General features: G+C 67.9%; 59 protein-coding genes and 2 pseudogenes (1 of these 61 running past the window's edge). 32 read left to right on the forward strand and 29 right to left on the reverse strand.

Features of this window, described 5'->3' with window-relative positions:
* Positions 1-335, reverse strand: a 335-nt coding sequence (locus tag SALMUC_RS30895) for a zinc-ribbon domain-containing protein (protein WP_245584652.1), incomplete at its 3' end; no start/stop codon positions are given.
* Positions 336-491: 156 nt separating this feature from the next.
* Between SALMUC_RS30895 and SALMUC_RS02460 the strand changes: the two genes are divergently transcribed.
* From SALMUC_RS02460 to SALMUC_RS02470, 3 genes and pseudogenes are all read left to right on the forward strand, one after another.
* Entirely contained in the window at positions 492-1,166 is a 675-nt protein-coding gene (locus SALMUC_RS02460; protein ID WP_021119737.1) for a cell division ATP-binding protein FtsE, read from the forward strand.
* Positions 1,167-1,177: 11 nt separating this feature from the next.
* Positions 1,178-2,070: pseudogene (locus SALMUC_RS02465) on the forward strand (cell division protein FtsX).
* Entirely contained in the window at positions 2,070-2,810 is a 741-nt protein-coding gene (locus SALMUC_RS02470) for a lysophospholipid acyltransferase family protein (RefSeq protein ID WP_020038860.1), read from the forward strand. The pseudogene SALMUC_RS02465 and the gene SALMUC_RS02470 overlap by 1 nt, the downstream one beginning before the upstream one ends.
* Before the next feature lie 97 nt (positions 2,811-2,907).
* Here the strand turns inward: SALMUC_RS02470 and lpdA are convergent, their stop codons facing one another.
* The 9 genes from lpdA to mdh all read right to left on the reverse strand — a co-directional run bounded on the left by lpdA (position 2,908) and on the right by mdh (position 13,870).
* Positions 2,908-4,335 (reverse strand): dihydrolipoyl dehydrogenase, encoded by a 1,428-nt coding sequence (gene lpdA / locus SALMUC_RS02475; RefSeq protein WP_342663013.1) that lies wholly within the window; start codon positions 4,333-4,335, stop codon positions 2,908-2,910.
* 63 nt (positions 4,336-4,398) lie between these two features.
* Positions 4,399-4,788, reverse strand: coding sequence for an MAPEG family protein (locus SALMUC_RS02480; RefSeq protein WP_021119739.1), 390 nt, complete (start codon positions 4,786-4,788; stop codon positions 4,399-4,401).
* Positions 4,785-5,018 carry a hypothetical protein gene (locus tag SALMUC_RS02485; RefSeq protein ID WP_020038863.1) on the reverse strand — a complete coding sequence of 78 codons (234 nt, stop codon included), beginning with the start codon at positions 5,016-5,018 and terminating at the stop codon, positions 4,785-4,787. The genes SALMUC_RS02480 and SALMUC_RS02485 overlap by 4 nt, the downstream gene beginning before the upstream one ends.
* A 15-nt stretch (positions 5,019-5,033) precedes the next feature.
* Positions 5,034-5,414, reverse strand: coding sequence for a cupin domain-containing protein (locus SALMUC_RS02490; RefSeq protein ID WP_020038864.1), 381 nt, complete (start codon positions 5,412-5,414; stop codon positions 5,034-5,036).
* A 103-nt stretch (positions 5,415-5,517) separates the two neighbouring features.
* Positions 5,518-7,098 (reverse strand): 2-oxoglutarate dehydrogenase complex dihydrolipoyllysine-residue succinyltransferase, encoded by a 1,581-nt coding sequence (gene odhB / locus SALMUC_RS02495; RefSeq protein ID WP_020038865.1) that lies wholly within the window; start codon positions 7,096-7,098, stop codon positions 5,518-5,520.
* A 4-nt stretch (positions 7,099-7,102) separates the two neighbouring features.
* Positions 7,103-10,075: a 2-oxoglutarate dehydrogenase E1 component gene (locus tag SALMUC_RS02500; protein WP_020038866.1), complete on the reverse strand. Its 2,973-nt coding sequence runs from the start codon at positions 10,073-10,075 to the stop codon at positions 7,103-7,105.
* Positions 10,076-10,263: 188 nt separating this feature from the next.
* Positions 10,264-11,151 (reverse strand): succinate--CoA ligase subunit alpha, encoded by an 888-nt coding sequence (gene sucD / locus SALMUC_RS02505; protein WP_020038867.1) that lies wholly within the window; start codon positions 11,149-11,151, stop codon positions 10,264-10,266.
* A gap of 147 nt (positions 11,152-11,298) precedes the next feature.
* On the reverse strand, positions 11,299-12,492 hold the full coding sequence (gene sucC, locus SALMUC_RS02510; RefSeq protein ID WP_020038868.1) for an ADP-forming succinate--CoA ligase subunit beta: 1,194 nt from the start codon (positions 12,490-12,492) through the stop codon (positions 11,299-11,301).
* Between the two features lie 415 nt (positions 12,493-12,907).
* Entirely contained in the window at positions 12,908-13,870 is a 963-nt protein-coding gene (gene mdh / locus SALMUC_RS02515) for a malate dehydrogenase (RefSeq protein WP_020038869.1), read from the reverse strand.
* Between the two features lie 155 nt (positions 13,871-14,025).
* Between mdh and SALMUC_RS02520 the strand changes: the two genes are divergently transcribed.
* Positions 14,026-14,781, forward strand: coding sequence for a sulfite exporter TauE/SafE family protein (locus SALMUC_RS02520; protein WP_020038870.1), 756 nt, complete (start codon positions 14,026-14,028; stop codon positions 14,779-14,781).
* Positions 14,782-14,790: 9 nt separating this feature from the next.
* Here SALMUC_RS02520 and SALMUC_RS02525 read toward each other — a convergent pair whose 3' ends face one another.
* Entirely contained in the window at positions 14,791-15,066 is a 276-nt protein-coding gene (locus SALMUC_RS02525) for a hypothetical protein (protein ID WP_245584667.1), read from the reverse strand.
* Positions 15,067-15,378: 312 nt separating this feature from the next.
* Between SALMUC_RS02525 and SALMUC_RS02530 the strand changes: the two genes are divergently transcribed.
* The 17 genes from SALMUC_RS02530 (at position 15,379) to SALMUC_RS02605 (ending at position 26,879) form a co-directional block, all read left to right on the forward strand.
* Positions 15,379-16,230, forward strand: coding sequence for an HpcH/HpaI aldolase/citrate lyase family protein (locus tag SALMUC_RS02530; RefSeq protein WP_020038872.1), 852 nt, complete (start codon positions 15,379-15,381; stop codon positions 16,228-16,230).
* 42 nt (positions 16,231-16,272) lie between these two features.
* Positions 16,273-16,818, forward strand: a complete 546-nt coding sequence (locus SALMUC_RS02535) for an NnrU family protein (RefSeq protein WP_020038873.1) — start codon at positions 16,273-16,275, stop codon at positions 16,816-16,818.
* A gap of 4 nt (positions 16,819-16,822) precedes the next feature.
* A complete protein-coding gene (locus tag SALMUC_RS02540) occupies positions 16,823-17,026 on the forward strand; it encodes a DUF1737 domain-containing protein (RefSeq protein WP_020038874.1) in 204 nt (67 codons plus the stop codon).
* A gap of 1 nt (position 17,027) precedes the next feature.
* A complete protein-coding gene (locus SALMUC_RS02545; RefSeq protein WP_020038875.1) occupies positions 17,028-18,062 on the forward strand; it encodes a MaoC family dehydratase in 1,035 nt (344 codons plus the stop codon).
* Positions 18,063-18,170: 108 nt separating this feature from the next.
* Positions 18,171-18,365 carry a hypothetical protein gene (locus SALMUC_RS02550; RefSeq protein WP_020038876.1) on the forward strand — a complete coding sequence of 65 codons (195 nt, stop codon included), beginning with the start codon at positions 18,171-18,173 and terminating at the stop codon, positions 18,363-18,365.
* Between the two features lie 224 nt (positions 18,366-18,589).
* Positions 18,590-18,985, forward strand: coding sequence for a succinate dehydrogenase, cytochrome b556 subunit (gene sdhC / locus SALMUC_RS02555; protein WP_020038877.1), 396 nt, complete (start codon positions 18,590-18,592; stop codon positions 18,983-18,985).
* A gap of 13 nt (positions 18,986-18,998) precedes the next feature.
* Positions 18,999-19,370 (forward strand): succinate dehydrogenase, hydrophobic membrane anchor protein, encoded by a 372-nt coding sequence (gene sdhD / locus SALMUC_RS02560; RefSeq protein ID WP_020038878.1) that lies wholly within the window; start codon positions 18,999-19,001, stop codon positions 19,368-19,370.
* A gap of 21 nt (positions 19,371-19,391) precedes the next feature.
* Entirely contained in the window at positions 19,392-21,197 is a 1,806-nt protein-coding gene (sdhA, locus tag SALMUC_RS02565) for a succinate dehydrogenase flavoprotein subunit (protein WP_020038879.1), read from the forward strand.
* On the forward strand, positions 21,197-21,628 hold the full coding sequence (locus tag SALMUC_RS02570; RefSeq protein WP_020038880.1) for a hypothetical protein: 432 nt from the start codon (positions 21,197-21,199) through the stop codon (positions 21,626-21,628). The genes sdhA and SALMUC_RS02570 overlap by 1 nt, the downstream gene beginning before the upstream one ends.
* Positions 21,629-21,681: 53 nt before the next feature.
* Positions 21,682-21,975, forward strand: a complete 294-nt coding sequence (locus tag SALMUC_RS02575) for a hypothetical protein (protein ID WP_156883351.1) — start codon at positions 21,682-21,684, stop codon at positions 21,973-21,975.
* Complete coding sequence (locus tag SALMUC_RS02580; RefSeq protein WP_020038882.1) at positions 21,972-22,307, forward strand: hypothetical protein; 336 nt, start codon at positions 21,972-21,974, stop codon at positions 22,305-22,307. The genes SALMUC_RS02575 and SALMUC_RS02580 overlap by 4 nt, the downstream gene beginning before the upstream one ends.
* Before the next feature lie 9 nt (positions 22,308-22,316).
* Positions 22,317-23,096 carry a succinate dehydrogenase iron-sulfur subunit gene (locus SALMUC_RS02585; protein ID WP_020038883.1) on the forward strand — a complete coding sequence of 260 codons (780 nt, stop codon included), beginning with the start codon at positions 22,317-22,319 and terminating at the stop codon, positions 23,094-23,096.
* A gap of 178 nt (positions 23,097-23,274) precedes the next feature.
* Positions 23,275-23,817 (forward strand): ZIP family metal transporter, encoded by a 543-nt coding sequence (locus tag SALMUC_RS02590; protein WP_021119743.1) that lies wholly within the window; start codon positions 23,275-23,277, stop codon positions 23,815-23,817.
* 120 nt (positions 23,818-23,937) lie between these two features.
* Positions 23,938-24,099 carry a hypothetical protein gene (locus tag SALMUC_RS29440; RefSeq protein WP_020038885.1) on the forward strand — a complete coding sequence of 54 codons (162 nt, stop codon included), beginning with the start codon at positions 23,938-23,940 and terminating at the stop codon, positions 24,097-24,099.
* Between the two features lie 71 nt (positions 24,100-24,170).
* On the forward strand, positions 24,171-24,362 hold the full coding sequence (locus SALMUC_RS02595) for a hypothetical protein (protein ID WP_020038886.1): 192 nt from the start codon (positions 24,171-24,173) through the stop codon (positions 24,360-24,362).
* Between the two features lie 204 nt (positions 24,363-24,566).
* Positions 24,567-25,763, forward strand: a complete 1,197-nt coding sequence (locus SALMUC_RS02600) for a type III PLP-dependent enzyme (protein ID WP_020038887.1) — start codon at positions 24,567-24,569, stop codon at positions 25,761-25,763.
* Between the two features lie 270 nt (positions 25,764-26,033).
* Positions 26,034-26,879, forward strand: a complete 846-nt coding sequence (locus SALMUC_RS02605) for an urea carboxylase-associated family protein (RefSeq protein WP_020038888.1) — start codon at positions 26,034-26,036, stop codon at positions 26,877-26,879.
* A gap of 13 nt (positions 26,880-26,892) precedes the next feature.
* Here the strand turns inward: SALMUC_RS02605 and deoD are convergent, their stop codons facing one another.
* The 3 genes from deoD to SALMUC_RS02620 form a co-directional block, all read right to left on the reverse strand.
* Positions 26,893-27,597, reverse strand: a complete 705-nt coding sequence (deoD, locus tag SALMUC_RS02610) for a purine-nucleoside phosphorylase (RefSeq protein ID WP_020038889.1) — start codon at positions 27,595-27,597, stop codon at positions 26,893-26,895.
* On the reverse strand, positions 27,597-27,908 hold the full coding sequence (locus tag SALMUC_RS02615) for an H-NS histone family protein (RefSeq protein ID WP_020038890.1): 312 nt from the start codon (positions 27,906-27,908) through the stop codon (positions 27,597-27,599). Before SALMUC_RS02615 ends, deoD begins: the two co-directional genes overlap by 1 nt.
* A 157-nt stretch (positions 27,909-28,065) precedes the next feature.
* Positions 28,066-30,030 (reverse strand): protein meaA, encoded by a 1,965-nt coding sequence (locus SALMUC_RS02620; RefSeq protein WP_020038891.1) that lies wholly within the window; start codon positions 30,028-30,030, stop codon positions 28,066-28,068.
* A gap of 316 nt (positions 30,031-30,346) precedes the next feature.
* Between SALMUC_RS02620 and ccrA the strand changes: the two genes are divergently transcribed.
* From ccrA to SALMUC_RS02645, 5 genes are all read left to right on the forward strand, one after another.
* Positions 30,347-31,633: a crotonyl-CoA carboxylase/reductase gene (gene ccrA, locus SALMUC_RS02625; protein WP_037371082.1), complete on the forward strand. Its 1,287-nt coding sequence runs from the start codon at positions 30,347-30,349 to the stop codon at positions 31,631-31,633.
* A 217-nt stretch (positions 31,634-31,850) separates the two neighbouring features.
* The gene (locus tag SALMUC_RS02630) at positions 31,851-32,048 is read left to right on the forward strand and encodes a hypothetical protein (protein WP_020038893.1); all 198 of its coding nucleotides are present in this window, start codon (positions 31,851-31,853) and stop codon (positions 32,046-32,048) included.
* Positions 32,005-32,724 carry a helix-turn-helix transcriptional regulator gene (locus tag SALMUC_RS02635; protein ID WP_020038894.1) on the forward strand — a complete coding sequence of 240 codons (720 nt, stop codon included), beginning with the start codon at positions 32,005-32,007 and terminating at the stop codon, positions 32,722-32,724. Before SALMUC_RS02630 ends, SALMUC_RS02635 begins: the two co-directional genes overlap by 44 nt.
* 127 nt (positions 32,725-32,851) lie before the next feature.
* Positions 32,852-33,487 carry an acyl-homoserine-lactone synthase gene (locus SALMUC_RS02640; RefSeq protein ID WP_020038895.1) on the forward strand — a complete coding sequence of 212 codons (636 nt, stop codon included), beginning with the start codon at positions 32,852-32,854 and terminating at the stop codon, positions 33,485-33,487.
* A 66-nt stretch (positions 33,488-33,553) separates the two neighbouring features.
* Positions 33,554-34,441, forward strand: a complete 888-nt coding sequence (locus SALMUC_RS02645; protein WP_020038896.1) for a cation diffusion facilitator family transporter — start codon at positions 33,554-33,556, stop codon at positions 34,439-34,441.
* Between the two features lie 45 nt (positions 34,442-34,486).
* Here the strand turns inward: SALMUC_RS02645 and ald are convergent, their stop codons facing one another.
* On the reverse strand, positions 34,487-35,611 hold the full coding sequence (gene ald / locus SALMUC_RS02650; RefSeq protein WP_020038897.1) for an alanine dehydrogenase: 1,125 nt from the start codon (positions 35,609-35,611) through the stop codon (positions 34,487-34,489).
* Between the two features lie 137 nt (positions 35,612-35,748).
* Here ald and SALMUC_RS02655 point away from each other — a divergent pair, with 137 nt between their 5' ends.
* Positions 35,749-36,207 (forward strand): Lrp/AsnC family transcriptional regulator, encoded by a 459-nt coding sequence (locus SALMUC_RS02655; protein WP_020038898.1) that lies wholly within the window; start codon positions 35,749-35,751, stop codon positions 36,205-36,207.
* Between the two features lie 21 nt (positions 36,208-36,228).
* Here the strand turns inward: SALMUC_RS02655 and ccoS are convergent, their stop codons facing one another.
* The 5 genes from ccoS to SALMUC_RS02680 form a co-directional block, all read right to left on the reverse strand.
* On the reverse strand, positions 36,229-36,387 hold the full coding sequence (ccoS, locus tag SALMUC_RS02660) for a cbb3-type cytochrome oxidase assembly protein CcoS (protein ID WP_020038899.1): 159 nt from the start codon (positions 36,385-36,387) through the stop codon (positions 36,229-36,231).
* Positions 36,388-36,391: 4 nt separating this feature from the next.
* The gene (locus SALMUC_RS02665; RefSeq protein ID WP_020038900.1) at positions 36,392-38,581 is read right to left on the reverse strand and encodes a heavy metal translocating P-type ATPase; all 2,190 of its coding nucleotides are present in this window, start codon (positions 38,579-38,581) and stop codon (positions 36,392-36,394) included.
* 3 nt (positions 38,582-38,584) lie between these two features.
* Positions 38,585-39,046, reverse strand: a complete 462-nt coding sequence (locus SALMUC_RS02670; protein WP_020038901.1) for a FixH family protein — start codon at positions 39,044-39,046, stop codon at positions 38,585-38,587.
* Positions 39,046-40,479, reverse strand: coding sequence for a cytochrome c oxidase accessory protein CcoG (gene ccoG / locus SALMUC_RS02675; RefSeq protein WP_020038902.1), 1,434 nt, complete (start codon positions 40,477-40,479; stop codon positions 39,046-39,048). The genes SALMUC_RS02670 and ccoG overlap by 1 nt, the downstream gene beginning before the upstream one ends.
* 95 nt (positions 40,480-40,574) lie before the next feature.
* Positions 40,575-41,450, reverse strand: coding sequence for a LysR family transcriptional regulator (locus tag SALMUC_RS02680; RefSeq protein ID WP_037371083.1), 876 nt, complete (start codon positions 41,448-41,450; stop codon positions 40,575-40,577).
* Between the two features lie 103 nt (positions 41,451-41,553).
* On the opposite strand from SALMUC_RS02680, the gene SALMUC_RS29445 reads away from it, so the two are divergent.
* Together SALMUC_RS29445 and SALMUC_RS02685 are read left to right on the forward strand one after the other, a co-directional pair.
* Complete coding sequence (locus SALMUC_RS29445; protein WP_020038904.1) at positions 41,554-41,724, forward strand: hypothetical protein; 171 nt, start codon at positions 41,554-41,556, stop codon at positions 41,722-41,724.
* Between the two features lie 150 nt (positions 41,725-41,874).
* The gene (locus tag SALMUC_RS02685) at positions 41,875-42,849 is read left to right on the forward strand and encodes a cyclase family protein (protein WP_020038905.1); all 975 of its coding nucleotides are present in this window, start codon (positions 41,875-41,877) and stop codon (positions 42,847-42,849) included.
* Positions 42,850-43,155: 306 nt separating this feature from the next.
* Here SALMUC_RS02685 and ccoP read toward each other — a convergent pair whose 3' ends face one another.
* Genes ccoP through ccoN form a run of 4 tightly spaced genes read right to left on the reverse strand, consistent with a single transcriptional unit; the run spans position 43,156 to position 46,630 of the window.
* Positions 43,156-44,049, reverse strand: a complete 894-nt coding sequence (gene ccoP, locus SALMUC_RS02690; RefSeq protein ID WP_020038906.1) for a cytochrome-c oxidase, cbb3-type subunit III — start codon at positions 44,047-44,049, stop codon at positions 43,156-43,158.
* Positions 44,046-44,261, reverse strand: coding sequence for a CcoQ/FixQ family Cbb3-type cytochrome c oxidase assembly chaperone (locus SALMUC_RS02695; RefSeq protein ID WP_020038907.1), 216 nt, complete (start codon positions 44,259-44,261; stop codon positions 44,046-44,048). The genes ccoP and SALMUC_RS02695 overlap by 4 nt, the downstream gene beginning before the upstream one ends.
* Positions 44,262-44,270: 9 nt before the next feature.
* Entirely contained in the window at positions 44,271-45,002 is a 732-nt protein-coding gene (gene ccoO, locus SALMUC_RS02700) for a cytochrome-c oxidase, cbb3-type subunit II (protein ID WP_020038908.1), read from the reverse strand.
* 14 nt (positions 45,003-45,016) lie between these two features.
* The gene (ccoN, locus tag SALMUC_RS02705) at positions 45,017-46,630 is read right to left on the reverse strand and encodes a cytochrome-c oxidase, cbb3-type subunit I (protein WP_020038909.1); all 1,614 of its coding nucleotides are present in this window, start codon (positions 46,628-46,630) and stop codon (positions 45,017-45,019) included.
* A 205-nt stretch (positions 46,631-46,835) separates the two neighbouring features.
* Between ccoN and SALMUC_RS02710 the strand changes: the two genes are divergently transcribed.
* Positions 46,836-47,675 carry a universal stress protein gene (locus tag SALMUC_RS02710; protein WP_020038910.1) on the forward strand — a complete coding sequence of 280 codons (840 nt, stop codon included), beginning with the start codon at positions 46,836-46,838 and terminating at the stop codon, positions 47,673-47,675.
* A 133-nt stretch (positions 47,676-47,808) separates the two neighbouring features.
* Here the strand turns inward: SALMUC_RS02710 and SALMUC_RS02715 are convergent, their stop codons facing one another.
* Positions 47,809-48,177 carry a MarR family transcriptional regulator gene (locus SALMUC_RS02715; RefSeq protein ID WP_020038911.1) on the reverse strand — a complete coding sequence of 123 codons (369 nt, stop codon included), beginning with the start codon at positions 48,175-48,177 and terminating at the stop codon, positions 47,809-47,811.
* Positions 48,178-48,234: 57 nt separating this feature from the next.
* On the opposite strand from SALMUC_RS02715, the gene SALMUC_RS02720 reads away from it, so the two are divergent.
* Positions 48,235-48,582 (forward strand): DUF1428 domain-containing protein, encoded by a 348-nt coding sequence (locus SALMUC_RS02720; protein WP_020038912.1) that lies wholly within the window; start codon positions 48,235-48,237, stop codon positions 48,580-48,582.
* A 19-nt stretch (positions 48,583-48,601) separates the two neighbouring features.
* Here SALMUC_RS02720 and fnrL read toward each other — a convergent pair whose 3' ends face one another.
* Positions 48,602-49,348 carry a transcriptional regulator FnrL gene (fnrL, locus tag SALMUC_RS02725; protein WP_020038913.1) on the reverse strand — a complete coding sequence of 249 codons (747 nt, stop codon included), beginning with the start codon at positions 49,346-49,348 and terminating at the stop codon, positions 48,602-48,604.
* 65 nt (positions 49,349-49,413) lie between these two features.
* On the opposite strand from fnrL, the gene hemN reads away from it, so the two are divergent.
* Positions 49,414-50,769, forward strand: a complete 1,356-nt coding sequence (hemN, locus tag SALMUC_RS02730) for an oxygen-independent coproporphyrinogen III oxidase (RefSeq protein ID WP_037371085.1) — start codon at positions 49,414-49,416, stop codon at positions 50,767-50,769.
* Between the two features lie 64 nt (positions 50,770-50,833).
* On the opposite strand, the pseudogene SALMUC_RS02735 reads toward hemN, so the two are convergent.
* From SALMUC_RS02735 to SALMUC_RS02745, 3 genes and pseudogenes are all read right to left on the reverse strand, one after another.
* A pseudogene (locus SALMUC_RS02735) lies at positions 50,834-52,427 on the reverse strand (ABC transporter ATP-binding protein).
* Positions 52,424-53,644 carry an ABC transporter permease gene (locus SALMUC_RS02740; protein ID WP_020038916.1) on the reverse strand — a complete coding sequence of 407 codons (1,221 nt, stop codon included), beginning with the start codon at positions 53,642-53,644 and terminating at the stop codon, positions 52,424-52,426. The pseudogene SALMUC_RS02735 and the gene SALMUC_RS02740 overlap by 4 nt, the downstream one beginning before the upstream one ends.
* A 1-nt stretch (position 53,645) precedes the next feature.
* Positions 53,646-54,454: the 3' portion of a microcin C ABC transporter permease YejB gene (locus SALMUC_RS02745; protein WP_020038917.1), read on the reverse strand. The gene runs 280 nt beyond the window's last position; only the last 809 of its 1,089 coding nucleotides appear in the window; its start codon lies beyond the right edge, outside the window; the stop codon is at positions 53,646-53,648.

Genomic DNA, 54,454 nt, shown 5'->3' on the forward strand with positions numbered 1-54,454 from the left:
TGCGCCGGCGCAAGGTCGTCGACCATAGGCGGCCGGGGGGCCGCAGGCTCGGGCTCCGCCTCGTCCTCGGGCGCGTCTTCGTCCTCGGGCTCAGGCTCGGGTTCCGATGCGGCAACGGGGCGTGGGGCAGGCTCGGGCTCGACGGCGGGTGCTGGCTCGGGCGCCGCTTCCGGCTCCGGCTCGGGCGCCGGTGGCGGCGCCGCGGCCGCGTCCTCGGGGTGGGCCTGGAACCAGGTGTGTCCGCAGCTCGAGCACTGCACGTCGCGGCCGCCCTCCGGAATCACATCCGTCGGGACCTCGTATTGCGCGCCGCAGTTGGGGCAGATCAGCCTCATTCCGTCTCCTCGCGAACCGTCCCGGCGGTCCGGTTTCCGGCTGACCATAGGTGACCGGGATTGCGGCGAAAAGGCGAATTTGGAGCCGGTGCGCGGATTGCATGTGCGGCGCGGCTCGGGCACAACAGGCCGACCGAAGGACAGGAGCCATCAGGCGTGATCGAGCTGGACAGCGTGGCCTACAACTATGGCGGCGGCGAGCTTCTGACCGACATATCGCTCGACCTCGCGCCGGGCTCGTTCCACTTCCTGACGGGCCCCTCGGGCGCGGGCAAGACGACCTTCCTCAAGCTCTGCTACGGCGCGCTGGTGCCCACCGCGGGGCAGGTGCGTCTCTTCAAGCGCGACGTCCGGCAGATGACCCGCGACCAGGTCGCCATGAGCCGCCGCCGCATCGGTGTCGTGCACCAGGACTGCCGCTTCCTCGATCACCTGCCGCTGTCCGAGAACGTGGCCCTGCCGCTGGTGGTCTCCGGCGCCGAGGCCGGGCAGGAGGGCAACCTGCGCGAGCTCATGGCCTGGGTCGGCCTCTCGGGCCGGGCCGACGCGCTGCCGCCCGAACTGTCCGGCGGCGAGCGCCAGCGCGCGGCGCTGGCCCGCGCGGTCATCATGTCGCCCGAGGTGATCCTCGCCGACGAACCCACGGGCAACGTCGACTGGGACATGTCGCAGCGGCTGCTGCAGCTGCTGGTGGAGCTGAACCGCATGGGCAAGACCATCCTGATCGCCACCCACGACCTGCAGCTCATCCGCGCCGCCAAGGTGCAGGTGCAGGCGCGCGTGCTGCGGATCAAGGACCGGCGCCTGCAGACGGCGGGGGCGGACCTGTGAGCCTGGCACCCATCTCGCTGCGGGCGCTGGTGCGGGGCGACAGCCGCGCCGACCGGGTGGTCCCGCCCACCGGCTTCACCGCGCGGCTGACGGTCTTCACCGCCGCCGCCATGGCCTTTCTCGCGGTGCTCGCCCTGGCGCTCTCGCTGGCCGCCGGGCGGCTCGCGACGACCTGGGGCGACGAGCTGGCCCGCGCCTCGACGGTGCGGATCTCGGCGCCCGAAGGGCAGGGCGCGGCGCAGGTCGAGGCCGCGCTGCGGGTGCTCGAGCAGACGCCCGGCGTGGCCTCGGCAAGGGCGCTCACCAACGACGAGCAGCGCGCGCTGCTCGAGCCCTGGTTCGGCCCCGACCTGCCGCTCGAGGACCTGCCGGTGCCGCGGCTCATCGAGGTGATCGAAACCTCCGAGGGCTACGACGGCGCCGGCCTGCGGCTGCGCCTGCAGGCCGAGGTGCCCGGCGCGGTGCTCGACGATCACACGCGCTGGCGGCGGCCGCTGGTGACGGCGGCCACGCGGCTGCGGCTCTTCGGCTGGGTGTCGCTCGGGCTGATCGCGGCGGCGGTCGGCGCGATGGTGACGCTCGCGGCCAACGCGGCGCTCGCGGCCAACGCGCAGGTGATCGCGGTGCTGCGGCTGGTCGGGGCAACCGACACCTATATCGCCCGCGCCTTCGTGCGGCGCTTCACCCTGCGCGCGCTCGGCGGCGCGGCGGTGGGGACCGGGCCTCGGCATCGCCGCCGTCCTCGCACTGGCCGGGGGCGGGCGACACCGGTGGCTTCCTCACCGGCCTCGCCTTCCGGGGCTGGCACTGGATCGTGCCGCTGCTGGTGCCGCCGCTCGCGGGCGCTGTCGCCTTTCTTGCCACCGCCCGCGCCGCGCGGCGCGTTCTGGAGGATCTGACCTGATGGCCTATGCCGTTCAATGGCTGCGCTCGCTGGTGTTCGTGGGGCAGATGTATGCCGCCATGGGCGTCGTGGGGATCGTCTACTTTCCCTGGGCCATGGCCTCGCGCCGGGGCGCCCGGGCGGCCTGCGTCGCTTGGTGCCGCTGGGTGCGCTGGACGGCAGGCTGGATGGTGGGCCTGAAGACCGAGGTGCGGGGCGAGATCCCCTCCGGCGAGGTCGTGATCGCCGCCAAGCACCAGAGCTTCCTCGACATCATCATGATCTTCGGCGCGGTGCCCGCGGGAAAGTTCATCATGAAGCGCGAGCTGCTCTGGGCGCCGGTGCTGGGCCAGTATGCGCTGCGCATCGGCTGCGTGCCGGTCGACCGGGGCAAGCGCGGGGCCGCGATCAAGAAGATGGTGCAGGACGTCGCGCAGGGCGCGGCGATCCCCGGCCAACTCATCATCTACGCGCAGGGCACGCGCGTGGCACCGGGCGTCAAGGCACCCTACAAGATCGGTGCCTCGGTGCTCTACGAGCAGCTCGGTCAGCCCTGCGTGCCGGCGGCGACGAACTGCGGGATCTTCTGGCCGCGCAAGGGGATCTACCGCAAGCCGGGCGTCGCCGTGGTCGAATTCCTGCCCGCGCTGCCGCAGGGGCTGGATCGCGACGGGTTCCTGACGCGGCTGGAAAACGATGTCGAGACGGCCTCGGACCGGTTGATGCGCGAGGCGGGGCTCGAACTGCCTGACCGCGACTGACGGCGGCGGCAGGGCCCGAATTTCTTCGAAGAAATTTGCGAAAGCCTTTCCAAGGCTTCGGGGCGCGGCGCCGGGAGGACCGGCGCCGCGTTGCGTGTCAGGAGTGGATCGGGCCGTCGCCGCAGGCGAGTGCCGCCTCGCGAACCGCCTCGGAGTAGGTGGGGTGCGCGTGGCAGGTCAGCGCGATGTCCTCGGCCGCGGCGCCGAACTCCATGCCGACGCAGATCTCGTGGATCAGGTCGCCCGCCGCGGGGCCGATGATATGCGCGCCGAGGATCCGGTCGGTCTCCTTGTCGGCGAGGATCTTGACGAAGCCGTCGCCCGCGAAGTTGGCCTTGGCCCGGCCGTTGCCCATGAAGGAGAACTTTCCGACCTTGTAGGCCTTGCCCGCTTCCTTGAGCTCCTGCTCGGTGGCGCCCACGGCGGCCACCTCGGGGTGGGTGTAGATCACGCTCGGGATCACGTTGTAGTTCACGTGGCCCGCCTTGCCGGCGATCACCTCGGCGCAGGCCATGCCCTCGTCCTCGGCCTTGTGTGCCAGCATCGGGCCCTCGATGGCGTCGCCGATGGCGTAGATGCCCTTGACCGAGGTCGCCCAGTGGCCGTCGGTCTTGACCTGGCCGCCCTTGGTGGTCTCGATCCCCAGCGCCTCGAGGCCCAGCCCGTCGGTGAAGGGCTTGCGGCCGGTGGCGACCAGCACGACGTCCGCCTCGGTGGTGTGCTCGCTGTCGTCCTTGCGCAGCTTGTAGGTGATCTTGGCCTTGGTCTTGGTGGTCTCGACCTTGGAGACCGCCGCGCCCATGGTGAAGTTCAGCCCCTGCTTGCCCAGCAGGCGCTGGAAGTTGCGGCTCACTTCCTGGTCCATGGTCGGCGTGATCTTGTCGAGGAACTCGATCACCTCGACCTCGGTGCCGAGACGCGAGTAGACCGAGCCCATCTCGAGTCCGATGACGCCGGCGCCGATCACCACCATCTTCTTGGGGATCTTGCCCAGCTCGAGCGCGCCGGTCGAGGTCACGACAATCTTCTCGTCGATCTCGACCTCGGCGCCGGGCACGGAGGATGCCTCGGAGCCGGTGGCCACGATGATGTTCTTCGTCTCGTAGGTCTCGTCGCCGACCTTGACCTTGCCCGCCTCGGGGATCGAGCCCCAGCCCTTGAGCCAGTCGATCTTGTTCTTCTTGAACAGGAACTCGATGCCCTTGGTGTTCTGGCCGATGACGTCCTCCTTGTAGGAGAGCATCTGCTTCCAGTCGACGGTGGGCGCCTTGCCCTTGAGGCCCATCTTGGCGAAGTTCTCTTCCGCCTCGTGCAGCTGGTGGCTGGCGTGCAGCAGCGCCTTGGAGGGGATGCAGCCGACGTTGAGGCAGGTGCCGCCCAGCGTCTCGCGGCCCTCGACGCAGGCGGTCTTGACGACCCAGCTGCGCGCAGCGGATGGCGGCCACGTACGCCGGCCGGGGCCCGAACCGATGACGATGACGTCGTATTGTCGCCATGTGGTCTTTCCTTTCCTTGGAGGGGGCAGGGGCTCTGCCCCTCCGGGCCTGCGGCCCGTTCACCCCGGGATATTTGCGGCCAGAAGATGCCCCTAGAGGAAGGCCGCGAGCAGCATGAGAACGGTGGCGCCCCAGCCGGCGACCCAGATAAGCGAGCGCCAGGGCGTCCAGCCGAGGAGGTAGGCGGGCACGTAGAGGACGCGGGCCACGAGGTAGACGAGGGCCAGCAGCGCGGTGATCGCGCCGGTCTTGTCGGCCCAGGTCAGCACGAAGACCGCGATGGAGAAGAGGATCAGCCCCCTGAAGTGGTTGTTCATCGCCCGCTGTGCGCGGCCGGCGGTGCCGCTGAGTTCGCGGCCCTCGTCGCGCGGAGAGGCGGCGTATTTCGGTCCGACCTGCCGCTGCGCGGTGATCGAGAAGATCACCATCTGCACGGCCTGCAGCAGCGCCGCGAGGGTCAGGGCGGTGAGCTCGGGGGTCATGCCGTCTCCAGGAAATGCGCCTCCGCGGGACCGTGCCCCAGCGCCTTGGCCTGGTCCAGCCAGGCGCGGGCCTTCTCGCCGTCGTTGACCGAGAGCAGGGCCCAGCGGGTCGCACTGCCCTCGCGCCACATCTGCAGCAGCGTCAGCCCGGCGTGCGCGCGGTTCTCGGCATCGGAATCGAAGGCTTCCTGGTCGAAGCTGTCGAAGCGGAGGAGAAGCTGGGTGCTCATGGTGCGGGCTCCGGGTCAGGTGGCGTCGTGGTAGGCGACTTGGTCGAAGCGGTCGACGGGGAAGGTGAAATGCACCTCCATCTCCTCCTCGGCGTAGAAGCCGTGCGCGGTGCCGGGGGGAATGTAGACCATGTCGCCCGGCTCCAGCATCACCTTGTCGTCGTCGAGCCGCACGTAGCCGCGGCCCGAGAGCACGTAGATGGTCTCCGAGACGTCGTGGGTGTGCGCGGGCTCTTCGGCCTCGGGCTCCATGTAGAAGATGCCGTGGCAGAGGCTGGCGCTGGGCACCTTGGAGGCGTCGACCAGCAGCCGGTAGGTCATGCCCGGGGCGCCATCCATGTCGTGCAGGTCGGGCGTGCCGTCCTCGATGCGGGTGGGATAGGGGGTCTCGGTCATGTGGGCCCTTCGGGGATCGTGTCGCCTCCGCGGCTCCTGCCACGGCGATCCCCCGGCAGGGACTGCCGGGGGCGGGCGGCCCGTCGGGCGGGCCGCGGCCGGATCAGAGATCCATCAGCAGACGGCGCGGATCCTCGAGCGCCTCCTTGACGCGGACGAGGAAGGTCACCGCGCCCTTGCCGTCGACGATGCGGTGATCGTAGCTGAGGGCAAGGTACATCATCGGGCGGATCTTGATCTCGCCATCGACCACCATCGGCCGCTCCTGGATCTTGTGCATGCCGAGGATGCCCGACTGCGGGGGGTTCAGGATCGGCGAGGACATCAGCGAGCCGTAGACGCCGCCGTTCGAGATCGTGAAGGTGCCGCCCTGCATCTCGGCCATCGAGAGCTTGCCGTCACGGGCGCGCTTGCCCTTCTCGGCGATGGCGCCCTCGATCTCGGCGAAGGACTTGGAATCCACGTCGCGGATCACCGGCACCACGAGGCCCTGCGGCGTGCCCGCGGCGATGCCCATGTGCACGAAGTTCTTGTAGACCACCTCGTTGCCGTCGATCTCGGCGTTGACCTCGGGGACCTCCTTCAGGGCGTGCACGCAGGCCTTGGTGAAGAAGGACATGAAGCCCAGGCGCACGCCGTGCTTCTTCTCGAAGAGATCCTTGTACTGGCTGCGCAGCGCCATGGTCTCGGTCATGTCCACCTCGTTGTAGGTGGTCAGCATGGCCGCCGTGTTCTGCGCGTCCTTGAGGCGCTTGGCGATGGTCTGGCGCAGGCGGGTCATCTTGACCCGCTCCTCGCGGTCGGCGTCCTCGGCCGGCGAGGGGGCGCGCTGCGGCTGCGGCGCCGAGGCATCGGCGGCGGGCGCCGATTTCGCGGCGGCCACGGCGGCCGAGACGTCGGACTTCATGACGCGGCCGTCCTTGCCCGACCCCTGCACCTGGTCGCGCGAGAGGCCGGCCTCGGCCATGGCCTTCTTGGCCGAGGGCGCATCCTCGATGTCGCCCTTGGGACCGCCGTTGCCGGCGGGGGGCGTGTCGTACTGGGTGCCGCCCGCGCCCTCTTCCTTCTGCGCGGGGGGCGAGGCGCCGGCGCTGCCCGCCTCGCCCGACGAGATCACCGCCAGCTTGGCGTCGGCCTGCACGGTCTCGCCCTCGGGCGCGACGATCTCGGCCAAGGTGCCGGCCGCGGGGGCGGGAACCTCGACCGAGACCTTGTCGGTCTCGAGCTCGCAGAGCATCTCGTCCTGCGCGACGGCGTCGCCGACCTTCTTGAACCAGGTCGAGACGGTCGCCTCGGACACGGACTCGCCCAGCGAGGGCACCATCACGTCGACGGACTCGCCGCCGCCACCGCCGCCGGACGCGGCAGGCTTCTCCTCGCCGCCCGAGGATGTCTGCTCGGAGGAGGAGGACGACGCCTTGGACGAGCTGTCCGCCCCGGCTTCGTCCGAGGCCGAGATGTTGGCGAGCAGCGCATCGACGCCGACGGTGTCGCCCTCGTTCGCGACGATGTCGGCCAGCTTGCCCGCGGCCGGCGAGGGCACCTCGACGGTGACCTTGTCGGTTTCCAGCTCGCACAGCATCTCGTCCACGGCCACGCTGTCACCCGGCTTCTTGAACCAGGTCGCCACGGTGGCCTCGGTCACGGATTCCCCGAGCGTGGGGACGCGCACTTCGGTCGTCATCAGTTCAGTTCCCTTCGATGGTCAGCGCCTCGTCCACGAGCGCCGCTTGTTGTGCCTTGTGCTGGCTGGCCAGGCCCGTCGCGGGCGAGGCCGAGGTGGCGCGGCCCACGTAGCGCGGGCGCGGATGCTTGGCGTCGATGCGGCTCAGCACCCACTCGATGTTGGGCTCGATGAAGGTCCAGCCGCCCTGGTTCTTGGGCTCTTCCTGGCACCAGATCACCTCGGCCTGCTTGAAGCGCTCCATCTCCTTCACGAGGCTCATGGCCGGGAAGGGATAGAACTGCTCGATCCGCATCAGGTAGACGTCGTCGATGCCGCGGCTGTCACGCTCTTCGAGCAGGTCGTAGTAGACCTTGCCCGAGCACATGACGACGCGCTTGATCTTGTCGTCGGGTGCCAGCTTGGTGTCGCTCTCGCCGGATTCCGCGCTGTCCCACAGGATGCGGTGGAAGCTCGAGCCGCTGGTGAAGTCCGCCGCCTCGGAGACGCAGAGCTTGTGGCGCAGCAGCGACTTGGGCGTCATCAGGATCAGCGGCTTGCGGTAGCTCCGGTGCAGCTGCCGGCGCAGGATGTGGAAGTAGTTCGCCGGGGTCGAGCAGTTGGCGACGATCATGTTGTCCTGGCCGCACATCTGCAGGAAGCGCTCGAGGCGCGCCGAGCTGTGCTCGGGGCCCTGGCCCTCGTAGCCGTGCGGCAGCAGGCACACGAGGCCCGACATCCGCAGCCACTTGCTCTCGCCCGAGCTGATGAACTGGTCGAACATGATCTGCGCGCCGTTGGCGAAGTCGCCGAACTGCGCCTCCCAGAGCACCAGCGCGTTGGGCTCGGCCAGCGAGTAGCCGTACTCGAACCCGCAGACCGCGTATTCCGAGAGCGCCGAGTCGATGACCTCGTAGCGGGCCTGGCCCTCGCGGATGTGGTTGAGCGGGTAGTAACGGTCCTCGTCCTCCTGGTTGATGAGGCCCGAGTGCCGCTGCGAGAAGGTGCCGCGCGTGCTGTCCTGCCCGGCAAGGCGCACGGGATAACCCTCGGTCAGCAGGGCGCCGAAGGCAATGGACTCGGCGGTGGCCCAGTCGAAGCCCTGGCCGCTTTCGAACATCTTGCGACGCGCGTCGAGGAAGCGGCCCACCGTCCGGTGCAGCGGGAAGCCTTCGGGCACGGTGGTCAGACCCTTGCCGATCTGCTCGAGCGTCTCTTCCTTGATCGCGGTCTCGCCGCGCTGGTAGTTGCCCTTTTCCTGCTGGTCGAGGTGCGACCAGCGCCCGTCCAGCCAGTCGGCCTTGTTGGGCTTGTAGGTCTTGCCGGCCTCGAACTCCTCGTTGAGATGGGACTGGAAGGCGGCCTTCATGTCCTCGATCTCGCCCTCGGGGATGAGGCCGTCCTTGACCAGCCGCTCGGTGTAGAGCGTCAGCGTCGTCTTGTGGCCCTTGATCTGCTTGTACATCACCGGGTTGGTGAACATGGGCTCGTCGCCCTCGTTGTGACCGAACCGGCGGTAGCAGAACATGTCGATGACCACGTCCTTGCCGAACTTCTGGCGGAACTCGGTCGCGACCTTGGCGGCGTGCACCACGGCCTCCGGGTCGTCGCCGTTGACGTGGAAGATCGGCGCCTCGACCACCAGCGCGTTGTCGGTGGGGTAGGGCGAGGAGCGCGAGAAGTGCGGCGCGGTGGTAAAGCCGATCTGGTTGTTCACCACGACGTGGATCGTGCCGCCCGTGCGGTGGCCGCGCAGGCCCGAGAGCGCGAAGCATTCCGCCACGACGCCCTGGCCGGCAAAGGCCGCGTCACCGTGCAGCAGAACCGGCAGCACCTGCTTGCGCTCGGTGTCGTGCAGCTGGTCCTGCTTGGCGCGGACCTTGCCCAGCACCACCGGGTTCACCGCCTCGAGGTGCGAGGGGTTCGCGGTCAGCGACAGGTGCACCTCGTTGTCGTCGAAGGTGCGGTCCGAAGAGGCGCCGAGGTGGTATTTCACGTCGCCCGAGCCGTCCACGTCCTCGGGCTTGAAGCTGCCGCCCTGGAACTCGTTGAAGATCGCGCGGTAGGGCTTGTTCATCACGTTGGCCAGCACCGAGAGGCGGCCGCGGTGGGGCATGCCGAAGACGACTTCCTTGACCCCCAGGGCGCCGCCGCGCTTGATGATCTGCTCCAGCGCCGGAATCGCGCTTTCGCCGCCGTCGAGGCCGAAACGCTTGGTGCCCATGTACTTGACGTGCAGGAACTTCTCGAAGCCCTCGGCCTCGACCATCTTGTTGAGGATCGCGCGCCGGCCCTCGCGGGTGAACTTCACCTCCTTGCCGTAGCCCTCAATCCGCTCCTTGAGCCAGGCCGACTGCTCGGGGTCCGAAATGTGCATGTACTGCAGCGCGAAGGTGCCGCAGTAGGTGCGTTTGAGCACTGCCATGATCTCGCGCAGCGATGCGATCTGAAGACCCAGCACGTTGTCGATGAAGATCGGCCGGTCCATGTCGGCCTCGGTGAAGCCGTAGGCCTTGGGATCGAGCTCGGGGTGGGGCGAGCGGCCGTGCAAGCCCAGCGGGTCGAGATCCGCCGCGAGGTGCCCGCGGATGCGGTGCGCGCGGATGATCATCAGCGCGCGGATGCTGTCCAGCACCGCCCGCTTGATCTGGTCGTCGGTCAGCTTGACGCCGCTGGCCTCGGCCTTGTCGGCGATCTTCTGCTTGGCACCCTTGGCCTCGGCCGGAACGGCGGGCATCGGCCATTCGCCGGTCAGGGCGGCGGTCAGGTCGTCCTCGGGCTGGGGCGGCCAGTCGCGGCGCTCCCACGAGGGGCCGGCGGCCTCCTTGCTGACATTGGCACCCTCGTCGCCGAGCGCCTCGAAGAACTCGGCCCAGGCTTCATCGACCGCGTTCGGGTCGTTGGCGTAGCGCGCATACATCTGTTCGAGGTATTCCGCGTTGGCGCCCTGCATGAAGCTCGAGGCGTGAAAGACATCGTTGGGGCTTTGATCCGTCATCGCGCGCGTCCTTTTCTGACCGATCGCTGAAGCAGCAGGAGAGGAACCCGGGTGGCCAGGTGCCTGTCATGATGCTCGTCGGTTTCCTCTTCGTTTTCAATGGCAGGCCCCGGGTCCGGCCCGGGACATGCCTGTCATGCTGGCAATTGCGGCCGTCGGCCCCGGGGTCAAGCCCGGGGCCGGGCGCATCAGCCTTTCTTGATCGCTTCCATCACGGCCTCGCCCAGCTTGGCGGGGCTGTCCGCGACCACGATCCCGGCCGACTTCATGGCCTCGATCTTGTCGTCGGCGCCGCCCTTGCCGCCGGCGACGATGGCGCCCGCGTGGCCCATGCGGCGGCCCGGAGGCGCCGTGCGGCCGGCGATGAAGCCCGCGGTCGGCTTCCAGCGGCCCTTCTTCTTCTGTTCCTTGAGGAACTCGGCCGCGTCTTCCTCGGCCGAACCGCCGATCTCGCCGATCATGATGATCGACTCGGTCTCGGGATCGTCCAGGAACATGTCCAGCACGTCGATGTGCTCGGTGCCCTTGATCGGATCGCCGCCGATGCCCACGGCCGAGGACTGGCCCAGGCCCATGTCGGTGGTCTGCTTGACCGCCTCGTAGGTCAGCGTGCCCGAGCGCGAGACCACGCCCACCGAGCCGCGCTTGTGGATGTGGCCCGGCATGATGCCGATCTTGCAGGCGTCGGGGGTGATGACGCCCGGGCAGTTGGGCCCGATCAGGCGCGACTTGCTGTCGACCAGCGCGCGCTTGACCTTCATCATGTCCAGCACCGGGATGCCCTCGGTGATGCAGACGATGAGCTCGATCTCGGCGTCGATCGCCTCGAGGATCGAATCCGCGGCGAAGGGCGGCGGGACGTAGATCACCGATGCGTTCGCCTCGGTCTTCTGCACGGCCTCGTGGACCGAGTTGAAGACCGGCAGGCCGAGGTGCTCGGCGCCGCCTTTTCCGGGGGTGACGCCGCCGACCATCTTGGTGCCGTAGGCGATGGCCTGTTCGGAGTGGAAGGTGCCCTGCGAGCCGGTGAAGCCCTGACAGATGACCTTGGTGTTTTCGTCGACGAGGACTGCCATCTTGGCGTTCTCCTGATTTCTTGCGGACGTGCCGCGTCAAATTCCAGTGGTGCGGGCGAGCGGGCCGCTAGGGCCCCGGGCTCCGCCCGGTCGCGCCTCGACCGCTCCGGAGGAGCGATCGCCGGGGCCGGGGCCCCGGAGCGGCGCTCACCCCTTGACCGCCTTCACGATCTTCTCGGCACCGTCGCTCAGGTCGTCGGCGGCGATCACGTTCAGACCGGAGTCCGCGATGATCTGCTTGCCCTGCTCGACGTTGGTGCCTTCCAGGCGCACGACCAGCGGAACCTGCAGGCCCACTTCCTTGACCGCGGCGATCACGCCCTCGGCGATCACGTCGCAGCGCATGATGCCGCCGAAGATGTTGACCAGGATGCCCTTCACGTTCTTGTCGGACGTGATGATCTTGAAGGCCTCGGTCACCTTCTCCTTGGTCGCGCCGCCGCCCACGTCGAGGAAGTTGGCCGGCTCGCCGCCGTAGAGCTTGATGATGTCCATGGTCGCCATGGCCAGGCCCGCGCCGTTCACCATGCAGCCGATCTCGCCGTCCAGCGCGATGTAGTTCAGGTCATGCTGCGAGGCCGCGAGTTCCTTGGGGTCTTCCTCGGTCTCGTCGCGCAGGCCGACGATGTCAGGGTGGCGGTACAGCGCGTTGGCATCGAAGCCCGCCTTGCAGTCGAGGCACTTGAGGTTGCCGTCGGTGGTCACGATCAGCGGGTTGATCTCCAGCATCTCCATGTCCTTCTCGACGAACATCTTGTAGAGATTGCCGACGAGCGTGGCGCACTGGCGGATCTGCTTGCCCTCGAGACCCAGCGCAAAGGCGATGCGGCGGCCGTGGAAGCCCTGGTAGCCGGTGGCCGGGTCGATCGAGAACGACAGGATCTTGTCGGGCGTGTTGGCCGCGACTTCCTCGATGTCCATGCCGCCCTCGGTCGAGCAGACAAAGGAGATGCGGCTGCTGACGCGATCCACGAGCAGCGCGAGGTAGAGTTCGCGCTCGATGTCCGAGCCGTCCTCGATGTAGATGCGGTTGACCTGCTTGCCGGCCTCTCCGGTCTGGTGCGTCACCAGCGTGTGGCCCAGCATGCGGTTGGTCTCTTCAGCCGCTTCCTCCACCGACTTGGCAAGGCGAACGCCGCCCTTCTCGCCGGCGTCGTGCTCCTTGAAGTGGCCCTTGCCGCGACCGCCCGCGTGGATCTGCGCCTTCACGACCCAGAGAGGTCCGTCCAGTTCGCCCGCCGCCGTCTTGGCATCGTTCGCCGTCAGCACGACGCGGCCGTCCGAGACCGGGCAGCCGTAGTCGCGCAGAAGCGCTTTTGCCTGATATTCGTGGATGTTCATGGAAGACTCGTCCCATCTTGCTGCGATTTCTCCGCCGGTATAAGCCCGTGCGACCGCCGAGGTTAAACGAAATATCGCGCAGATTGACGATTTGAGCGGATTTTCCGACATACGTGATCACACGCCGGAAGCGTGTGATCACAAACTTCGGCGCTGCCCGAAAACCGGGCGCGCTAACATGGAATCCGTGCGATTCGTGTGTCGGCGTCGCTGTGCGGCGGGGGGTGTGCCGGTGCGGGACGGGCGCGGCGGCCCTTGCCGGGGGCGGGGACGAGGCGGCCGATGCAGCCCGTTCCCTGTCGCGCGGAAGGTCGCCGCAGGGCGGCCGCGTCGCGCGCAGTCGGCGCCGGGGCAGCCGGCGCCGTGCGTGGTCGGCCGGCCCCGGCGCATCCGCGCGGGGGCCGGCCTCGGGATATCAGGCGAGGGTTTCGTCGATGCCCTTGCAGGCCTCGACCAGGCCCTTCACGGCGCTGACCGAGTTGTCGAACATCGCCTGCTCGTCCTTGGTCATCTTGATGTCGACGATGCGCTCGATGCCCTTGTCGCCGATCACCGTCGGCACGCCGACGTAGAAGCCGTCCAGGCCGAACTCGCCGTCGCAGAAGGCGGCGCAGGGCAGCACGCGCTTCTGGTCCTTGAGATAGGCCTCGGCCATCTCGATGGCGCTGGTGGCGGGCGCGTAGAAGGCCGAGCCGGTCTTCAGCAGGCCGACGATCTCGGCGCCGCCGTCACGGGTGCGCTGCACGATGGCGTCCAGCTTCTCCTGCGTGGTCCAGCCCATCTTGACGAGGTCGGGCAGCGGGATGCCGGCGACGGTCGAGTAGCGGGTCAGCGGCACCATGGTGTCGCCGTGGCCGCCCAGCACGAAGGCGGTGACGTCCTTCATCGAGACGTCGAACTCGAGGCTCAGGAAGTGGCGGAAGCGCGCGCTGTCCAGCACGCCGGCCATGCCGCAGACCTTCTGCGGGGGCAGGCCCGAAAACTTCTGCAGCGCCCAGACCATGGCGTCGAGCGGGTTGGTGATGCAGATGACGAAGGCGTCGGGTGCGTTGGCGGCGATGCCTTCGCCGACGGCCTTCATGACCTTGAGGTTGATGCCCAGCAGGTCGTCGCGGCTCATGCCCGGCTTGCGCGGCACGCCGGCGGTCACGATGCAGACATCCGCGCCGGCGATGTCGGCGTAGTCCTGCGTGCCCTTCAGCTTGGCGTCGAATCCTTCAGCGGGGCCCGACTCGGCGATGTCGAGCGCCTTGCCCTCGGGCGTGCCCTCGGAGATGTCGAAGAGGACGACGTCGCCCAGTTCCTTGAGCGCCGCGAGGTGGGCAAGCGTGCCGCCGATCTGTCCCGCGCCGATCAGGGCGATCTTGGGTCTGGCCATGGATCTGTTCTCCGCTCCATATGTAAATCCGCTGTTTGGGTAAGGGTTTGGCTTGCGGCGCGCAAGAGCGCTGCAGAGCGGCATGACCCCGGGTGCGGGCTGGCCCCGCCCGGATGTTGGCGCTAAAGCGCGAAAAACCGGGAGGTTAGGAGCGAATGGAGCTGTTTAGCTGGCAGGTGTTTTGCGTGGCGGTCCCGGCGGTGATCTTCGCTGGGGTGTCGAAGGCGGGCTTCGGATCGGGCGCGGCCTTTGCCAGCGCGACGATTCTCGCGCTGGTGCTCGAGCCCGGCGCGGCGCTGGGCGTCATGTTGCCGCTGCTGATGCTGATCGACGCGGGCAGCCTGCCGGCCTACTGGCGGCGCTGGGCCTGGCCCGAGGCACGCGTCCTGCTGCTGGGCAGCCTGCCCGGCACGCTGCTCGGCGCATGGTTCTACGCCGGCGCGGACCCCGACGCGATCCGCCTGCTGATCGGCGCCATCTCGGTCGGCTTCGTGACCTGGCAACTGGCGCAGAAGGTCGGGCTCGCCGGCCTCACCGCCCGTCGCTTCGGCACGGTCGCGGGCGGGCTCGCGGGCGCCGGGCTGGGCTTCACCAGCTTCATCAGCCACGCCGGCGGGCCCGTGGCGGCGGTCTTCCTGCTGGGCCGCGGGCTCGACAAGACCCGCTACCAGGCGACCACCGTGCTCGTCTTCTGGGCGGTCAACCTGCTCAAGGCCGGGCTCTACGGCGCCATGGGCGTCTTCACCCTGCAGACCTTCGCCTTCGACCTCGCGCTCGCGCCCTTCGCGTTGCTGGGCACATGGCTCGGCGTCCGGGCACACCGCGCGGTGCCCGAGCGCGCCTTCTTCGCGCTCACCTACGTCCTGCTGGCGGTGACCGGCGGCAAGCTCATCCTCGACGCCGTGACCTGAGCGACCGGCTCAGGCGTCGTGCTCGGGGATCGGCAACGCCTCGGCCAGCGTTTCGAAGGCCTTGCCGCTCGCGACCAGGCAGGTGACGCCGCCGGTGGTGGTCACCGTGATGGTCCAGGTCCCGGTCTCGTCCGAGGCAAAGACCTCCATCAGCGCGTTGTTGTTGCCCAGCCCGATGGACTGGCGCGTCTCGCCGTATTTCTCGGCCAGGCGCATCACCACCTGGTCCCGCGCGGCGCAGGCACGGCCCTCGGCCCGGGCCAGCCCCGTGAAAACGGTCATCATCAGCAGTGCCGTTACGATCGTGCGTGTCATCTGCATCACCCTTTCGGCTGTCGCGTCCGGCGCATCCGGCCGGTCCTGCGCATCGTCCCCTCGGGTCGTCTTCGCTCCGGGCGATCTCTGCCGGATCTTGCCCTGGGTCCGCAGTCTGCGCGGCAACTGCCAAGGATTGGTTAACGGAGGGGCCGGTATAGGAAATGCCTTGTTTTCTGCGGACTCTCTGCGGCGCGGCAAATTCGACCTTGCACATTTCGGCAAACAATGGCTCATTCCGCGCAACTTTATTACGCCAAGACCACGCCAAGGGAGGTGACCATGGATCTCGCGCTGCGCCCCTATCGTTCGGTGCTCTACATTCCCGGCTCCAAGGACCGTGCGCTCGACAAGGCCCGCACGCTGACCGTGGACGCGATCATCTTCGACCTCGAGGACGCCGTCGCGCCCGGCGAGAAGGTCTCGGCGCGCGACACGCTGGCCGCCGCGCTGGCGCAGGGCGGCTATGGCCGCCGGACCCGGATCGTGCGGATCAACGGGCTCGAGACCGAGTGGGGCGAGGCCGACGCGAAGGCCGCCGACGCCATGGACTGCGACGCCATCCTGCTGCCCAAGGTCGAAAGCACCGCCCAGCTCGACGCGCTGGCCAGGCTCACCGACAAGCCGCTCTGGGCCATGATGGAGACGCCCGCGGGCATCCTCAACGCGCAGGCCATCGGCGCGCATCCGCGGCTGATGGGCATGGTCATGGGCACCAACGACCTCGCCAAGGAACTCAGCGCGCGCTTCCGTGCCGACCGGCTGCCGATGATGTCGGCTCTGGGCCACTGCCTGCTCGCGGCCAAGGCCACCGACTGCGTGATCGTCGACGGCGTCTACAACGCCTTCAAGGACGACGCCGGGCTTGCCGAGGAATGTCACCAGGGCCGCGACATGGGCTTCGACGGCAAGACGCTGATCCACCCCGCGCAGCTCGAGACCGCCAACGCCGCCTTCGCGCCCACCGAGGCCGAGGTCGAGCTCGCCCGCCGCCAGATCGAGGCCTACGAGGCCGCCGAGAAGGAAGGGCAGGGGGTTGCCGTGGTCGACGGCAAGATCGTCGAGAACCTGCACGTCGCGACGGCGAAATCCACGCTCGCCAAGGCCGAGGCCATTGCTGCCCTGAGCGAATGATCGCAGGGTGACCGGGCCACGCACCGGTCAAAGGAGACACCCATGGCCCTTCTCGTTCTCGGCGTTCTGCTGTGGTGGGGCGCCCACCTGTTCAAGCGCATCGCCCCCGGCCCGCGCGCCTCGATGGGCGACAAGGGCAAGGGCCTCGTCGCCGCGGCGCTGGCCGTCGCGATCCTGCTGATGATCTTCGGCTACAAGGCCGCCGACGGCGCCTTCTTCTGGGGCCGTCACCCCGCGACGGTGGGCATCAACAACCTGCTGATGCTGGCCTCGCTTTACTTCTTCTCGCCCGGGCCCAAGAAGGGCGCGCTCTTTTACCGGATGCGCCACCCGATGCTCACGGGCTTCCTGCTGTGGACGGTCGCGCACCTGCTGGTGAACGGCGACGTCCCCTCCTTCGTGCTCTTCGGCGGGCTCGGCATCTGGGCCGTCGTCGAGATGATCGTCATCAACCGCGCCGAACCCGAATGGACGCCTCCCGCCAAGGGGCCGATCAAGAAGGATGTCATCTTCCTTGCCGCCAGCCTCGTGCTGCTGGTCGTGATCGGCTTCGTCCACACCTGGCTCGGCTACCCAGCTTTCGGATAACGCCATGAAGCTCTACCGTTTTCTCTCCGAGGACGACACCTCGGCCTTCTGCCACAAGGTTTCGGCCGCGCTCGACAAGGGCTGGGAGTTGCACGGCGGCCCCACCTATGCCTTCGATGCCGCCAACGGCGTCATGCGCTGCGGCCAGGCCGTGGTGAAAGACGTCGAGGGCACCTACCACCCCGACCTCAAGCTGGGGGAGCAGTGACATGGCAGCCAAGACCAACGCGGGACGCTTCTTCGAGGATTATGCCATCGGCCAGGTCATCGACCACGCCGTGCCCCGGACCGTGTCCGGCGGCGAGCGCGCGCTCTACCACGCGCTCTACCCCGCCCGGCACGCGCTGGCCTCCTCGGACGCCTTCGCCCAGGCCTGCGGTCTGCCCGCGGCGCCCATCGACGAACTGGCGGCCTTCCACGTGGTCTTCGGCAAGACCGTCCCCGATGTCTCGCTGAACGCGGTGGCGAACCTCGGCTATGCCGAGGGCCGCTGGCTGCGCCCGGTCTGGCCCGGCGACACGCTGCGCTCGGCCTCCGAGGTCATCGGCCTCAAGCAGAACTCCAACGGCAAGACGGGCGTGGTCTACGTCCGCACGGTCGGCCGCAACCAGCGCGACGAGGCGGTGATGGAATATTGCCGCTGGGTCATGGTGCGCAAGCACGACCTGGACGCACCGGCCCCCGAGACCGTGCTGCCCGACCTCAAGCCCGCGCTGGACCCGCAGGATCTCGTGGTGCCGCAGGGGCTCGATTTCAGCGCCTACGACTTCACCCTCGCGGGCGAGCCGCACCGCTGGGGCGACTACGAGGTGGGCGAGACCATCGACCACGTCGATGGTGTCACCATCGAGGAGGCCGAGCACATGATGGCCACGCGCCTCTGGCAGAACACCGCCAAGGTGCACTTCGACGCCACCCTGCGCGAGGACGGCCGCCGCCTGATCTACGGCGGGCACGTCATCTCGCTCGCCCGCGCTCTGTCGTTCAACGGGCTTGCCAACGCGCAGACGATCGTCGGCCTCAACGGCGGGGCCCATGCCAACCCCTGCTTTGCCGGCGACACCGTCCGCGCCTGGTCCGAGGTGCTCGACAAGGCCGAGACCGATGCCCCCGGCGTGGGCGCGATCCGCCTGCGGCTGGTGGCCACAAAGGGCGGCGCGCCCTTCGAGCTCAAGGGCGAGGACGGCAAGTATCGCCCCGATGTCCTGCTCGATCTCGACTACTGGGCGCTCATGCCGCTCTGAGCGGCGCGCCTGCCGTCACGTTTACGTCGCGAAACGGCGCGGTCTCGGCTAGTCTTCCGACGGGGAGAGGATTCGCAGTGCAAGTCTCGGAGGCAGACGATGGTACAGATGCGACTTCCCGCGGAACCCGCCGAGGTTCTCGACATTCCCGAAAGCGACATTCCCGAGGTTGTGGGCGCACTCGTCGCCGAAAAGCGGCTCAGCACGCTGATGTCGGCGATCCACGCAAACCTCTGGTCCGACGATCCCGCCCTGCGGCAGCAGGGCACGGCGGCGCTCCGGCGGCTCGGCTTCCCCGATTGAGTCGCCCCCCGGTGCGTGCCTCCGCGCGCCCCGCATCACATGTTACCGCGAACGCCGCGCGCGGCCCCGAGTTTTGTGATCACACATTTCCGCGTGTGATCACGATTTCCGCGCAAATTGCCGCAATGCCCCGAAAAATCGCCCCGCATGGGGCATCGGTCTCGTGACACGGGTGGCGTAAAGCCGCTAGAACCCCGTGCAAGAGGGAACCGAAAGGACACGCCATGGCCGAGAAGACCCAGGTCGACCGCCCGCTCTCGCCCTTCATGATCGGGCCGTACTACCGACCGCAGCTAACCTCCATCTCCTCCATCCTGACCCGCATCACCGGCAATGCGCTGATCGTCGGCGTCATCCTGATGGTCTGGTGGTTCCTCGCGCTTGCCGCGGGGCCGGAGTATTTCGAGACCGCCGAGTGGTGGATCACCTCCTGGGTCGGCAACATCGTGATGTTCCTGTCGCTCTGGGCGGTCTGGTATCACTACCTCGCCGGGCTGCGTCACCTGATCTGGGACGCCGGCAAGGGCCTCGAGCTCGAGACCGCCGAGAAGCTGGGATGGATCTGCGTCTACGGGTCCGTCGTACTCACGGTCATCACCGTTCTCATTCTCTGGATCTGAGGGAGGCATCGCGATGCGTTACCTGACCGACCGCAAGCGCGCCGAAGGCAAGGGCGCCGCCCACTCCGGCACCGAACATCACTGGTACATGATCGTCAGCTCCGTGGCGCTGGCCTTCCTCGTGCCCACCTTCCTCTTCATCTTCGGCCGCGCGCTGGGGTCGGGCTACGAATCCGCGCTCGCCACCTTCGAGAGCCCCTTCCCGGCGATCCTCGCGGGGCTGGTGATCTTCGTGGGCCTCCAGCACTTCCACAAGGGCGCCCGCGTGGCGATCGAGGACTACGCCCAGGGCACCACCCGCAAGCTGCTCATCATGGCGACGGTCGGGCTCAGCTACGTGCTGATCGCCGCCGGCATCTTCGCGATCGCCAAGATCGCCCTCTGAGACAACGGAAAGACCCGAGATATGGCTGCATACGAATACGAGACGCATGATTATGACGTCGTGGTCGTCGGGGCAGGGGGCGCGGGTCTGCGCGCCACGCTCGGCATGGCCGAACAGGGGCTGCGCACGGCCTGCGTGACCAAGGTCTTCCCGACCCGGTCGCACACCGTCGCCGCGCAGGGCGGCATCGCCGCCTCGCTCTCCAACATGGGCCCCGACAACTGGCAGTGGCACATGTACGACACCGTCAAGGGGTCGGACTGGCTGGGCGACACCGACGCGATGGAATACCTCGCGCGCTCGGCGCCCGCCGCCGTATACGAGCTGGAACACTACGGCGTGCCCTTCTCGCGCACCGAAGAGGGCAAGATCTACCAGCGTCCCTTCGGCGGCCACACCACCGAGTTCGGCGAGGGCCCGCCGGTGCAGCGCACCTGCGCCGCCGCCGACCGCACCGGCCACGCGATCCTGCACACGCTCTACGGCCAGTCGCTCAAGAACAACGCCGAGTTCTACATCGAGTATTTCGCCATCGACCTCATCATGTCCGAAGACGGCATTTGCCAGGGCGTGCTCTGCTGGAAACTCGACGACGGCACCTTCCACGTCTTCAACGCCAAGATGGTCGTGCTGGCCACCGGCGGTTACGGCCGGTCCTACTTCTCCGCGACCTCGGCGCACACCTGCACCGGCGACGGCGGCGGCATGGTGGCCCGCGCGGGTCTCGCGCTGCAGGACATGGAATTCGTGCAGTTCCACCCCACCGGCATCTACGGCTCGGGCTGCCTCATCACCGAGGGCGCACGGGGCGAGGGCGGCTACCTCACCAACTCCGAGGGCGAGCGCTTCATGGAGCGCTACGCGCCGACGTACAAAGACCTCGCGCCGCGCGACTACGTCTCGCGCTCCATGACCATGGAGATCCGCGAGGGCCGCGGCGTGGGCGAGCATGGCGATCACATCCACCTGAACCTCTCGCACCTGCCGAAAGAGGCGCTCGCCGAGCGGCTTCCGGGCATCTCCGAGTCGGCCAAGATCTTCGCCGGCGTGGACGTGACCAAGGAGCCGATCCCGGTCCTGCCCACCGTGCACTACAACATGGGCGGCATCCCCACGAACTACTGGGGCGAGGTGCTGAACCCGACCTCCGAGGACCCCAACGCCATCGTGCCCGGCCTCATGGCCGTGGGCGAGGCGGGCTGCGCCTCGGTGCACGGGGCGAACCGCCTCGGCTCGAACTCGCTGATCGACCTCGTTGTCTTCGGCCGCGCCGCCGCGATCCGCGCCGGCAAGGTGGTCGACCGCGAAGCCGCGCGGGGCGTGCCGAACCAGGCCTCGGTGGACAAGGCGCTCGACCGCTTCGACGGGTTGCGTCACGCCGACGGGGGCACCCCCACCGCCGAGCTGCGCCTCGAGATGCAGCGCACCATGCAGGAGGACGCCGCGGTCTTCCGCACCGACAAGACCCTCAAGCAGGGCGTCGAGAAGATGGCCGGCATCGCGGGCAAGATGGCCGACCTCAAGGTCACCGACCGGACGCTGATCTGGAACTCGGACCTGATGGAGACGCTCGAGCTCACCAACCTCATGCCCAACGCGCTGGCCACCATCGTCGGCGCCGAAGCGCGCAAGGAAAGCCGCGGGGCCCATGCCCACGAGGACTACCCCGAGCGCGACGACGACAACTGGCGCGTGCACTCCATCGCCCATCTCGAGGGCAACGAGGTCAAGCTCACCTACCGTCCCGTGATCCTCGATCCGCTGACCGAGGAGAAGGAGGGCGGCATCGAGCTCAAGCGCATCGCGCCCAAGGCCCGGACCTTCTGATGAAGGCAGGGGTCGCCCTTTCGGCTTTCGGGCTTCTCGCGCTGGCGTCCTGCGCCAGCGGCCGGGGCGATCCCGTCGTGCACTGCATGATCCAGGTCGACCCGCCCGGCGCCTACGACTACGACGGCGGCCAGACGCCGCCTCTCGTCGTGCCGGGCGAAGGCGGCACGCAGGCCGGGGCCGACGCGGTCAACGCCTGCCTGCGCGCCTCGCCGACCGTCGGATCGCGCGCCACCGTCGAGACCGAAACCGCGACCGGCGCCACGGTCCGGAGCTACACCTACGGCACGCCGCCGTCGCGACCCTCCGAGCGTGTCGTGGCGAGTGCCGCCGCCGCACCCGCGCCCGGTGCCCTGGCCGCGACCAGCGGTCTCTGCACGCCGGGCGCGCCGGTGATCTACAGGGGGACGACCTATTGCCCCGGACCATGATGCGCCTCCCGTACGTTTTTCCCGTACTTGTCGTACTGTCCGCCTGCAGTCAGGTGACCAGTACAGTCGCGCCCGTGCGCGACACGCTGGCCCGCGACACGGCCCGCCGGGCGATCACGCCCGTGGTCATCCAGCGGGTCGAGGGGATCCCCACCGAGCGCGCCGTGACCTGCGTTCTCGACACGGCGGACGATGCGCAACTCAATGGAATCATGCAGGATTCCCTGGACGGCCCCACCCAGATGACGACACGCATCGTGACCGACATCGCCTTCTCCGAGCCCGCGCAGGTCTGTTTCCGCCGCGGCCCGCTCTGGCGCTGGCTTGGCCGCAGGGCAGGCATATGACCTTGATTTCCCGCCATAAAATCCCCGCGCTGGCCCTCGTCGCCGGTCTCGTCCTCGCGGCCTGCTCACCCCAGGCCCAGGACCGCATCGCCCGCGACGCGGCCCGCTCGACGGTCAACCGCGTCGTCACCGACCGCTTCCCGGGCGTGCCCGTGGAGCCCGCGATCAACTGCATCATCGACAACGCCTCGGCCACGCAAATATATGCTTTGGCTGGGGATTCCGTCACCGGACCGACCGAAAGCACCGTCGAGATCGTCCGCGACATCGTCTCGAAACGCGAGACGCTGACCTGCCTGGCCGCCGAGGGGCTGCCGGCACTCATCCGATAGGAGAGAGACATGGTTCAATTTACCCTGCCCAAGAACTCGAAGATCCGGACCGGCAAGACCTGGCCCAAGCCCGAGGGCGCCACCAACGTCCGCGCCTTCCGGATCTACCGCTGGAACCCCGAGGACGGCGAGAACCCGCGGGTCGACACCTACCATGTCGACATGGACAAGTGCGGCCCGATGGTCCTGGACGCGCTCATCAAGATCAAGAACGAGATCGACCCGACGCTGACCTTCCGCCGCTCCTGCCGCGAGGGCATCTGCGGCTCCTGCGCGATGAATATCGACGGAATCAACACCTTGGCCTGCATCTACGGCCTCGACGAGATCAAGGGCGACGTCTCGATCTACCCGCTGCCGCACATGCCGGTGGTCAAGGACCTGATCCCCGACCTGACGCACTTCTACGCGCAGCACGCCTCGATCATGCCCTGGCTCGAGACCAAGACGAACCGCCCCGAGAAGGAGTGGCGCCAGTCGATCGAGGACCGCAAGAAGCTCGACGGCCTCTATGAATGCGTGATGTGCGCATCCTGCTCGACGGCCTGCCCGAGCTACTGGTGGAACTCCGACCGCTACCTCGGCCCGGCGGCGCTGCTGCACGCCTACCGCTGGATCATCGACAGCCGCGACGAAGCCACGGGCGAGCGTCTCGACGACCTCGAGGACCCCTTCAAGCTCTATCGCTGCCACACGATCATGAACTGCGCCAAGACCTGCCCCAAGGGTCTGAACCCGGCCAAGGCCATCGCGGAGATCAAGAAGATGATGCTCAACCGCGTCGTCTGAATCGCGGTGGAGAGCGTCCACACCGGCCTGATCCTCGCCACGCTGGCGGGGACCAGCATCCCGGTCGGCGCGCTTCTGGCCGTGCTGGAAAACCGGCTGCCCGGCGCGCTGCACGAGCGCCTGCGCCACACGGTCACCGCCTTCGGGGGCGGGGCCCTTTTTCTCGGCCATCGCCCTCGTGCTGGTGCCCGAAGCCGCGGCGCGCCTGCCCGCGGCGCCCCTGCTGGCCCTTTTCCTGGGCGGGGGGCTGATCTTCTACATCGTCGATGCGGCCCTCTCGCGGCTCGCCAATGGCGGGGCGCAGTTCCTGGCAATGATGCTCGACTACGTGCCCGAGGCCATGGCCCTCGGCGCGCTGGTCGTGGGGCGGGCCGACGTCGCCATGCTCACCGCCGGCCTGATCGCGCTGCAGAACATCCCCGAAGGCTTTGCCGCCTACCGCGAGCTGATCACCGCCGGACATGCCAGCGCGCGACGGCTCTGGGTCCTCTTCCTGCTCATGGTCCCGGTCGGCACGGCCGCGGCCGCCATCGGCTTCTTCGCCCTCGCGGATCAGCCCGAGGTGCTGGCCGCCGTCATGGCCTTTGCCGCCGGCGGCATCCTCTACCTGCTGTTCCAGGACGTGGCCCCGCAGGCAAAGCTGCAATCCGCGGGCGGCCCGCCGCTCGGGGCCGTCGCGGGCTTTGCGCTGGGGCTCGCCGGGCACCTCGCGGTCGGGTGACGCCACGGCGCCTTGCACCCTGCGCATTTCGCAGTTGCAGCATCGGCAGCTTCCGCGCCGCGGCACAGGCGCTATATAGGCGTCGAGGGAGGAGCCGACAGACGACCGAAAGGCCACCCCATGCAAGAGCAGACCGTCACCCCCCGCATCGATCCCAAGGCCGCGCTGGCCGCCCTCAACGAGGCATGGGCCTATTACCAGCCCGAGCCGAAACTGGTGCGCGCCGCCCCCTCCGAAGAGGGCGAGGTGGCCTGGACCAACCCCTACTACCACGCGGCCTGAGACTGGCGCTCGGCTGGCAGGGGCGCTAGGTCTCCGGCCATGACCCGGATTCAAGAACGAGGAGGCCGGCCATGATCTTTGCGCTCGGCTTTCTCGTCGCCTTCATCCTGCTGCTGATCTTCAACCGGCCCGAACGCCGGCTCTGCCGATGGCGCGAACACCGCGACGCGGACCTCAGCACCTGGCGCTGCGTCTATTGCGGCGCCGAGACACAGAACCCGCGCGGCAAGCCCCCGCAAACGTGCTTCCGCAACAACAGCTGACCAGTCTCGAAAATTTTGTGAGTCCGGGCCACATTTTTTCTTGATCGAATCCGTGCCTCGCCCCATATGCGCGATCACAGACGCCAACGCCCGCGCCTCTGTCGAAAGGGGTTCCCCAAGTCCCCTACGGTTACGTAGCAGCGGTAACGTCTCCCTTTGAACTGGTCGGGACCTTCGGGGCCCGGGTCTGAATGGAGATGACCAATGAATGCGCACGTGACCGGGCTCGCTGCCCGCGATACCTCCGTCTTTGCCGATCGCACCGAAACCCGCCAGCTGACCCGCGCCGAGGCCTACATCCAGGCGCACGAGTTCGACCGCCCGACGCTGGTGCTCGACACCGAGGCGGTGGCGCGCCAGTACGTCGCGCTGGCACAGGGGCTGGGCCGCGCACAGGTGCACTACGCCGTGAAAGCCAACCCCGCGCCGGAGGTCCTGCGCCGCCTGGTGCAGCTCGGCTCGCACTTCGACGCGGCCTCGCGCGCCGAGATCGAGGACTGCCTCGCGGCCGGCGCCACCGCCGACCAGATCTCCTTCGGCAACACGGTCAAGAAAGTCTCGGACATCGCCTGGGCGCACCGCGCGGGCGTGACCCTCTTTGCCGCCGACGCCGAGCAGGAGCTCGAGAAGCTGGCCGAGCACGCGCCCGGAGCCGAGGTCTACATCCGCATCATCGTCGAGGCGACCGAGGCCGACTGGCCGCTGTCGCGCAAGTTCGGCTGCTCGCGCGACAAGGCGCTCGAGCTCATCGCCATGGCGAAGGGTCTCGGCCTCGCGCCGGTGGGCCTGTCGTTCCACGTGGGCTCGCAGACCCGCCGCGCCTCGATGTGGGCACCGGTGCTCGACCAGGTGGCGGCCATCTGGCATGCCGCGCGCGATGCCGGCCACGAGCTGACGCTGCTCAACATCGGCGGTGGCTTCCCGGCCTTCTACGGCGAGTCGATCGAGGCGCCCACGCTCTACGCCGCCGAGGTGATGCGCCTGGTGCACGAGCGTTTCGGCGATGTGCCGCACGTCATGGCCGAGCCGGGCCGCGGTCTCGTGGCCGAGGCAGGCGCCATCGCGGCCGAGGTGCTGCTGGTCTCGCGCAAGTCCGACAGTGACCTGCACCGCTGGGTCTATCTCGACATCGGCAAGTTCTCCGGGCTTGCCGAGACCATGGACGAGGCGATCCGCTACCAGTTCCTCACGGCGCGCGACCACGAGCCGCGTGGCGCCTGCATCCTCGCGGGGCCCTCCTGCGACAGCGCCGACGTGCTCTACGAGAAGCGTCCGGTCGAGCTGCCCATGGGCCTGCGCGCCGGCGACCGCATCGTGATCCGCTGCTGCGGCGCCTATACCTCGACCTATGCCTCCGTGGGCTTCAACGGTTTCCCGCCGCTGGACCTGGTCGTGATCTGATCCGTTTGGCGGTGCCGCGGCCCGGGGTGCTCTCCGGCCGCGGCCCGCTGCACGAGAGCGGGTTTGCGTATTTGGAACAAGAAGAAGCACGGGGCATTGGGCGCCGGGCAAGCTGTGCACGGCAGCTCTTGCGTTCGCCGGGCCGATATCGATAGCGCCGCGCCCGGTCCTTCTTCTTGTTCCAAATACGCACAAGCGGCCCGAGGCGCCGCACGGCGCTTGCACCGAGGCGCCGCTTCGGGTTCAGTCCCTCGTGAAAGGAGACCGCCCGTGACCGAGATACCTCCCGACGCGGCAGCACGCCGCGCCGCGCCGCCGGTGGTCTGCTACCCGATCGAGACCTTGCCGCAGCCTGACCTGGCGCTCTACGGTTCGGCGTTGGAGGCAGCCGAACTCGTAGAGAGCGTGACCGTTCCCCCGCGCGAGGCAGCCAGTTTCCGGGTTGCCGCCGGGCAGTTCTTCCGCATCGTGAGTGTCGAGGGGCCGCAGGTGGGCGACCTGAACCTGTGGCATGCCGGAGATCTTTCCGAGCGGTTCTATTCCGGCAAGACCCGCGCGCTGCACGGCACGCATGTCTCGAGTGGCGACCGGCTATGGTCGTCCTTCCCGCACCTGCGGCCCATGGCGACCATCGTCGAGGATACGCTGGGCTGGTACGGGATCGACGGGTTCGGCGGATCCGTGCATGACGTGATCGGCACACGCTGCGATCCCTATACCGGCAATCTCCTGTCGGGCACCCAGTATCATCATTGCTGCCATTCGAACCTGACCCGTGCGCTCGGAGACGCGCTGGACATGCCGCTGCCCGAGGCGGAGGCGCATGTGCACGATGTGCTCAACGTCTTCATGTGCACGGGGTTCACCCGTGACACGGGCCAGTATTTCATGAAGGCGAGCCCGGTGCGGCCGGGGGATCACCTCACCTTCTTCGCCGAGATCAACCTGCTGGGTGCCCTCAGTGCCTGTCCGGGCGGGGACTGCGGGAGCGAACACAGCTCGGATGCGGCGACCTGCCATCCCCTGCGCGTGGATGTTCTGGCCCCGCCCGGGGGCGCGCTTGGAGCATGGCAGCCTCCTGCGCGGAACGGCTACGATCGCAGCCACGGCCGCTGAGGCCGCTGCGCCGTCAGGCGAAGGCGGCTTCGAGGGCGATCTCGACCATGTCTCCGAAGGAGCTTTGCCGGTCTTCCGAGGGCAACGCCTGCTCGTTCAGCAGGTGATCCGATACGGTCAGAACGGCGAGCGCCCGCGCGCCATGGCGTGCGGCGAGATTGTAGAGCTCCGCCGCCTCCATCTCGACCCCGAGAATGCCGTGGCGGACCATGATCTCGTTCAGGTCGGGACGCTCGTCATAGAAAACGTCGGCGGAATAGATGCCACCCACGTGATGTCGGGCGCCGCGGCGTTCGGCGGCATCCACCGCCGCACGCAGCAGGCCGAAGTCGGCGGGCGGCGCGAAATTGAGCTCGCGGAATATTCCGCTCGACGGAGTCGAAAGGCTGGATGCCGTCATGGCCAGAATGACGTCGCGCAGCGCGATGTCCTCCTGCATTGCCCCGCAGGAGCCGATGCGGATCAGGGTTTTCGCCCCGAAGTCGCGGATCAGCTCGTTGGCGTATATGGACAGGGACGGCATCCCCATTCCCGAGCCGTGAATGGTGACGCGATGCCCATTCCAGGTGCCGGTGAACCCCAGCATTCCGCGGACCCGGTTTACGCAAACCGGGTCGGACAGAAAGGTTTCCGCGGCCCACTCGGCCCGCAAAGGGTCGCCGGGCATGAGCACGGTTTCCGCGATATCCTCGCGCGCGGCGCCGATGTGTATGGTCATCAGATCTTGAGGTCGTCCAGTGACTTGCCGGAGTCGAGTGCGTTGATGACCCAGTTGGGTTTGCGGCCCCGGCCGGTCCAGGTCTGGGCCGGGTCGGTGGGATTGGCGTATTTCGGAGCGCCCTTGGATCCCTTTGTGCCGCCGGCGTCGACGATCTCGTCGAGGGAGTATCCGAATTCCTTTGCAGCCTGCTCGGCGGCCCGTTTCGCTTCGGCTTTACGGCGTGCATCTACCGATTTGAGGGCCTTTTCGACGTCGGTCTTCAATTGTTGCAGCTCTTCCTTGGACAGGGAGTCCAGTGCGAAATCCATGAGTCTCTCCGTGGTTTATCGGCATGACATTGCGTGAAATTCCTTAATTGGCAATATATAATTTGTGACGGCCGGTGTCTTCTTGATGAAAAGCAAAAAGCCGCTCAGCCCTCAGGCGAGCGGCTTTTTACTTTTCCCCTAAAGTGCGATTTCGAGGTTATTCAGCGGCGACCGCTGCCGGATCGACCAGGGTCACGATATCACGCATGATGGTGTTCAGCTCGAAATCCTTTGGCGTATAGACCCGCGCCACGCCCATGGCCCTGAGCCGTTTCGCGTCCTCTTCGGGAATGATGCCGCCCACGATGACCGGAATGCCATCGAGCCCCTCGGCCCGCATTTTCTCCATGAGGTCCTCGACCAGCGGCACGTGGCTGCCCGAGAGGATCGACAGGCCCACGACATGCGCGCCCTCGCGTGCGGCAGCGACGATCTGGTGCGGCGTGAGGCGGATGCCCTCGTAGTCGATCTCCATCCCGCAGTCGCGTGCCCGGAACGCAATCTGCTCGGCGCCGTTGGAGTGGCCGTCGAGCCCCGGCTTGCCCACGAGGAAGCGTAGACGGCGGCCCAGCCGGTCGCTCGCCGCATCGACGGCGGCCCGGATGTCGTCAAGGCCCTCGGTCTTGTTGCTGACCGCCTTGGAGACGCCCGTGGGGGCGCGGTATTCGCCGTGCACGGCGCGCATCTGCGCGGCCCATTCACCGGTCGTGACGCCGGCCTTGGCGCAGTCGATCGAGGCGGGCATGATGTTGCGCCCCTCGGTGGCCGCGGCGCGCAGTTCGGCGAGGGCCCTCGTCGCGGCGGCGTCGTCGCGCTCGGCACGCCAGGCGTTCAGGCGGTCGATCTGGTCCTGCTCGACGCCCGCGTCGACGACCATGATGCCGCCGTCCTCGCCCATCAGCGGGCTGGGCTCGCTCTCGGTCCAGCGGTTCACGCCGACGACCGCGGTCTCGCCGCGCTCGACGCGGCCGACGCGATCGGCATTCGCCTCGACCAGGCGGCTCTTCATGTAGTCGATGGCGCCGATGGCCCCGCCCATGCTGTCGATGTTCGCAAGCTCGGCGCGCGCGGCCTCCTTCAGCGTCTCGACCCGTGCGTCGACCGCCGGGTTGCCGTCGAAGAGGTCCTCGTATTCCAGCAGGTCGGTCTCGTAGGCCAGGATCTGCTGCATGCGCATCGACCATTGCTGGTCCCAGGGGCGGGGCAGGCCGAGCGCCTCGTTCCAGGCCGGCAGTTGCACGGCTCGGGCGCGGGCCTTCTTCGACAGGGTCACGGCCAGCATCTCGATCAGGATGCGGTAGACGTTGTTTTCGGGCTGCTGCTCGGTCAGGCCGAGCGAGTTGACCTGCACGCCGTAGCGGAAGCGGCGGAACTTGGGGTTCTCGACGCCGAAGCGCTCCTGCAGGATCTCGTCCCAGAGATCGACGAAGGCGCGCATCTTGCACATTTCAGTGACGAAGCGGATGCCCGCGTTCACGAAGAACGAGATGCGTCCGCAGAGCGCCGGAAAGTCCTCTTCCGCGACGCGCGGGCGCAGCTCTTCCAGCACGGCGACGCCGGTGGCCAGCGCATAGGCCAGCTCCTGCTCGGGCGTCGCGCCGGCCTCCTGCAGGTGGTAGGAGCAGACGTTCATCGGATTCCACTTGGGCACGTGGTGGTAGCAGTATTCGGCCACGTCCCCGATCATCCGCAGCGAAGGCTTGGGCGGGCAGATGTAGGTCCCGCGCGAGAGGTACTCCTTGATGAGATCGTTCTGCACCGTGCCGGTGAGCTTCGAGACGTCCGCGCCCTGTTCCTCGGCCACCGCGATGTAGAGCGAGAGCAGCCAGGGCGCCGTCGCGTTGATCGTCATCGAGGTGTTCATCTGGTCGAGCGGGATCTCGTCGAAGAGCGCGCGCATGTCGCCAAGATGGCAGACCGGCACGCCGACCTTGCCCACTTCGCCCTTCGCGAGCACGTGGTCGCTGTCGTAGCCGGTCTGGGTCGGCAGGTCGAAGGCGACCGAGAGGCCGGTCTGCCCCTTGGCGAGGTTCCCGCGGTATAGCGCGTTCGAGGCCTTGGCGGTGGAATGCCCGGCGTAGGTGCGGATCAGCCAGGGCTTGTCTTTCTGCATCTCGGTCATGTCATCCCCTCGTGAGGTGCGCGCGAATCAAGTGGGCAATCTTGTTGCTTGAGATGGTGGATAGGCGAAACAAAATGTCTCGTCAATTCGCCGCGCTGCAGCGGGTGCCGCGACACGGCGTGCGGGGAGGCCCGCGCTGCTGTCATGTGCGGCGTGGCCGACAGTCAGCGAGTTTCTGCGACTGCTCGGTCATAAAATTACAAATCACGCGTCGTTCGTATTGCATTGTTTCGCTCTCGACGGTATCCCGATGTCGACCCGCAGCGATTCTGCGTTGCGGCAAGACAGCGCAGACGAAAAGAGGAAGGAGGCCATGGTGGCTCTGGACACGCAGACCGAGATCGCGCCCTACGAGGCGCCGGAAAAGGACCTCTACGAAGTGGGCGAGATGCCGCCCCTCGGCTACGTGCCCAAGAAGATGTACGCTTGGGCCATCCGTCGCGACCGCCACGGCGAGCCGGACCAGTCCTTCAAGGAGGAGGTCGTCGATACCTGGGAGATCGACAGCCACGAGGTCCTGGTGCTCGTGATGGCGGCGGGCGTGAACTACAACGGCGTCTGGGCGGGCCTCGGCAAGCCGATCAGCCCCTTCGACGTGCACGGGCAGGACTATCACATCGCCGGCTCCGATGCCTCGGGCATCGTCTGGGCCGTCGGTGACAAGGTGACCCGCTGGAAGGTCGGCGACGAGGTCGTGATCCACTGCAACCAGGACGACGGCGACGACGAGGAGTGCAACGGCGGCGATCCGATGTTCTCGCCCAGCCAGCGGATCTGGGGCTACGAGACCGGCGACGGCTCCTTCGCGCAGTTTGCGCGGGTGCAGGCGCAGCAGCTCATGCCGCGGCCCAAGCACCTGACCTGGGAAGAGGCGGCCTGCTACACGCTGACGCTGGCCACCGCCTACCGGATGCTCTTCGGTCATCACCCGCACGAGCTCAAGCCCGGCCAGAACGTGCTGGTCTGGGGCGCCTCGGGCGGTCTCGGCTCCTACGCGATCCAGCTCGCCAACACCGCGGGCGCCAATGCGATCGGCGTGATCTCGGACGAGAGCAAGCGCGACTTCGTCCTGGCGCAGGGCGCCAAGGGCGTCATCAACCGCAAGGACTTCGATTGCTGGGGGCAGCTGCCCACGGTCAACACGCCGGAATACAACGCCTGGCTCAAGGAGGCGCGCAAGTTCGGCAAGGCGATCTGGGAGATCACCGGCAAGGGCGTGAGCGTGGACATGGTTTTCGAGCACCCCGGCGAGGCGACTTTCCCGGTCTCGACGCTGGTCGTGAAGAAGGGCGGCATCGTGGTGATCTGCGCAGGCACCAGCGGCTTCAACTGCACGTTTGACGTGCGCTACATGTGGATGCACCAGAAGCGCCTGCAGGGCTCGCACTTTGCCAACCTCAAGCAGGCGGCGAGCGCCAACCGGCTCATGGTCGAGCGGCGTCTGGACCCCTGCATGTCCGAGGTCTTCCCCTGGGCCGAGATCCCGGACGCGCACATGAAGATGCTCCGCAACGAGCACAAGCCCGGCAACATGTCGGTGCTGGTGCAGGCGCCGCGCACCGGCCTGCGCACCTTCGAGGATGCGCTCGAAGCCGGCCGCTGACCGTTCCCTCCGGCCGGGCCGGCAGGACCGCCCGCGATTCGCCTCTGCGAGTCGCGGGCGTTTTCGTATCCGGCGCGCGGCACCATTGCGGATCAGGGGCCTGGCTGGCCCGGCCCTCGCCATTTTCGGGGATACGGAATGCGTGAATTTCGGAGGCGCCGGCCCGAATGCTAGGCTGTGGTTAAGGGTTTGTTAACCGCTGGAAGGAGACTCTCTCATGGGACACGACTGGATCATCGACGTTCTGACCGACCTCAAGACCTTCGCTCGGGACAACCGGCTCGATGCGCTGGCCGAGCAACTGGACGAGGCGCAACTCGTCGCGCAGGTCGAGATCGCGTCGCGCGTGAGGGGGCCGCGGATTGGGGTATGTGGCGGACACGCCCGCAACGGACGGGCTTCTGGAACGGCTTGAACAGGCCAAGGCACTGGAGGATCTCCAGACCATCAGCGAAGCGCTTCGCGACCGCTACCGCGTCGACCACTTCGTCTACCACTGGGTCAGCGCCGGGGGAGAGCAATACGGCTGTGGCACCTACGATGCGGCCTGGGTCCAACGCTATGTCGACAAGGGCTACCTGCGCATCGATCCGGTGATCCAGGGCTGCTACCAGCGCTTTCACCCCGTCGACTGGAAGCGCCTCGACTGGTCGTCCCGGGCCGCGCGCGCCTTTCGCCGCGATGCCATCGCCCACGGCATCGGGAACCAGGGCTATTCCATCCCGATACGGGGCCCCAACGGGCAGTTCGCCCTCTTCACGGTCAGCCACAATTGCGACGATGCCGCCTGGGAGGAGTTCACCACCGCGCACCGGCGCGACCTCATCCTGATGGCGCATTACTTCAACAAGAAGGCGCTGGACCTCGAGCCTGGGCGTTCGCCGGAAGCAGCGCAGCCCCTGTCCCCGCGCGAGGTCGAGGCACTGACGCTCCTAGCCGTGGGCTACAGCCGGGCGCAGGTGGCGCAGACGCTCTCGATTTCCGAACACACGCTGCGCGTCTACATCGAGAGCGCGCGGTTCAAGCTGGGGGCGATGAACACCACCCACGCGGTCGCCCGGGCCATCGCGCGCGGCTCCATCGTGGTGTGAGTTAACCTATCGGAAACCCGACCGCGCGGTGCGGCAGGATCCCGGAAAGTGCACCGCACGCTGTGCTTCCGACGGGTTAACCAACGGCCGCGCAGGCTCTCTCCATCTGATCGACGGGAGAGACGCCATGATCCGCTACATCCACGCCAACGACCTCGACGCCTTTCCGCTGCTCAAGCGCACGATGTTCACCGATCGCGCGGACCAGTTCCGCAACCGCCTGGGCTGGGCGGTGACGGTCGACGAGGCGGGCGAGGAGCGTGACGACTACGACGCGCTGAACCCGCTCTACGTCATCTGGGAGCGTGCGGACGGGCGCCACGGCGGCTCGATGCGGCTGTTGCCCACGACGGGGCGCTGCATGGTCAACGAGCACTTCCTCCACCTGACCGGCGGCGTGCGCATCGAGAGCCCGCTGATCTGGGAGTGCACCCGCTTCTGCCTCGCGCGCGAGACCGAGCCGGGCACCGCCTCGGCGCTGATGCTGGCGGGCGGCGAGGTTATGCAGGGCTTCGGGGTCGAGCACTACGTCGGCGTCTTCGACAGCCGCATGGTGCGCATCTACCGCCGCATCGGCGCTTCGCCCGAGGTGCTGGGATCGCAGGGCGACGGGCGCGAAAAGGTCAGCGTCGGGCTCTGGGGCTTCTCGGCCGAGGCGCAGGCGCGGGTCGCGGCTTCGGCCGGCATCGCGCCGGGACAGTCGCGGGCCTGGTTCGAGGCGGCCTTCGGCGCCGCGCCCGCCCGCGTCTCGGCCGCCGCCTGATCCCCGTCTTGCGCCCTCGGGGCCCCGAAGCTATCACCCCGGGCGTCGCCGCCCGGGGATTCTCGCATGTCCAGAGCCATCAAAATCGCATGGGGAAGCCTTGCGGTCGGAATTGTCGTCCTCGGCATCAAGACGCTGGCCTGGGCGCTGACCGGGTCGGTCGCGCTGCTGTCGGACGCGCTGGAAAGCACGGTGAACGTGGCGGCGGCGCTGGCCGCGTTGATCGCCATCCGCATCGCCGCGCAGCCTGCTGACGCGGACCATCCCTTCGGCCACCACAAGGCGGAATACTTCAGCGCCGTCCTCGAGGGCGTGATGATCGTCATCGCCGCCGTGGTCATCCTGAACGAGGCCTGGTCCAGCTATCTCGATCCGCAGCCGATCCGCGCGGCCTGGACGGGCCTTGCCATCAACCTGTCGGCCAGCGTGCTGAACGGCGGCTGGGCCTGGCTGCTGCTGCGCGAGGGGCGACGCCTGCAATCGCCCGCGCTGGCGGCCGACGGGCGGCACCTCATGACGGACGTGGTCTCGTCGGTGGGCGTGGCCGTGGGCGTGATCGCGGCGGTCATGACCGGCTGGCTCTGGCTCGATCCGCTGCTCGCGGCGCTGGTGGCGGTGAACGTGCTCTGGTCGGGCTGGCACGTCATCCGTGGCTCGGTCGGCGGGCTCATGGACGAAAGCGTACCGGATGACGATCTCGAGCGCATGCGCAGCGTCATCGCGGACAGCGCCGAGGGCGCGGTCGAGGCGCATGACCTGCGCGCCCGCCACGCCGGGCAGGCGAGCTTCGTGGAGTTCCACCTCGTGGTGCCGGGCGAGATGTCGGTGGAGGCCGCGCACGAGATCTGCGACCGGATCGAGGCCGCCCTTCATGCCGAGTTCCACGACGCCCGCGTCACCATCCACGTCGAGCCCGAGCACAAGGCCAAGCACAGCGGAATCGTGGTGCTCTGAGGTGTCGCGGTCGGGCGGCCGCATCGGGCCGCCCGATGCCGTCGTTCAGGCCGCGTCCTTGAGCGCCAGCTGCGGCGAGACCACGTCGATCTCCAGCGCCTTGCCCACTGCGTAGTTGGTCAGCTTGCCCGCGTGCACGTTGAGGCCCGCCAGCAGGTGCTCGTCATCGGCGCAGGCCTGCCGCCAGCCCTTGTCCGCCAAGGCCAGCACGAAGGGCAGGGTGGCGTTGCCGAGCGCGATGGTCGAGGTGCGCGGCACCGCGCCGGGCATGTTGGCGACACAGTAGTGCTGGATGCCGTCGACCTCGTAGACCGGGTCATCGTGGGTCGTGGCACGCGAGGTCTCGAAGCAGCCGCCCTGGTCGATGGCCACGTCCACCAGCACCGCGCCGGGCTTCATCGTGGAAAGTTGCGCGCGGCTGACCAGCTTGGGTGCGGCGGCGCCGGGGATCAGCACCGCGCCGATCACCATGTCGGCCTCGGCCACCAGCTCGGCGGTGCCGCCCTCGGTGGCGTAGCGGGTCGAGAAGGTCTGCCCGAAGACATCGTCGAGGTAGCGCAGGCGCGGCAGCGAGCGGTCGAGCACCGTGACCTCGGCGCCCATGCCGGCGGCGATGCGGGCCGCGTGGGCGCCCACGTTGCCGCCGCCGATGACCGCAACCCGCGCGCGGCCGGTACCGGGCACGCCGCCCATCAGCACGCCGCGGCCGCCGTTGGCCTTCTGCAGCGCCCAGGCGCCCATCTGCGGCGCGAGGCGGCCGGCGACCTCGGACATGGGGGCCAGCAGCGGCAGGCCGCCGTTGCGATCGGTCACGGTCTCGTAGGCGATGGCGGTGCAGCCCGAGGCGAGCAGGTCCTTCGTCTGCGCCGGGTCGGGCGCGAGGTGCAGGTAGGTGAAGAGCAGCTGACCCTCGCGCAGCATGGCGCGCTCGCCCGATTGCGGCTCCTTGACCTTGACGATCATGTCGGCCTCGGCAAAGACCGCCTCGGCAGTCTCGACCATCCGGGCGCCGGCCTCGGTGTAGTCGGCATCCTCGAAGCCCGCGCCCTGTCCGGCGCCGGTCTGGATCAGCACCTCGTGACCGTGTGCCACGGCCTCGCGGGCGGCATTGGGGGTGAGACCGACGCGGTATTCCTGCGGCTTGATCTCGGTGGGGCATCCGATCTTCATGGCATCCTCCTCCCTTGATGGTGCTGCAGATAGGATGCGCGCTTCGGCTTGCAATTTCCCGCCGGATTTGATGCGTATGCCGGGTGGTTCGTCGAAGAATATTCGACGCCGGAAAGGTTTGACGAAAGGTGCGTGCGATGGATATTGACGAGACCGACCGCCGCATCCTGCGGGCGCTCCAGAAACGCGGGCGGATGCCCAACGCGGAACTGGCCGAGACGGTCAACCTCTCGGCCTCGGCCTGTCACCGGCGGGTGCAGCGGCTCGAAGCCGAGGGCTACATCGGTGGGTACGTCGCCCTGCTGGACGCGCGCAAGCTGGAAAAGACCACGACCGTCTTTGTCGAGATCACGCTGAACGGGCAGGCCGACGAGGTGCTCGACGCCTTCGAGAAGGCCGTGGCGCGGGTGCCGGACGTGCTCGAGTGCCACCTCATGGCGGGGACGGCCGACTACATCCTCAAGATCGTCGCGGCGGATACCGAGGATTTTGCCCGCATCCACCGGCAGTACCTGTCGCGTCTGCCGGGAGTGGCGCAGATGCAGTCGAGTTTCTCGCTGCGCACCGTGTTCAAGACCACCGCCCTGCCGGTCTGAGCCATGCCCTCCGGATGGAGGCTACTGCTTGGGGTGGTCGTCGTACTGCCCCGAGAGGATGCGCCGGGCGTCGCCCTCGGGGTCTTCGTATTGCCTTGATTTCACGGTGAAAAGGAAAAACCCCAGCCCCAGCCCGCCGAGGATCAGCGAGATCGGGATCAGGTAGGCCAGCACGTTCATTCCATCACCTCAGGCGCAGTGCGTTGAGCGAGACCGTAATCGACGAGGCCGACATGGCCAAGGCGGCGATCAACGGCGAGCAGAGCCCCGCGATCGCCAGCGGCACGGCGATGACGTTGTACCAGGTCGCGATGCCGAAGTTCTCGCGGATGCGCCGGGTTGCGCGGCGGGCCACGCCAAGGGCCTCGGGCAGGGGGGCGAGCGAGCGGCCCAGCAGCACGATGTCCGAGGCCACGCGGGCGGCGTCGAGCGCAGAGGCGGGCGAGATCGAGACATGCGCGCCGGCGAGCGCTGCGGTGTCGTTGAGGCCGTCGCCCACCATGAGCACGCGCGCGCCCTCGTCGGTGAGGGCCTGCACCCGGGCGGCCTTGTCGGCGGGCAGGGCCTCGGCCATCCATTGCGGGATATTCAGCCGGTTCGCCAGGGACTCGACGGCCGGGGTGGTGTCGCCGGACATGAGGATCACGCGCTTGCCACCCTCCAGCAGGGCCTGCACCGCCTCGCGGGCGCCCTCGCGGAGGCTGTCGGTGAACCGCAAGGCCTGGGCGGGTGCATCGCCCACGCGGAGCCAGGTCGCGGTGACCTCGCAGGTGCCGCCTCCTGTCCAAGTCGTACGGCCCAACCGTACGGTTCGGCCCTGCCAGCGCCCCTCGGTGCCGTGGCCCGGCACCTCTGTCACGTCCTCGACCGTCGCGGGGGCGATGCCGCGCGCGCGAAGGGCCGTGGTCAGCGACTGGGCAAGCGGGTGCGAGGAGCCCTCGGCGAGGGCCAGCGCGATCTCGAGGTCGGGTCGGGCGAAGCTGTCGAGGTTGGTGACCTCGGGGCGGCCCTCGGTCAGGGTGCCGGTCTTGTCGAAGACGACGGTGTCGACCTCGGCCAGCCGTTCCAGCGCGGTGCCGTCCTTGATGAGCAGCCCCTTGCGGAAGAGCCGGCCGGAGGCGGCGGTGGTCACGGCGGGGACGGCGAGACCGAGCGCGCAGGGGCAGGTTATGATGAGCACCGCGGCGGCGATGTTGAGCGCGACGCGGAGGTCCTGCGTGTAGAGGAACCAGCCGACGAAGGCGAGGGCCGAGAGGATGTGCACCCCCGGCGCGTAGAGCTTGGCCGCCTTGTCGGCGAGGGGCGTGTAGTTGGCGCGGCCCGACTCGGCCACCTCCACGAGATCGGCCATGCGGTGCAGAGAGCTGTCGCGGCCGACGGCGGTGGCGCGCACCGTGAGGGGGCCGGTCAGGTTGACCTCGCCCGCGCTGACATCGGTGCCGGGTGCGGCGTAGACAGGGCGCGTTTCGCCGGTGAGCAGCGAGCGGTCAAGCTCGGACTGGCCCTCGACGATCTCGCCGTCGACGGGCATGCGGCCGCCGGGCTTCACGCGCAGCAGATCGCCCACCGCGAGGTCGGAGACGGCGACGGTCTCTTCCGCGCCGGATGCGATCAGGCGCAGGGCACGGGGCACTTCGAGCGCGGCCAGTTCCTCGGCCGCGGAGCGGGCGATGGAGCGGGTGCGATGGTCGAGGTAGCGGCCCGTCAGCAGGAAGAAGGTCAGCGCGATGGCGGCGTCGAAATAGGCGTGCTCGCCCGAGAGGGTGGTCTCCCAGAGCGAGGTGGCCAGCGCCAGCAGGATCGCCAGCGAGATCGGCACGTCCATGTTGAGCCGCCCGGCGCGCAGCGCGCTCCAGGCGTTGCGGAAGAAGGGCTGCGCGCAGAAGGCGATGGCCGGCAGCACGATCCCGGCGGAGATCCAGTGAAAGAGGTCGCGCGTCGGCCCCTCGGCGCCCGACCAGACGGCGATGGAGAGCAGCATGACGTTCATCGCGGCAAAGCCCGCGACGGCCAGCCGCATCAGCAGGTCGCGCCCCGCGCGGTCGGTCGCGGTGGCGCCGAGCGCGGTCGCGTCCAGTTCGTGCGCCTCGAAGCCCGCGCCCTCGACCACCGGGATCAGGTCGGCGGCGCTCACGCCCGCGTCGGTCTCGACGCTCACGCGCTTCATGGTGAGGTTGACCCGCGCCGCGCGCACGCCCGGCACGCCGTCGAGCGCGTTTTCCACGGCCGCCATGCAGGCGGCGCAGTGGATCGTGGGCAGCGAGAGCATCACCTGCGCGTCGCGGGGGGCGGCGCGCGCGGCGAGCGCCTCGGCGGCGGGGGCGGCAGAGCAGGCGGGGCAGGCCGATGCCGGCGGGCGCATGGTGGCGGTCATGGCTCAGCCCTCGACGTGGAGGTCCAGCCGCTGCTCGAAGCGGGTGCCGTCATGCGCCGTGGCATCGACCCAGACGGTCCAGTAGCCCGGGCCGAGGTCGTCCTCGGCGACGTAGCGCGCACCGTCGAAGTCGAACTCGGGCGTGCGGTCCTCGCGCACGCTGGTCGAACGGCCGATCTTGGCGCTGAAGGCCTCGGGGCGCACGGGGTAGCCCTTGGCATCGGTGATCTCGAGCGTCACCAGCCCGTCGCCGGCCTGTGCGTCGACGGTCCAGCCAAGCGCCTCCTGCGCCGCGCGGCGGTCGTCGAAGGTCTGGCTGGCGATGTAGCCGTTCTTGACCTCGAGCCCCGGGAAGGTGGCGACGGCGTTCCAGGCGAGTGCGAGGTTCACCGCGATGATGATGCCGAAGCCGCCGCCGAAGATCGCGAGGACATGCCAGCCGGTGAGTTTGCGTTCGCGGGTCATCAGTTGTCCGTCCCGTTGAAGAAGGTGTCGTTGTGGGCGCGGTCGCCGTTGGTCAGGTCTTCGACCCAGAGGCGGAAATCGGTCCGTTCATCCTCGGCCGCGTCCGAGCCCGGCGGCGCGACGACGTAGACGCGCTGCAGGTAGGTCTCGTTCGCGGGCACGGTCACGGTATCCGACTCGACGCCTTCGAGCGAGACATCCAGCGCGCTGGCGCCCGAGAGCGAGATCTCGAAGGGGCGGTCCTCGCCGTGCTTGTTGAGCAGCCGCACGTCGTAGGTGTTGCGCACCGAGCCGTCCGAGAGCGTGACGAAGGTGGGGTTGCGCACCGGCGCGACGGTCATCTCGATTTCGGGGCGGATGAAGAGCGCGAAGACGAGCCCGACGCCCACCAGCGCCCAGAGCGCGGTGTAGAGGATCACGCGGGGGCGGAAGACGTGCTTCCAGACCGAGCGCGGTTCATGCCCGGCGCGTTCGCGGGTCTCGTCCGAGAGAGCGAGGTAGTCGATCAGGCCGCGCGGCTTGCCGATCTTGTCCATGACGTCGTCGCAGGCGTCGATGCAGAGCGCGCAGGTGATGCAGGCCATCTGCTGGCCGTCGCGGATATCGATGCCCATGGGGCAGACGTTGACGCAGGCGTTGCAGTCGATGCAATCGCCCAAGGCCTCGGACCCGGCGGCCTTGCGGTGCTTGCCGCGCGGCTCGCCCCGCCAGTCGCGGTAGGCGACGGTGAGCGTGTCCTCGTCCATCATGGCGGCCTGGATGCGCGGCCATGGGCAGGCGTAGATGCAGATCTGCTCGCGGGCGAAGCCGCCGAAGGCGAAGGTCGTGCCGGTGAGGATCAGCATGGTGGTATAGGCCACCGGGTGCGCGTTGCCGGTCACGAGGTCCACGGCGAGCGTGGGCGCGTCGGTGAAGTAGAACACCCAGGCGCCGCCGGTGGCGAGTGCGATCAGGAACCAGGCGACCCACTTGGTGAGGCGCAGGCGGATCTTGCGGGCGTCCCACTTCTTTTGCCTGTGCAGCCGAAGGCGGGCGTTGCGGTCGCCCTCGATCCAGCGTTCCACGAGGATGAAGAGGTCGGTCCAGACGGTCTGCGGGCAGGCGTAGCCGCACCAGACCCGCCCCAGCGCCGAGGTGAAGAGGAAGAGCCCGAGGCCTGCCATGACCAGCAGGCCGGCGACGAAGTAGAATTCGTGCGGCCAGATCTCGATCCAGAAGAAGAAGAACCGCCTCCCGGCGAGGTCGAGCAGGACGGCCTGGTCCGGCAGCTCGGGGCCCCGGTCCCAGCGGATCCAGGGGGTGACGTAGTAGATGCCCAGCATCACCGTCAGCAGGACCCACTTCAGGTTGCGGAAGGTGCCACTGACCCGGCGCGGGAAGATCGGCTCGCGCGCGGCATAGAGGGAGGGGGCGGACTTGTCGGTTTCGGCCACGGGGGAATCGCTCCGTTCGGATTGCCAGCTTGGTGCCCTTGTGGCCCCGCAGGCTGCACCCGGCCTTGACCTGCATCAATATCTGTATCTGTCATTCAGCTTTTTGCGGCTTCACGTCGCAGCCAGGTGATGAAGCGGCGCAGGGCCGGACGCATCACGCCGGGGCGCATCACCAGCCAGTAGCCCTTCTTGCGCGTGTCCTCGTAGATGAGGCGCAGGCGGCCGGCGGCGATATCCTCGTCCACGAAGACGCGGGCGGTGATGGCGACGCCGTGGCCCTGCCGGGCGGCCTCGATCATCAGGTTCCCGGGGAGCGAGCTGATCCCGCGCCGGCGGTCGTGCTCGACGCCGAAGCGGGCGAACCACTCGGTCGCCTCGTTGGTGCCCATCTCCTGCAGCCAGTGGTAGTCGCGCAGCTCGGAGAGGCTGTCGATGTCGCGCTCGCCCACGAGCGAGGGGGCGGCGACCACGGCGATGGGCGAGCTGACCAGCAGCTCGGACTCGAGCCCCGGCCACTGCCCCGAGCCGTAGCGCAGCGCAAGGTCGATGCCGCCGGGGGCGAGGGGTTTCACCTCGGCCGAGGGGTCGATCATGAGGCTGATCTCGGGGTTGGCGGCGCGGAAGTGCACCAGCCGCGGCATCAGCCAGGACGAGGCGAAACCGGGCGTGGCCGAGACCATGATCGGGCGGTCGGCGTCGCGGCCGGTGAGTTCGTCGAGGGTGCGGGCCATGGTGCCGAAGCCCTCGCGCAGGGCGTCGGCGAGGCGCTGGCCCTCGGAGGTGAGCTGCATCTGGCGACCGGAGCGGTCGAGCAGGGTGATCCCGAGATGGGATTCGAGGTTCCTGATCTGCTGGCTGATGGCCGCGTGGCTCACGTTGAGCGCGGCGCCTGCCCGCGCGACCGAGGCGGTTTCGGCGTAGGCGGCAAAGGCGCGCAGGGCCGAGAGCGGGGGGAGGGTGTTCCAGTCGATCATGTGTCAGCCTGCCTTACATGTCGCCATTTTTCCTGAGTGGCGTTCGAGGCCCGAAAAGTCAATCTTGGTTGCACGAAACGCGAATAGACAGGAGGCCGAGATGTTCGGAATTTTCGCAAGATCTTTCATGACCGCGACGCGGAGCGATGCCGCCCGCTGGCAACCCTCGGCCGGTCGGTGGAGCGAGGACGTGCTGCCCTTCCGCCACAACAACGGACAGACCGAGCACGAGGCCGCGATGATGCGGCGCCGGCAGCGGTCAATCCGCTGACGCAGGGTCATAGTCCGCCCCTTGCCTCGCCATCGGAGACCGGCCGGTAGGCCCGCGGGACCAGCCGTGTAGGCTCGGCCCCGCGGGCTTCGGTCGGTCTCAGGGTGGAGGTCGTCCCGGCCCGCATGGTTTATCGGGAGGACGAATTTCATGAGACATCACGCGATCCTGGCGGTCTGTGCCGCCATGACGGGGACCCTTGCCTCGGCGCAGGACGCCGACGAGGCCGAGGGCGCCGCCCATGCGGACAACCCGGCCTGCGCCGAAAGCCCCTGGGGCGCCGACGACCAGATCGGCGCGGCGAACCGCCTCTCGCCGGAACTGGCGCGCACGGCAGCGGAGCTCGTGACCGAGGGCGAGGTCTATTCGCTCGGCGCCGAGATCAGCGCGAACACGCCGGCCTACGGCGGGCGCTTCTTCAACCTGACTGTTCACGAGACCGGCCAGATCGGTCTGCCCGAGGGGTTTGCCTCGAACAAGGCGACCTTCCTCGATGACATGTACCTGGCCTACGTGGGTGTGGGATCGCAGATCGACGGGCTGGGACATCTCGGGATCGACAACGTCTACTACAACTGCAACGAGGCCAGCGATTTCGCCAAGAGCGACGGGCTGACCCGGCTGGGCATCGAGAACGTGCCGAACATGGTCACGCGCGGCGTGCTTCTGGACATGACCGAGCAGCTTGGCAGCGAGGTGCTGGACGCCGGCACCGCCTTCGGCCCCGAAGAAATCCGCGCGCAGGCGGAGGCGCAGGGCACCGAGCTGCGCGAGGGCGACGTGGTGCTGTTCCACACGGGCTGGCTGTCGCTGGTCGGAGAGGACAACGAGCGGTATCTCTCGGGCGAGCCGGGGCTGTCGCCGGATGGCGCGCGCTTCCTGGCCGAGCTGGGCGTCATCGCGGTCGGGGCCGACAAATACGGCGTGGAGGCGATCCCGCTGCCCAGCGGCACCGTCGGCGAGGTTCACCAGATCATGCTGGCCGAGAACGGGATCTATCTTCTCGAGAACATGAACACCGCCAACCTGGCCGAGGACGACGTGCACGAGTTCATGTTCGTGCTTGGACCGACGAAGGTGAAGGGCGGGGTGCAGGCGCTGGTCAACCCGACCGCGATCCGCTGAAGACGCGCGTGCGGCGGCTCCCCCGCGGGCGCAAGCCCCCGCAGGGCCTGTCCGCGCGCCGGACGTCGGGGTGGCCCCGGCGTCCAAGCGAAAAAAGCGCGCGCCGGGTCGGATTTTCGCGGAAGTGTGCTTGATTCGCCGCGCGTCTCGCGTAGTGTAGGACGTCATGCCCTCATGGCACGGTCGGCGCGTCGGCACGGGCGCTTCGACAAAAAAACGCCGGTGCCCCCGGAAACGCGCGAACAGAAGGGGGCACCGGCGTCACCTCCGGGCCTTGCGGCCCGAAGGGTTCTCTTGATCCCGAATTTACTCCTCGGTCGGCTCCTCGCCGCCGCCCAGTCCGTGGACGTAGGTCGCCACGGCGCGGATCTCGGCCTCGTTGAGGTCGGCGCCGCCCATCGGAGGCATGACGCCGAAACGCGAGTTCCAGACAGTCTCGTGCAGCGTCTCGTAGTCGCCGCCGTAGAGCCAGATCGCGTCGGTCAGGTTCGGCGCGCCCTGGAAACGGTCGCCCATGCCCTCGGGGCCGTGGCAGCTCGAGCAGTTGATGTCGAAGACCTCGGCGCCGGCCTCGGCCGCCGCGGCGTCGCGCGGCTCGCGGTCCGAGAGGGTCATCACGAAGTTCACGACCTGGTCGACTTCCTCGTCGGACAGCAGCTCGTCACGGCCGAAGGCGGGCATCTGCGAGTAACGCGCGTCCATGTCCTCTTCGTTGCGGATGCCGTGGGCCACCGTGTAGCGGATGTCCTCGAGCGTGCCGCCCCAGAGCCATGCGTCGTCGAGCAGGTTGGGATAGCCCCGCGCGCCCGCCGCGCCCGAGCCGTGGCACTGCGCGCACCAGGTGCGGAAGATGGCCGCGCCGGCGTTGTTGGCATAGGTCAGCAACTCGGGGTCCTCGGAGATCGAGGCCAGCTCGACCGAGGCGAGTTCCTCGTTGATCGGCGCGAGGTCGGCCTCGTGCTCCTCGATGGCCTGGGCCACGTTGGCGCGCGTCGACCAGCCCAGCACGCCGGCGGTGGCGCCCTGGATGCCCGGCCAGGCGGGGTAGGCGATGGTGTAGCCCACCCCCCAGATGATCGTCGCGTAGAAGACCATCAGCCACCAGCGAGGCAGCGGCTTGTTGTATTCCTGGATGCCGTCCCACTCGTGTCCCGTCGTCTCGTAGTCGAGATCGGGATTTTTCTTGTTGTCGTCACTCATGTCCTCGCCTCCTCGTTCTGGGCGGGTTTGTCGTGGGACGCATCGGCCGCGGCCGGGGCGTCTTCATGCCGGAAGGGAATGTTGCGCGTGCTCTCGTAGGCCTTGGTCGATCCGGGCCGGAAGGCCCAGACGATCACGCCGATGAAGAACAGGAACAGGACCAGCAGCATCCAGCTGTCGGCGAACTGTCGAAGGAGCGAATAGGTCTCCATGATGCCTCCTCAGCGGCTCGCGTCGGGTTCGAAGGTCGAGAAATCGACCAGCGTGCCCAGCATCTGCAGGTAGGCGATCAGCGCGTCGGCCTCGGAGATGCCGGGCTGGCCGTCGAAGTTGCGCACGTTCACGCTGTCCTCGCCGTAGCGCTCGAAGAGGCCGTCCACGTCGCCGAAGGGATCGATCTGCGCCGAGAAGTCGGCCTGGGCATTGTCGATCATTTCCTCGGTGTAGGGGACGCCGACGAAGCGGTGCGTCTCCATGAGGTCCTGCACGTGCTCGCCCTCGATCAGCTTGGCTTCGAGGAAGCCGTACTTGGGCATCACCGATTCCGGCACCACCGACTGCGGGTCGCGCAGGTGGTCGACGTGCCACTCGTCCGAGTAGCGGCCGCCGACGCGGGCGAGGTCGGGCCCCGTCCGCTTGGAGCCCCACTGGAACGGGTGGTCGTACTGCGATTCCGCCGCGAGGCTGTAGTGGCCGTAGCGTTCGACCTCGTCCCGCATGGGGCGGATCATCTGGCTGTGGCAGACGTAGCAGCCCTCGCGGATGTAGACCTCGCGGCCGGTGAGTTCGAGCGGCGTGTAGGGGCGCATGCCCTCAACGTCCTCGATGGTGTTCTCGAGGTAGAAGAGCGGCACGATCTGCACGAGACCGCCGATGGTCACGACGAGGAAGCTGAAGATCAGCAGCAGCGTCGCGTTGCGCTCGAGGATGCCGTGTTTGTCGAGAATGGACATGATCCTGGCCCTCCTTATTCGGCCGGGGTCGCATGAGCCGTGGCGGCGCTGGCTTCGACAGCCGGGGCCCGTTTCACGGTCATCCAGAGGTTGTAGCACATGATGGCAGCACCGGCGACGTAGAGCAGGCCGCCCGTGGCGCGGACCACGTACATCGGGAACTTGGCGGCGACGGTGTCGGCGAAGCTGTTCACGAGGAAGCCGTTCGCGTCGACCTCACGCCACATCAGGCCTTCCATGATGCCGGTCACCCACATCGAGGCGGCGTAGAGCACGATGCCGATGGTGGCGAGCCAGAAGTGCCAGGAGACCATCGAGAGCGAGTAGAGCCGCTCGCGGTTCCAGAGCTTGGGCACGAGGAAGTAGAGCGCGCCGAAGGTGATCATGCCGTTCCAGCCCAGTGCGCCGGAGTGGACGTGACCGATGGTCCAGTCGGTGTAGTGGCTCAGCGAGTTGACCGCGCGAATCGACATCATCGGGCCTTCGAAGGTGGACATGCCGTAGAAGCCGATCGAGATCACCATCATGCGGATGATCGGGTCGGTGCGCAGCTTGTCCCAGGCGCCCGAGAGCGTCATCAGGCCGTTGATCATGCCGCCCCAGGAGGGCATCCACAGGATGATCGAGAAGACCATGCCGAGGGTCGAGGCCCAGTCGGGCAGGGCGGTGTAGTGCAGGTGGTGCGGACCGGCCCAGATGTAGATGAAGATCAGCGCCCAGAAGTGCACGATCGACAGCTTGTACGAGAAGACGGGACGCTCGGCCTGTTTCGGGACGAAGTAGTACATCATGCCGAGGAAGCCCGCGGTCAGGAAGAAGCCCACGGCGTTATGGCCGTACCACCACTGTGTCATCGCGTCCTGAACGCCGGCGAAGACCTGCACCGACTTCGAGCCCCAGATCGAGACCGGGATCGAGAGGTTGTTGAACACGTGCAGCATGGCGACGGTCACGATGAAGCTCAGGTAGAACCAGTTGGCCACGTAGATGTGGGGTTCCTTGCGCTTGATGATCGTGCCGAGGAAGACGGCGAGGTAGGCGAGCCAGACGATGGTGAGCCAGAGGTCGATATACCACTCGGGCTCGGCGTATTCCTTGGACTGGGTGCCGCCGAGGATGTAGCCGGTGGCCGCCAGCACGATGAACAGGTTGTACCCCCAGAACACGAACCATGCCAGGTTGCCGCCCCAGAGGCGCGCCGCGCTGGTGCGCTGCACGACGTAGAACGACGTCGCGATCAGGGCGTTGCCGCCGAAGGCGAAGATCACCGCCGAGGTGTGCAGCGGCCGCAGCCGGCCGAAGTTCATGTAGCCCTGAGCCCAGTCGAAGTTGAGCATCGGGAAGGCCAGCTGCGCGGCGATGAAGGTGCCGGCGATGAAGCCGATGATCCCCCAGAAGGCGGTGGCGACCACCCCGTAGCGCACGACGCCATCCATGTAGGAGAGTTCGCGTACCCTGGCGGGCACGGGCTCGTCGGTGTTGCGCAGGACCCAGAGGAAGAGCCCGGCGGACACGGCGAAAATGATGATCGCGTGCACGAGATAAGCCACGTCTCGTGCGTAGTTGGCCGCGACCAGCGCGAAGATCGCGATCACGCCAAGCACGATGAGCTTGATGTAATTTAGCATGTTTCGTCCCTTCGTCTGACCCGCACGATTCGGATGCCGTGCGAGCGGTTTTAGACTGACGGGGTTTTGAATGTATCGATAGGGGGTGGCCTTGATCTGCATCAAGGCTGCGGGACCCTAGGCTTGACCATGGTCAAGGTGCGGCGTTTCGCTCGGGCGTAGAGTGACGACCAGTGAAAGCCGCCACATTCAAGGAGAGGATCTCATGGGCTACAAGACCATTCTGACGGTGGTGACCGACGAAGCGCTCGCAGCGCCGACGATCGATCATGCCGCGACGGTGGCCGAGGGCTGGGGCGCGCACCTGGACGTGCTGTGCTTCGGCGTCGATCGCACGCAGACCGGCTACTACTACGCCGGGGCCAACGCGATGATCCTGCAGGAAACCCTGAACCGCGCGAGTGCCGATGCCGAGGCGCTGGCCGAGGCCGCGCGCAAGGCGCTGGGGCGTCACGACGTGCGCTGGGCCGTCGAGCAGGGCGTCGCGCAGCTGGCCGACATCGGCCGCCATGTCGCGGGCCGCGCGCGCTTTGCCGACCTCACGGTGCTGCCCAAGCCCTACGGAGGCGAGCGCGGCGTCGAGCTGGAGCCGATCACCGAAGGCGCGCTCTTCGAGGGGCAGACGCCGGTGCTGGTGGTGCCCGACAACGTGACGCCGATGCCCAAGCCGGGCCGTGTCGTCATCGGCTGGAACGAGAGCGCCGAGGCGCTGCGCTCGGTCCGGGCGGCGCTGCCGATCCTGATGGGCGCCGACGCGGTGCATGTCGTGGTGATCGACCCGCCGCAGCACGGCCCCAACCGCTCGGACCCGGGCGGGCTGCTGTCGCAGTTCCTGGCGCGGCACGGGGTGAGCGCCGAAATCGACGTGCTGTCGAAGACCATGCCGCGCGTCTCGGACGTTCTGATGCGGCATGTCACCGACGTGGATGCCGACATGGTGGTCATGGGCGCCTACGGACACTCGCGCTTCCGCGAGGCGATCCTGGGCGGGGCCACCCGCAACATGCTGGAGCTGGCCAAGGTGCCGGTCTTCATGGCGCACTGACCCCGGGGGAGTGGGGGATCAGTGAGGGGCGGCGCCGGGTGGCGCCGCCCGTTTATTTTATTCCGTCGAGCTGCGCCTTGAGCGCGGCCGGGTCCGTCCCGAGCGCCGCGTCGAGCGCGTCGTGCTCTGCCCGTCAGGCGGGCACGGCCCGCGCGAGCAGGGCGCGGCCTTCGTCCGTCAGGGACAGGCGGCGGTTGCGACGGTCCGCGGGATCGGGCGTGCCCGAGACAAGCCCGCGCCGCTCCAGCACCTTGAGCGCGGCGGTCAGCGTCGTGCGGTCCATGGCCAGGAAAGGCGCGAGGTCGGAGATCCGCGGCGGCTCGGGCCGGTTCAGCGACATCAGGATCGAGAACTGACCGTTGGTCAGGCCGAAGGGCTTGAGCGCCGCATCGAAGCGCCGCGCCAGCGCCCGCGCCGCCCGCTGTGCCGAAAGGCACAGGCAGCGGTCGCGCACCTCGAGTGTGGTCGAAAAGGGGAGATCGGGGGCAGCGGTATCATTCATGTTGATATCAACTTTATTATCCCATACGCTTGATGGATACAACAGGAGATATTCCCGATGTCCTATGTTTCAGGCTTCATGGCCGCCGTGCCCGAGGAAAACAAGGCCGCCTACCTCGAGTCGGTCCGCAAGAGCTGGCCGCTGTTCAAGGAATACGGCGCGACGGGAATCCGCGAGTGCTGGGAGGACGTGGTGCCCGAGGGCGAGGTCACCTCCTTCCCGATGGCGGTGAAGCGCGAGGAGGGCGAGAAGGTGGTGTTCTCCTGGATCCTCTGGCCCGACGCCGAGACGGCCCGGCGCTGCTGGGAGTCGATGGAGATGGACGCCCGCTGGCAGGACATGTCGATGCCCTTCGACGGCAAGCGCATGATCTGGGGCAACTTCGAGACGCTGTTCGAGGCGTGACCCGCCGCGCCGGGCGGTCTCAGGCGAAGAGGCCGCCGTCCGAATCGTCGCCGGCCTCGTCGAGCAGGCGGCTCATGTCGGGCACCGTCACGTGGCGCTTGCCCTCGAGCTGGATCACCCCGTCCTTGCGCAACGCCGAGATCTGGCGGCTGACCGTCTCGAGCGTGAGGCCGAGGTAGTCTGCCATCGCCTCGCGCGTGAGGGGCAGGTCGAAGACCAGCGCGCCCGAGGTCTGGCGCATGTTGATCGAGGCATCGCGCCGGGCGATGATCGAGAGCAGCGAGGCGATCTTCTCGCGCGCGGTCTTGCGGCCGAGCACCAGCATCCACTCGCGCGCCGCGTCGAGCTCGTCGAGCGTCATCTCGAGCAGGCGCTGGGCGATGTGGGGCGTGCGGGTCATCATGGACTCGAAAGGCGCCTTGCGGAAACAGCACATGAGCAGGTCGGTGGTCGCCACCACGTCGTAGGCGGCCGTCGCCCGGCCGGGGCGGCCGACGAAGTCCGACGGCAGCAACAGGCCGACCATCTGGGTGCGCCCGTCCTCCATCGTCTGGGTCAGCGTCGCGATGCCCGAGACGACCGAGCCCACGAAGTCCATCCGGTCGCCGGACCAGATCACCGTCTGGCCCGCCTCGAATCGGCGGTAGTACTTGATCTCTTCAAGCTGCTCGAGCTCGTCGTTCTCGCAGCGCGCGCAGACGGCCCGGTGCCGGATCGGGCATTCGGCGCATTGTTGAGAAACGGCAAGACTGCGCTCGTTCAGCATGATCCGCGTCCACTCTTGATCTGGGTCAAGGAGATCATCCCCTTCGTCCCTCTAAACGTATGCGCATGGTCACGCGAACTCAACTCTCCCGCCTCGGGCTTTTCGACGCGAAAGTGCCCCGATACACGAGCTACCCGACCGCGCCGCATTTCTCCGGTGCGGTGGGACCGGAGGATTTCCGCAGCTGGATCGAAAGCGTGCCGGAAGATGGCACGATTTCGCTCTACCTGCATGTGCCTTTCTGCCGCAGGCTGTGCTGGTTCTGCGCCTGCCGGACGCAGGGCACGGCGACACTGGGGCCCGTCGAATCCTACGTCGAGACGCTGAAGAGCGAACTCGATCTGCTGCGGGCGCACCTGCCGCGCGGGGTGAAGCTCTCGCGGCTGCACTGGGGCGGGGGCACGCCGACGCTGCTGACGCCGGACCTGATGCGGGCGCTGATCGACAAGATTTCCGAGGTCGCGGATTTCGCCGAGGATGCCGAGTTCTCGGTCGAGATCGACCCCAACGAGATCGACGGCGCGCGGCTTGACGTGCTCAAGGCGGGCGGCATGAACCGCGCCTCGATCGGGGTGCAGGACTTCGACGAGGGCATTCAGCGGACCATCGGGCGGCTTCAGGGCTACGACGTGACGCGGCGCGCGGTCGAGATGATCCGCGAGCGCGGGGTATCGAGCCTGAACGCCGACATCCTCTACGGGCTGCCGGACCAGACCCGGGCGCGGATCACCGAGTCGGTGCAGAAGCTGCTGTCGCTCAACCCGGACAGGGTCGCGCTCTACGGCTACGCGCATGTTCCCTGGATGGCCAAGCGCCAGCAGATGATTCCCTCGGACCGGCTGCCGACGCCGGACGAGCGGCTGGACCTTTTCGAGACCGCGCGGCGGCTGTTTGCCTGGGACGGCTATGCCGAGATCGGAATCGACCATTTCGCGGCGCCGCACGACGGGCTGACCGTGGCGCAGAAGACGGGGCGGCTGCGGCGCAACTTCCAGGGCTACACCGACGACACCTCGGACGTGCTGATCGGGGTGGGCGCCTCGGCGATCTCGAAGTTCCCGCAGGGCTACGCGCAGAACGCACCGGCGACCTCGGCGCATACCGGGCGGATCCGCGAGGGGAGCTTCTCGACCGCGCGCGGGCACGTGCTGACGGAGGAGGACCGCCTGCGCGGGCGCATGATCGAGATGCTGATGTGCGATTTCCGCATCCGCAGCGCGGAGCTGGTGGCGCGGCACGGCATTGCGGCGGACGAGTTGCAGCGGCGCTTCGCCGAGATGAACGCGGCCTTCGACGGGCTGCTCGAGGTGAGCGAGGAGGGGCTCTTCGTCCCGCAGGACGCACGGCCGCTCACGCGGATGATCGCGCGGCACCTCGATGCCTACGAGCTTTCGGTCGCGGGCCACAGTTCGGCGATCTGAGCCCAGGATTCTTCGTCCGAAAAATCTTGCCCCGATAATCTTCGCCGGAAGAGTATCGGGGCGCTCAGCCGGCGAAGTCGAAGGCCGCGGCGAAGAGCTTGCGGGTGTAGTCGGTCTTTGGCGCGGCGAAGACCTCTTCGGCGCGGCCCATCTCGACCACGTCGCCCTGGTTCATCACGATGACCTCGTGGCTCATCGCGCGCACCACCTTCAGGTCGTGGCTGATGAAGAGGTAGGCGAGGTCGTGCCGCCGCTGCAGATCGCGCAGCAGGTCGACGATCTGCACCTGCACCGTCATGTCCAGCGCCGAGGTCGGCTCGTCCAGCACCACCAGCCGGGGCCGCAGCACCATGGCCCGTGCGATGGCGATGCGCTGGCGCTGGCCGCCCGAGAATTCGTGCGGGTAGCGGTGCATGGTCGCGGGATCGAGCCCGACCTCGCGCATGATCTCCTCGACTGCCTGCCGGTGCGGCTTGCCGTCGGGTGAGCCGTGCACGCCCAGCCCCTCGGCGATGATCTGCTCGCAGGTCATGGCGGGGCGAGAGCGAGCCGAAGGGGTCCTGAAAGACGATCTGCATTTCCGAACGCAGGCGGCGCAGCTCGCGCGTGGACCATTTGCGCACGTCGCGGCCGCGGTAGACGATCCCGCCCTCGGACTGGATCAGGCGCATCATCGCCAGCGCCAGCGTCGTCTTGCCCGAGCCGCTTTCGCCCACGATGCCCACGGTCTCGCCGGCGCGGACCGAGAAGCTCGCGTCGTTGACGGCCTTCACGTGGCCCACCGTGCGCTTGAGCAGGCCGCGCTGGATCGGGAACCAGATGCGCAGGTTGTCGGCGCGGGCGATCTCGTCGGCCTCGGCCCGCACCGGGTCGGGCTTGCCGGTGCTCTCGGCCGAGAGCAGCATGCGGGTATAGGCGTGCTGCGGCGCGTCGAAGAGCTCGGTCGTGCGGCCGGCCTCGACGATCTCGCCGTCCTTCATCACGCAGACGCGGTCGGCGAAGCGGCGCACGATGTTCAGGTCGTGCGTGATGAAGAGGAGGCTCATGTCCTCGTCTTCCTTGAGCCGCATCAGCAGGTCGAGGATCTGCGCCTGGATCGTCACGTCGAGCGCCGTGGTGGGCTCGTCGGCGATCAGCAGGTCGGGCCCGTTGGCGAGCGCCATGGCGATCATGACGCGCTGCCGCTGGCCGCCCGAGAGCTGGTGGGGGTAGGCGGTGAGCCGGTTTTCGGCGTCGCGGATGCCCACCCGCTCGAGCAGGTCGAGGATGCGTGCGCGGGCCTTGTCGCCCACCAGCCCCTGGTGCAGCGCGAGGCTTTCCAGCAGCTGCTTTTCCAGCGTGTGCAGCGGGTTGAGCGAGGTCATCGGCTCCTGGAAGATGAAGCTGATGTCGTTGCCCCGGACGTTGCGCAGGCGCTGGCCGGGGGCACCGATCATCTCCTGCCCCTTGTAGAGGACCGAGCCTTCGACCTTGGCCGCGTCGCCCAGCAGCGAGACGGTCGAGAGCGCCGTCACCGACTTGCCGGACCCCGACTCGCCCACGAGCGCGACGGTTTCGCCGGGCTGGATGTCGAAGGACACGCCCTTGACGGCGCGCGTGTCGCGGCCGTCCTGGGTGAAGGTCACGGCGAGGTCTTTCACCTCGAGCAATGCGCTCATGTGAAGGTCTTTCTTGGGTCGAAGGCATCGCGCACGCCCTCGAAGATGAAGACGAGCAGCGAGAGCATCAGGGCGAAGACGGCGAAGGCGGTGAAGGCGAGCCAGGGCGCCTGAAGGTTCTGCTTGGCCTGCAGCGTCAGCTCGCCCAGCGAGGGCGCCGAGGAGGGCAGGCCGAAGCCGAGGAAGTCGAGCCCGGCCAGCGTGCTGATGGTGCCCGTCACGATGAAGGGCAGCATGGTCAGCGTGGCGACCATGGCGTTGGGCAGCATGTGGCGGAACATGATCTTCCAGTTCGACACGCCAAGCGCCTTGGCCGCGCGGACGTATTCGAGGTTGCGGGCGCGCAGGAACTCGGCGCGCACGACGCCCACCAGAGCCACCCATCCGAAGAGCACTGTCAGGAAGACCAGAAGCCAGAAGCCGCGCCCCAGGATCGCGAAGAGGATGATGATCACGTAGAGCGAAGGCGTCGCCGACCAGATCTCGATGATGCGCTGGAAGATGAGGTCGATCCAGCCGCCGAAGAAGCCCTGGATCGCCCCCGCGACGATGCCCACCACCGAGGAGATCGCCGTCACGATCAGGGTGAAGAGGATCGACAGGCGGAAGCCGTAGATCACCCGGGCCAGCACGTCGCGCTTGGTGTCGTCGGTGCCGAGCCAGTTCTGCGCGCTGGGCGGCAGGGGCGCGGCGCCGGGGCGGTCGACCGGCGTGGTGAAGCTGTAGGGGATGGGGGGCCAGATCATCCAGCCCTTCTGGAAGTCGCCCTCCAGCACCATGCCCTGGTCGGTCTGCTCGATCAGCTCCTCGGGCGTGTCGAAGCAGCTGTCGAGCCCGCCGGTCACGATGAGGCACTGCACCTCGGGGTCGCGGTAGGCGGCCTCGGTGCGGAAATCGCCGCCGAAATCGGTCTCGGCGTAGAAGCTGAAGATCGGCATGCGCCACTCGCCGCGGTAGTTCACCAGGATCGGCTTGTCGTTGGCGAGGAACTCGGCAAAGAGCGACAGGCCGAAGAGCACGACGAAGATGATCAGCGACCAGAAGGCGCGGCGGTTGCGCTTGAAGTTGCGCCAGCGCCGCTGGTTGAGCGGCGAGAGCGCGAAGCGTCCCGGCTTGGGCTGCGGGATCGGGGCGGCGCCGGCCTCGGGCTGAGGGCGGATGCTGCCACCGGCCTCGCGGCCGTCGGGGGCTGCGCGGGGATCGGGCTCGTAGCTCATGTCAGCCTTCCCGTTTCTCGAAGTCGATGCGCGGATCGACCAGCACGTACATCAGGTCCGAGATGATGCCCACCACCAGGCCGATCAGGCCGAAGATGAAGAGCGTGCCGAAGATCACCGGGTAGTCGCGCGCGACCGCCGCCTCGAAGCCGAGGCGCCCGAGCCCGTCGAGCGAGAAGATCGTCTCGATGATGAGCGAGCCGGTGAAGAAGATGCCGATGAAGACCGCCGGGAAGCCCGCGATCACGATCAGCATGGCGTTGCGGAAGATGTGCCCGTAGAGCACCCGCCGCTCGGTCAGGCCCTTGGCGCGGGCAGTCACCACGTACTGCTTCTTGATCTCGTCGAGGAAGCTGTTCTTGGTCAGCAGCGTCAGCGTGGCGAAGGCCGCGATGGTCGAGGCGATCACGGGCAGGGCGATGTGCCAGAAGTAGTCGACGATCTTCATCGGCCAGCTCAGCGTCTCCCAGTTGTCCGAGACCAGCCCGCGCAGCGGGAAGAGCTGCCAGTAGGAGCCGCCGGCGAAGAGCACCAGCAGCACGATGGCGAAGAGGAAGCCGGGGATCGCGTAGGCCACGATGATCGCGCCCGAGGTCCAGGTGTCGAAGGCCGAGCCGTCCTTGACCGCCTTGCGGATGCCGAGCGGGATCGAGACGATATAGGCGATCAACGTCGACCACAGACCCAGCGAGATCGAGACCGGCAGCTTCTCGATCACCAGGTCGATCACGCTGATCGAGCGGAAGTAGCTCTCGCCGAAGTCGAGGCGCATGTAGTTCCACAGCATGTTCGCGAACCGCTCGAGCGGCG

The sequence above is a fragment of the Salipiger mucosus DSM 16094 genome (genome assembly GCF_000442255.1).
Taxonomy (GTDB): domain Bacteria; phylum Pseudomonadota; class Alphaproteobacteria; order Rhodobacterales; family Rhodobacteraceae; genus Salipiger; species Salipiger mucosus.

Coding starts and splice junctions, on each gene's coding strand:
- ccoS (WP_020038899.1), bottom strand. CDS start 36,387: ATGAACGTGCTGGCCTACCTGATCCCGATCTCGCTGATCCTCGGCGGG.
- sdhC (WP_020038877.1), top strand. CDS start 18,590: ATGGCCGAGAAGACCCAGGTCGACCGCCCGCTCTCGCCCTTCATGATC.
- SALMUC_RS02615 (WP_020038890.1), bottom strand. CDS start 27,908: ATGGATTTCGCACTGGACTCCCTGTCCAAGGAAGAGCTGCAACAATTG.
- SALMUC_RS02600 (WP_020038887.1), top strand. CDS start 24,567: ATGAATGCGCACGTGACCGGGCTCGCTGCCCGCGATACCTCCGTCTTT.
- SALMUC_RS02585 (WP_020038883.1), top strand. CDS start 22,317: ATGGTTCAATTTACCCTGCCCAAGAACTCGAAGATCCGGACCGGCAAG.
- SALMUC_RS02715 (WP_020038911.1), bottom strand. CDS start 48,177: ATGAATGATACCGCTGCCCCCGATCTCCCCTTTTCGACCACACTCGAG.
- SALMUC_RS02525 (WP_245584667.1), bottom strand. CDS start 15,066: ATGATGACCGTTTTCACGGGGCTGGCCCGGGCCGAGGGCCGTGCCTGC.
- SALMUC_RS02470 (WP_020038860.1), top strand. CDS start 2,070: ATGGCCTATGCCGTTCAATGGCTGCGCTCGCTGGTGTTCGTGGGGCAG.
- SALMUC_RS02545 (WP_020038875.1), top strand. CDS start 17,028: ATGGCAGCCAAGACCAACGCGGGACGCTTCTTCGAGGATTATGCCATC.
- SALMUC_RS02645 (WP_020038896.1), top strand. CDS start 33,554: ATGTCCAGAGCCATCAAAATCGCATGGGGAAGCCTTGCGGTCGGAATT.
- SALMUC_RS02685 (WP_020038905.1), top strand. CDS start 41,875: ATGAGACATCACGCGATCCTGGCGGTCTGTGCCGCCATGACGGGGACC.
- ccoO (WP_020038908.1), bottom strand. CDS start 45,002: ATGTCCATTCTCGACAAACACGGCATCCTCGAGCGCAACGCGACGCTG.
- SALMUC_RS29445 (WP_020038904.1), top strand. CDS start 41,554: ATGTTCGGAATTTTCGCAAGATCTTTCATGACCGCGACGCGGAGCGAT.
- SALMUC_RS02670 (WP_020038901.1), bottom strand. CDS start 39,046: ATGACCCGCGAACGCAAACTCACCGGCTGGCATGTCCTCGCGATCTTC.
- SALMUC_RS02665 (WP_020038900.1), bottom strand. CDS start 38,581: ATGACCGCCACCATGCGCCCGCCGGCATCGGCCTGCCCCGCCTGCTCT.
- SALMUC_RS02540 (WP_020038874.1), top strand. CDS start 16,823: ATGAAGCTCTACCGTTTTCTCTCCGAGGACGACACCTCGGCCTTCTGC.
- SALMUC_RS02640 (WP_020038895.1), top strand. CDS start 32,852: ATGATCCGCTACATCCACGCCAACGACCTCGACGCCTTTCCGCTGCTC.
- odhB (WP_020038865.1), bottom strand. CDS start 7,098: ATGACGACCGAAGTGCGCGTCCCCACGCTCGGGGAATCCGTGACCGAG.
- SALMUC_RS02655 (WP_020038898.1), top strand. CDS start 35,749: ATGGATATTGACGAGACCGACCGCCGCATCCTGCGGGCGCTCCAGAAA.
- ccoP (WP_020038906.1), bottom strand. CDS start 44,049: ATGAGTGACGACAACAAGAAAAATCCCGATCTCGACTACGAGACGACG.
- fnrL (WP_020038913.1), bottom strand. CDS start 49,348: ATGCTGAACGAGCGCAGTCTTGCCGTTTCTCAACAATGCGCCGAATGC.
- SALMUC_RS02630 (WP_020038893.1), top strand. CDS start 31,851: ATGGGACACGACTGGATCATCGACGTTCTGACCGACCTCAAGACCTTC.
- ccoN (WP_020038909.1), bottom strand. CDS start 46,630: ATGCTAAATTACATCAAGCTCATCGTGCTTGGCGTGATCGCGATCTTC.
- SALMUC_RS02550 (WP_020038876.1), top strand. CDS start 18,171: ATGCGACTTCCCGCGGAACCCGCCGAGGTTCTCGACATTCCCGAAAGC.
- SALMUC_RS02500 (WP_020038866.1), bottom strand. CDS start 10,075: ATGACGGATCAAAGCCCCAACGATGTCTTTCACGCCTCGAGCTTCATG.
- SALMUC_RS02570 (WP_020038880.1), top strand. CDS start 21,197: ATGAAGGCAGGGGTCGCCCTTTCGGCTTTCGGGCTTCTCGCGCTGGCG.
- SALMUC_RS02580 (WP_020038882.1), top strand. CDS start 21,972: ATGACCTTGATTTCCCGCCATAAAATCCCCGCGCTGGCCCTCGTCGCC.
- SALMUC_RS02480 (WP_021119739.1), bottom strand. CDS start 4,788: ATGACCCCCGAGCTCACCGCCCTGACCCTCGCGGCGCTGCTGCAGGCC.
- hemN (WP_037371085.1), top strand. CDS start 49,414: ATGGTCACGCGAACTCAACTCTCCCGCCTCGGGCTTTTCGACGCGAAA.
- SALMUC_RS02720 (WP_020038912.1), top strand. CDS start 48,235: ATGTCCTATGTTTCAGGCTTCATGGCCGCCGTGCCCGAGGAAAACAAG.
- sucD (WP_020038867.1), bottom strand. CDS start 11,151: ATGGCAGTCCTCGTCGACGAAAACACCAAGGTCATCTGTCAGGGCTTC.
- ald (WP_020038897.1), bottom strand. CDS start 35,611: ATGAAGATCGGATGCCCCACCGAGATCAAGCCGCAGGAATACCGCGTC.
- deoD (WP_020038889.1), bottom strand. CDS start 27,597: ATGACCATACACATCGGCGCCGCGCGCGAGGATATCGCGGAAACCGTG.
- SALMUC_RS02595 (WP_020038886.1), top strand. CDS start 24,171: ATGATCTTTGCGCTCGGCTTTCTCGTCGCCTTCATCCTGCTGCTGATC.
- sdhD (WP_020038878.1), top strand. CDS start 18,999: ATGCGTTACCTGACCGACCGCAAGCGCGCCGAAGGCAAGGGCGCCGCC.
- sucC (WP_020038868.1), bottom strand. CDS start 12,492: ATGAACATCCACGAATATCAGGCAAAAGCGCTTCTGCGCGACTACGGC.
- mdh (WP_020038869.1), bottom strand. CDS start 13,870: ATGGCCAGACCCAAGATCGCCCTGATCGGCGCGGGACAGATCGGCGGC.
- SALMUC_RS29440 (WP_020038885.1), top strand. CDS start 23,938: ATGCAAGAGCAGACCGTCACCCCCCGCATCGATCCCAAGGCCGCGCTG.
- SALMUC_RS02740 (WP_020038916.1), bottom strand. CDS start 53,644: ATGAGCTACGAGCCCGATCCCCGCGCAGCCCCCGACGGCCGCGAGGCC.
- sdhA (WP_020038879.1), top strand. CDS start 19,392: ATGGCTGCATACGAATACGAGACGCATGATTATGACGTCGTGGTCGTC.
- SALMUC_RS02530 (WP_020038872.1), top strand. CDS start 15,379: ATGGATCTCGCGCTGCGCCCCTATCGTTCGGTGCTCTACATTCCCGGC.
- SALMUC_RS02695 (WP_020038907.1), bottom strand. CDS start 44,261: ATGGAGACCTATTCGCTCCTTCGACAGTTCGCCGACAGCTGGATGCTG.
- SALMUC_RS02520 (WP_020038870.1), top strand. CDS start 14,026: ATGGAGCTGTTTAGCTGGCAGGTGTTTTGCGTGGCGGTCCCGGCGGTG.
- SALMUC_RS02710 (WP_020038910.1), top strand. CDS start 46,836: ATGGGCTACAAGACCATTCTGACGGTGGTGACCGACGAAGCGCTCGCA.
- SALMUC_RS02535 (WP_020038873.1), top strand. CDS start 16,273: ATGGCCCTTCTCGTTCTCGGCGTTCTGCTGTGGTGGGGCGCCCACCTG.
- SALMUC_RS02485 (WP_020038863.1), bottom strand. CDS start 5,018: ATGAGCACCCAGCTTCTCCTCCGCTTCGACAGCTTCGACCAGGAAGCC.
- SALMUC_RS02620 (WP_020038891.1), bottom strand. CDS start 30,030: ATGACCGAGATGCAGAAAGACAAGCCCTGGCTGATCCGCACCTACGCC.
- SALMUC_RS02490 (WP_020038864.1), bottom strand. CDS start 5,414: ATGACCGAGACCCCCTATCCCACCCGCATCGAGGACGGCACGCCCGAC.